Origin of the sequence: Leptolyngbya sp. ST-U4 (assembly GCF_039962215.1) — a bacterium.
Lineage (GTDB): Bacteria > Cyanobacteriota > Cyanobacteriia > Elainellales > Elainellaceae > Leptolyngbya_A.
In genome coordinates, this window is the sequence record NZ_JAMPKZ010000007.1 from 115,344 (window position 1) to 173,014 (window position 57,671).

A 57,671-nucleotide genomic window follows, 5' to 3' on the forward strand; every position below is an offset into this window, starting at 1 on the left:
CCTGAAGCAGGAACTCGATATTCCCGTGTTTCACGATGACCAGCACGGTACGGCGATCGTCACTCTGGCAGCTCTGCTAAACGCGCTCAAGGTCGTTCACAAATCGATTGATCAGGTGCGAATCGTGATTAATGGGGCAGGTGCAGCCGGAATTGCGATCGCCCAGCTTTTGCAAACCGCAGGCGCAACCCGAATTGTAATGTGCGATTCACGCGGCATTCTCTCCACCGCTCGGACTGACCTGAACGACCAAAAGCGCAAGTTTGCCGTTTCGGAAAGCGGGTTGCTAGCAGATGCCATGATCAACGCAGACGTATTCCTGGGGGTCAGTGCGCCGGGCGTAGTCAGTGTTGAAATGGTCAAATCAATGGCAGACGAGCCGATTGTCTTTGCAATGGCAAACCCTATTCCCGAAATCCAGCCCGAACTGGTGACGGATTTAGTGGCAGTCATGGCAACCGGACGCAGCGACTACCCCAATCAAATCAACAACGTCCTGGCGTTTCCCGGTGTCTTTCGCGGAACGCTCGACTGTCGTGCCAAAACCATGACCACCCAAATGTTTCTTGAAGCGGCAAAGGCGATCGCCTCCCTAGTTAACCCAACTGACCTCAGCCGGGAACAAATTGTGCCCTCGGTCTTTGACGATCGGATCGCAATTTCAGTGGCGGCAGCAGTGCGTTATGCGGCAAGAGCTGAGGGCATTGCTCACGATTAAACCTGTCAAAGATTAAACCTGTAAAATAGGAAGGAATCAAAAGAGCTGGAAGTTTTGCCCCTGCTGATCATCTCTCTGGTTAGCTTTTTTGGGCAAGTTGTTCTTTGCTTCCCTACTTCGATCATTAAATTTGTGCCTTATTCTGAGCTTCCTGATTCGTTTGACGTTTTGATTATTGGCGGTGGTGCGGCTGGACTATATGCAGCACTTCGCATTCCCCAGCATTACCGCGTTGGCCTAATTACCAAAGAAACCCTCTCTCTCTCTGCAAGTGACTGGGCACAAGGGGGCATTGCAGCCGCGATCGACCCGCAGGATTCGCCGAGTTTACATATCGAAGATACGCTGAAGGCAGGGGCAGGCTTGTGCGAGCCACAGGCAGTCGAGCTTTTGGCAACCCAGGCTGCGGACTGTATTGCGTCGTTGCTTGAGATGGGCGTGCGGTTTGATCGGCGGGAAAATCAGCTCGCTCTGACGCTAGAGGCGGCTCATTCTCAACGGCGAGTGCTTCATGCAGCAGATACAACAGGCAGAGCCTTGGTGAATACGCTCGTAGAGCAGGTTTTAAAGCGATCGAACGTTCAAATCCTGGAGCAGGCATTTGTGCTGGATCTGTGGCTAGAAAACCAGCAATGTTGCGGGGTCAGTTTGCTGTACCAAAACCTGCTTTGCTGGCTGCGGGCAGGAGCGGTCATTCTGGCGACGGGTGGCGGCGGGCAGGTCTTTGCCCAAACGACAAATCCGGCAGTCAGCACAGGCGACGGGGTGGCGATGGCATGGCGGGCAGGGGCAGAGCTGCGCGATTTAGAATTTGTGCAGTTTCATCCCACTGCCTTGACTTACCCTGGCGCACCGCGATTTTTGATTAGCGAGGCGGTTCGGGGGGAAGGGGCGCATCTGGTGGACTCGGCTGGACACCGATTTGCCTTTGACTACCATCCGGCAGGTGAACTCGCACCGCGTGATGTGGTAAGTCGAGCAATTTTTAGCCATCTGCAAAAGACGGCTGCTGATCCTGCAATTGCTTACGTCTGGCTGGATTTGCGTCCCATCCCTGCAGCAACGATTCGCCATCGCTTTCCAAACATCATGGGAGTTTGCCAGCAGTGGGGAATTGATATTTTCCAACAGCCGATTCCGGTCGCGCCTGCGGCTCATTACTGGATGGGCGGTGTGACTGCCGATCGCCTCAATCAAACCACGATCGCCGGACTCTTTGCCGTTGGCGAAACGGCTAGCACAGGCGTACATGGTGCAAATCGATTAGCCAGTAATTCGCTGCTAGAATGCATCGTCTTTGGAGCGCAGTTTTCAGCGTTAGACTTACCCGTGACAGAACCAATTGCCGACCCAACGCTGAATCAGTCTTCTATCCAACGGGTAGAATGGTTCGATCGCAGGCAAGAAACGCTGCCGTGGCAAACGGATGCTGAATACTTGAGTAAACTCCGTGACCTGATTCCCCGATTGGTCTGGCAAAGTGCGGGAATTTGTCGAGAGGCAGCCTCACTTCGGCAAGCGATCGAGCAGATCGACCAATGGCAACAAAGGTTTGACCATCTGACCCTGAGTCAGGAGCTAAATCGCTGGCTCAGCAGCCCGTCCACTAACCGGATTACCCTGAGCGAAACTCTTGCACCATCTGCGCCATTCGAGCTAGCAAATTTGATCCGCCTGTGGGGCGAAACTCGCAATTTGCTCAACGTGGGCAATTTAATTCTTAAAAGTGCTGCCTTTCGCACTGAAAGTCGTGGAGGGCACTATCGCACTGATCACCCGAACATTGAACCTGACTGGCAAGTTCATACGCTGATTGAGAGCCATCGCTGGAAACGATCCGCAAGCATTGGCTGACGAGCACGATTTACCCTCAAGAAACTGAGCCGTTAGCGGGCTCCAGACCCCTGAGTGCGATCGGGTGTGCCTTCGCCCGGCATTGTGGGATTGTCGCTGTACTGACTGAGCTTAATCGAAGCCTTGTATACCTGCTTTGGAGCGGCAGGGCTGTTATCGTTGGCGAATAAGTTGCTGGAAAATGAATCGTTGGAAAGCGATTTTTCCTGTAAGTCGATCGATCCATTCACTGATTTTTGGATTTCACCGTTCTCACTGAATGCAGCCGCAGAGGCAGCGGGTAGAGCAATTCCAACGCTGATGCCTGCAATGTGCAAAACGTTTGCCATCACGACAACTGCAAAAACTCGCTTTAAGATATGCATAATTTCAACAAAACACCGTAGATTCACCCAAGTAGGGTTAGTATATCTGCCTATTTGCTAAAAAAGCCAGTGCATTCACTGACTTTATGATGAATCCGGGAAGTAATTGCTGACACCACCCAATGGGATGAGTTATATCCTTTACTGTAACTAAATAAATTAAGCCGTAAGTTCACTGACTTTATTAACGGCTAGAAAAGAATTTCTTCCAGAAGGAATATAGCCATTATGGCTTGCTCTCATGGAAACAACGGAGATCGTTACGCTTTGACGTGGATTGTAAACTCTTTTAGCATAGTGGCTTAATGTGATGAGATATAGCCAGTTAAATTCCGTAATCCCTACTGAGCTTTGCAAACTAAGATTCAGCTTTATGCCACTCTCCACCAGCTACATCGGCGAGATAAAATACAAAATCTGGCATGATTAGCTCATTGTCCTGTCGTAAGCAGCTCTGAGCCATGACCTCCGACCCAGCTCATTCCCAATCAGAAATTGCCCAATCAGAAATTGATATAGAAGCAGTCCAGCTTAATGAGTCTGCAACTTCTCCTCAGCTCGCTACTGATCAGTATCAGCGCAAAATGCAGCGGCGCAAAGAGGTACAGCAGCAGCGTTTAGCAGAGCGGACGTTAGAAAAAGGACTCATCATCGTTCACACAGGCAACGGCAAGGGCAAGACAACTGCTGCGCTGGGCATGGTGCTTCGATCGCTGGGTCACGGCTATCAAGTAGCGATCGTCCAATTTATCAAAGGAGCCTGGGAGCCTGCGGAAAAGCAAGTTTTTAGCCTCTGGCAAGATCAGCTTGCATTTCACGCGATGGGCGAAGGGTTCACCTGGGAAACTCAGGATCGCGATCGCGATATTCAAGCTGCCAAAGCTGCCTGGGAAAAAGCACTCACTTACATCAACAATCCAGAGTTTCGCCTGGTACTGCTCGATGAAATTAATATCGCGCTCAAGATGGGCTACTTGACCGTAGAGGAAGTTCTACAGGGACTCGATCGCAAACCCGAAGACTCCCATGTGATTCTCACCGGACGGGGCGCACCGCAAGCATTAGTCGATCGAGCCGATCTCGTGACCGAAATGACGCTTGTGAAGCATCCCTTCCGCGAACAGGGAGTGAAGGCACAGCCGGGAATTGAGTTTTGAGCGGGGTTTCGAGCTACTTTGCAGAAGACTTAAACGGACTGCGCTTTTTCCGAGCTTTTTCTTTTGCTCTTTCCCGCTCGTATTCCAGCTCCTTGAGCTTTTTCATGATGCGCCCGAAATACTCCTGCATATAGGATTCCAACGTTGTGGTTTCCTCAGCCGCAATCCCGAATACTGCATAGGTTTCGTCCATCGAAGCGGCCAGCGGCTTGCCCGAAGCGACGACTTCTGAAAAGGCAAGGCGATCGGCAAGGTTCCAGCCCCATTGAAAGAAGCGAGCCGTTCGTTCGACTGCCTTCAAAATCCCGCCGGGCATCCGCGTTACTCTGGCATCTTTACCCGATAGCCGCTCACAGAGTTTGATAATTTCATAAGCTCCCCATGCTTTAGGACCCACCACGGGAAAGCTGCGACCGCTTGCTGCTGACACTTTTAATGCCTGAACCGCAAACTTAGCAATATCTTGCGTATCCATATAGGCGATCGGCGAACTCTCACCCATCACCCAAACCGCCTGATTTTCCAGGATCGGAATGGCATATTGACCAATCAACCCTTGCATAAAGCCACACGGCTTCAAAATAGTGTAGTTTAAGCCGGATTCTGCCAGATATAGCTCGGTGCAGCGCTTGACTTCCATCAAGGGCACATTGGGAAACTTCTCTGCATCCAGGATCGAGAAAAAGATGAATCGCTCTACGGCAGCCGCTTTTGCAGCCTGAATTAGATTTACCTTTCCTTCCCAGTCGACCTGCTTAATGCTTAAAGAGTCAGTGGGTCGGGTCGTGGCGGCATCAATAACAGCAGTTATGCCCTCTAATGCTTCAGGTAGGGTATCAGCGTTGCACAAGTCACCCCGCACCAGCTCTGCCCCCCACTCCTTCAGGAAAGCAGCTTTTCTAGGGCTTCTGACCAGACAACGAACCTGATAACCCTCATCCAGGGCGCGTCGCGTGACTTGTCTTCCTAGAGTGCCCGTCGCACCAACGATGAGTAAGCTCATGAGGGCTTCCGTTACGAATCGTTAACTTTATTAGTTTACGATACCCTAAAACGCCTCAACCACCGCGAGGAAAAATTATTAGTAAAAGTGATTTCTCACCATTATTTCTCACGCTCCAAGAGAGACTGCTGTTTTAAGGGGGACTGTTGCTTAAAAAGACAGCCACATTCCCAAGCGGACCTGAGAAGTGGCTGAGATCTATTGAGATCTATAAAGCCCATGAGGAAAAGCCCATGAGGAGCCAACCCCTCAAATGTTCTTTTTGCGCTACTCTTCACTACCCTGAATTCGGAGCATCAGGAAGCCTAAGCCTAAACCCACGAGAATTAGAGTAAAGGAGAGCAGTGCTGCGTTTAACATTTCGCCGTTCATGCGTGGTTATACTCCTGCATCAAAAAATTGTTAGTGCTAGATTGAACCCTAGGTTTTTCTTGCAGTCGCGGAAAGCTATGCAGGAAAGCCTGGGCAAGAATGCCTATACAAGTATCTTAGGGTAGTTTGACGGTGATCTAAAGGGCTGAATATGCGAACACCAACCGCAGTCAATGTTGCGTCCCGTCCTCGACTGGCGATCGTGTTAGGCGACCCTGCCGGAATCGGGACGGAAGTGGTTTTGAAGGCACTAAGCGACCCTATACTGACCGAGTCCTGTCAAATAACGCTGATTGGTAATCACGTCCTGCTGCACCATACTTATCAACAGTTGCGCCAGACAGAGGCAATTCGGGCGAATTTGACCGTCCTGGCAGACCCTGATGATCTCGACCTGTATAATTTGCCGCTGGAATCGTCGGTGATTGAGCAAATTCAGTTGGGTACGGAGAATGCAGCGAGCGGTGCAGCTAGCTTTCGCTTTTTAGAGACGGCGATCGATCGAACGCTGAACGGTCAATTTGATGGCATTGTCACTGCTCCGATCGCCAAGTCTGCCTGGAACGCTGCCGGATTTCACTATCCCGGACAAACAGAACTGCTGGCAAAAAAAGCAGGGGTAAGCCGCTATGGAATGCTCTTTGTTGCCCGATCGCCGCTTACAGACTGGACATTGAGAACGCTTTTAGCAACAGCCCACATTTCACTGCGGCAGGTTCCCGATGCGCTCACGGCAGATCTGCTGACGCTGAAACTGGAACTGCTAATCGAGTGCCTGCAACAGGATTTTGGCATTGAGCAGCCCCGAATTGCGATCGCCGGACTGAACCCCCATAGCGGTGAACAGGGGCAACTGGGACGAGAAGAACAGGATTTCCTGCTGCCCTGGCTGCGGCAAATGGGCGATCGGTTTCCTCAGGCCAAACTTGATGGACTGATTCCGCCGGATACGCTGTGGGTACGTCCGGGACAAGCCTGGTGGGGTAGTGTAACGCCTGACGCAGCTCATGACGCCTATCTCGCGCTATATCACGATCAGGGATTAATTCCAGTGAAGCTGCTGGCGTTCGATCGAGCCGTGAATACGACGATTGGGCTACCCTTCGTTCGCACTTCTCCTGATCATGGAACCGCATTTGATATCGCCGGACAGGGAATTGCTCAGGCAACCAGTTTTAGAGCGGCGATCGATTTGGCGATCGAGCTAGCTCACCAACGGATAACTCAGCAGTGTTCCCAAATCAGCCCGTAATTTAACACAGGATGAAGCGGTGTTTAAGATCTGTTGAAAGAAACTACGGAGTATTTTGCCAATTAACTGAGTGCCCTGAAACCGATTTAGTCTACCTTTAGGCTGAAACTTTATGTCAAGGTTTGCTGACTTCTGCAATTTTTATTAATATACGAGGAGGAAGATCAGCGCAAGAATAAAAAATATTCAGTATAGCCTAATACAAAAACAACTCTAAAGAACTTGTTTTAGGTTATTCTACCTACGGAATTCCATAGCGTTTTGCTCTGTTTGTAACTTTATTGCGTGGGATTTGGCTTTCTGGCTTATTTCCCGATCTTCTCTGCTTCTAGCTTGTCTGCTTTACTTCGTGACGATCATTTTTGTAGCTGAGGGTGAATCATGGTTCAGTCTATTCAATACTCAATAGATTTGCTTCAGGATGAGGCGCGAGAACTTGTTCATAAGGGTGTAATTAGCCGAAATCAGCCAATTTACGTGCTGTGTCAGTACATTCCTGCTCGTGAGTGGGCGTTTGTAGAATGCGTCCTGGAAAACAACGACTTCCTGCTTCGCGATCGAATTGCAGATTTGTTAGGACGGGAGGAGTGGTCGAACGACTAATTCTTCTCTCGTTCCTAATAAATGACTTAGTTGAAGCAAGGCTACGGGGGTTAGACTCGTAGCTTTTTAATTTTCGTTAATTCTTGCCAAATCTATCCTTACCCCTGTTGTCATCCCACTAACCGCCCCACGGAATCTTTCATATCGTTCAGCAGGAATATCTGCTTTAGCCATACTGCTCTAAATACTGAGCAATGTCTTCACTGATTCGCGTTAGTTCTGCTTCGGTGGTGAGGCGAATTCGATCGTCCCGCAGGGTAATCAGAAGCTTGGCTGCGAACGGACTCGACCAGATATTGGGATTGCAAAACACTTCAAGAAAAACCTCCCCGGTATGGCGATATTCGAGGGGCGGCTGGGGTTCGGGTTTGCTGCCTGCTGCTTTTGCCGCTGTTGCTTTCAGGCTTTGCATCAAGACTGCGATCGCGCTTTGCAGTTCTCTTGCGGCTGTGGGGCTGAAGGCAAAAATCACAGAACCTTCGGATAGATTGAGCTTGATCGGTGAAGAAGACATACTTTACTAAGTTGTACTGAGTTGTACTGAGTTGCTCTTAAACTGCTGCCAGGTTGCCTGACGTTACGTTGCTTTAAGCAAGGATTGCCGGAGCGTGATAATTCTCCCATCCTAACGACCCTTTTGTGATTCGCAAGCAGAGAAGGGCATGAATCTTAGCCGATGGGCTTCTGGCAGATTATCCTTCGTCTGCCGCTTGCGGTCATTCGATCGGCTCAGTAGATTAAGGGAAGAAAAGCGAGACCATGAGGGCGATTTCCCATTCAGGCACGAGGAAAAAGCTGTGGCAATTGATAATCGATCGACTGTTCGCAGAGTTTTAGTGATTACGCTGCTGCTGAATCTATTTGTGATGGGATTAAAGGGAGCAGTGGGGTTCTGGACAGGTTCGCTAAGTTTGCTCGCCGATGCAATTCACAGCTTTACCGATAGTGCGAACAACGTTCTGGGGTTAGTGACCAGCCAATTATCCTCACCGCAGCCTGATCGCGACCACCCCTATGGGCATCAAAAATATGAGGCGATCGGGGCTCTGGGAATTGCTGCCTTTCTGGGAATTGCCTGCTTTACAATTTTGGAGGGAGCGGTCGAGCGTCTTTTAACAGGCGGAGCAGAGGTACAAATTGCTGCGCCAGAACTGGGGCTACTGCTCCTCGTATTAGGCATCAATATTTTTGTGGCATTTTATGAGCGGCGAGTCGGTCGGCGGATTGGTAGTCCGATCTTGCTTGCCGATGCTCAGCACACAATGAGCGATATCTGGGTAACGATCACCGTTCTGACAGGATTACTCGGCATCTGGATTTTTGGCATTCAGTGGCTGGATGTCGTACTGGCGTTTCCAGTTGCGCTGCTGGTTTTTCGGAGTGCCTGGAATGTGCTGCGGGATAATTTGCCCTGGCTGGTCGATGAGATGGCGATCGCGCCTGAAGCAATTCATGCGGTCGTGATGCAGGTTCCCGGTGTACTAAATTGCCACAGCATTGCCTCCAGAGGATTGCTCGGGCGCCAGATATTCGTTGATATGCACCTGATTGTTAACGCTGCCGATGTCGAAACGGCTCATGCCATTACCGAAGCCGTCGAAGCTCGCTTGGAGCAGCACTATCATCCGGTGCGCGTCACAATTCACGTTGAGCCACCTTCGTATGAAAAAGAAGAAATTAGCTACGAGCCGCAGCCTTAGCTTCTAATTCGATCGCTTCAATCAGGGTTAACTCTGTTCACCTTCGATCGCAGGAACAGGGAATCCTATTAATGTAGTTGTGCTGCCTCCATCATGATCGCGAGTTAATTCAGCGGTTGAGGGATTGCCCAGCCTAAACGAGTGGGTTGCTGATAAATGCGTCTCAGGGTGTTGATATCGCGATCAGAAAGCGGCGGCGGTTGGCGTACCTGCGCAGAATACATCACATCCGTTGCAGTCGGGCTATGTCCCCAGATGCCCAATGCATGCCCTAATTCGTGACGAGCAGCAGCGCGCAGATAGTCTTGCGTCTGACCCATGCCCAGCCAGATCGTCATTCGATGCAGAAGGATAGGCTTTTCTGGAATCGTGCGATCGACCCATAAATTAAAGCGAGTTTCGGCTGAACGGGCGCGAAGTTCGGGTTGGCGAGTTGCGCTTCGATCGACCTGAAGCGGTGGAGTTCTACGCCAGATGGCAATATCTGCGGTGTCGGGGACATTTACGACCGTCAACGGTAGATAGGCATTCCATTCCTGAATTGCAGCCGTAACCGCTGTGACCCATTCCTGGCTTCGGTCGGGCATCTGTGTGGCTGGTTCAAAATAAATCCGAACAGGAAAGCGCGACCAGATTAAATATCCAGCGATCGTCGGCTGTATCTTGTCAAAATAGTCATCAAAATACTCGCTTTGCGGTTCAGCTGCCTGTCCACGAGCCAGGGTTGCGGGCATGGTATGAGCCTGAGAAACAGGTAAAAATCGATCGATTTGGGCTGGAGTTGGGGACTGTGAGGTCGATCGAGACGGTGGGAGTTGAGCTTTTGCCCCTGGAATGTCTACTGTAAGTACTAGACCGATCGCCGCCAAGAAAGCGATAAAAAGCACTGAGCAAACAGCCCAGCGCAGTTTAGAAAATTTTTGTTTGCTTTGCCGCTGTCTCAGCATTGGTAGGAAATTTTAGCTGGGCAACCAGCCTGCACTTAGCACGATCGTCAGTCCAATGAAGAGTGCGGTCAGAGTCCAGGTGACGCGATTTAGGGTTAGCTCTGCGCTCTTGGTGCTGGTGAAAAGCTGTGCTTGACCCCCCAATCCACCCAGTCCATCTCCTTTCGGGCTGTGAAGCAGGACTAACACAATCAAACCAGTTGCAGAGATCGCCCAGAGAATTTGAACAGTTGTCGTAATCATAATTCGATCGCTAATTATCGCTAATGGAGGTTCGCTAATGCGGGTAGGGTCAAGCACTCAGGCAAATCACACTCTGAACACTTCGAACAGACTGCTCATTTGCCCCCTTCCCATTCTACAAAGACTGATGGATTGAAGGGCTACAAAGACAGGCGAACCGGAGTGCGATTTGCCCGCACATCAAACCCCATCGCGTCGATCATCGATTGTCCCGTCATTTCTTCTGGCTGCGGCAGTCCTAGAATTTGCAGAATCGTGGGGGCAATATCTGCCAGGGTTCCGTCCGATCGCAGTTCTACATCGGTTCCATGTCCGGGAATCTTGCGCCGTTCGCCCTCAATCAGAATAAAAGGAACTGGATTCGTGGTGTGCGCTGTCCAGGCATTGCCCTGCTCATCACACATCTGCTCAGCGTTGCCGTGATCCGCAATGATAATTGCCGTGCCGCCCATTTTACCGATGCTGTCCAGCAAGCGTCCCAAGCAAGTATCAACCGTTTCCAGAGCTTTGACGGTAGCTTCCAGGTTGCCCGTATGACCTACCATGTCAGGATTCGCGTAGTTAATCACCACCAGCGAGTAAATGCCCTTCTCAATTGCTTCGATCGCCCCTTGCGTCACCTGAGCAGCAGACATGGCAGGAGCGCGGTCATAGGTTGCTACCATTGGGCTGGGAATCAAAAGGCGATCTTCTCCCACAAACGGCTCCTCAATGCCGCCATTGAAGAAATAGGTGACATGGGCATATTTTTCGGTTTCTGCGGTGCGAAACTGCTTCAGCCCGTGCTGAGCCACCACTTGCCCCAAAATATTGTTGAGGTTCTGCGGCTCAAACGCGACCAGGACGGGCAGTGAGCCATCGTACTGAGTAAACGTCACAAAGGAAAGCGGCGCAATCGGAGCACGATCGAACCCAGTGAAGTGAGGGTCAACAAATGCTTGAGTGAGTTCCCTAGCGCGATCAGGACGGAAATTAAAGAAAATCACACCGTCGCCCGGTTCGACTGCGCCCGGAGCAATGCGAGTTGGCAGCACAAACTCATCAGTCAATCCTGCCTCGTAGGAAGCCTTCAGCACTTCGAGTGCCGATTGTCCATTGCCTGACCCGTCTTCGGTCATAACGGCGTATGCTTTTTGAACCCGATCCCAGCGGCGATCGCGATCCATACTGTAGTAACGACCGCTCAACGTTGCGATGCGACCTACGCCTACCGCCTGGATATAGTCTTCAATGTGTTGAATTGCCCCTAGCCCATCAGTCGGTCTGGTGTCGCGACCGTCGGTAACGGCGTGAATGCAAACCTCAGTCAGATTTTGTTCTTTTGCCAGGTCAATCAGCCCAAACAAATGGTTGAGATGGGAATGAACCCCTCCTTCTGAACACAGCCCAACCAGGTGCAGCTTACTGTTTCGCTGCCGGACTTCGTGACAAACTCGCAGGAGTGCTGCATTGCTTAGTAGTGTGCCATCTTCAACAGCATCTGTGATCCGAACGAGTTCCTGAGGGACAGTTCTTCCGGCTCCAATATTAAGGTGTCCCACTTCTGAGTTACCCATCTGACCTTCGGGCAATCCAACGCTTTTTCCAGAAGTTCGGATCAGCGTGTGCGGATAGGCAGCCCATAAACTTTCCATAACGGGAGTTCGAGCAGCCGCAATGGCATTTCCGCTGGTTTCCTCTCGATAGCCCCATCCATCTAATATCACGAGTACTACTGGAGAAATTGGCACCTGCGCCATGTGAATTATCCTTACTGTTCAGCAATCTCTGTGGCAATGATATCACTCAGACTTTCAGATTGTGTCAGCTAAATTCAAGACACGATGACTTTAAATTTTTAGTAAAAGTGAGCGATCAACAACATGATGAGCAGAACAATGAACAGCGGAATTTAGCACACTAAATTAGTCAGTCTGATAAGCATTACTTAAGCCTTACTGCATTAAATATCTAAGAATATCTAATCAATCGATGCAGCTTTTTTGGTGAACTCAAGATCGCAGCTTCAATTCATTGTGTCTTGGCTATCTCTACCCGTTTGGATAGGCAGGACGCTTACTCGATCGCTGATAGCCCCGACCTTTCACCCCTGCACCCCTAAATCTGCACTTGACCAACTTAAAGAAACGCGATAAATAAATCGAAGCAGAATCTTAACCTACACGACGCTTTTGCTTTTCTTTCTGTTTTTCTCGTTTAGCAGCTACTTTCGCTGTTTTTTCTGCCTCGATCGCCGCCAGTCTCACTTTTTCTTTTTCTTCGGCAATTTTATCTAAATAGTAGTGATAGTCACCTGGATAGAGGCGCAATTCTCCGTCGCGAATCTCAACAATTTTGGTCGCAACCTGTGAGATGAAATATCGATCGTGGGAGACGACGATCGCCGTTCCATCGTAATGCTGGAGTGCTTCTTCCAGCGTTTCTTTTGCAGGAATATCGAGGTGGTTTGTTGGCTCGTCTAGAATGAGTAGATTCGCTGGACGCAGCAGCATTTTTGCAAGGGCAAGTCGAGCTTTTTCTCCGCCGCTCAGAGCCGCCACTGGCTTAAAAACCGTATCTTCGCTAAAGAGAAATCGTCCTAACAAAGTCCGAACTTCTTCGTTTTTCCAATCTGGAACCTCGTCGTGAATAGTATCCATTACGGTCTTTTCCAGATCCAGTGCTTCCGCTTGATTTTGCTCGAAATAGCTAGGGATCACTTGATGCGCACCTAGACTGACCGTTCCTTCGAGCGGTGCTTCGCTTCCAGTAATCAGACGCAACAGGGTCGATTTACCCGATCCGTTTGGGCCCAGAATTGCAATGCGATCGCCCCGCTCAAGCAGCAGGTTTGCCCCCAGAAATAAAATATTGTCCTCATAAATATGAGTGAGGTTCCTGATGATGACCACTTCGCGTCCGCTGCGGGGTGCAGGCGGAAACCGGAAGTGCAAGGTTTTTACAGATCCGACCGGAGCGTCAATTCGCTCAATTTTTTCAAGCTGTTTTTCTCGGCTCTTTGCCTGAGTGCTGCGGGTCGCGCTGGCTCGGAAGCGATCGACAAATGCCTGCTGTTTCTCAATTTCCTTTTGCTGCCGCTCAAATGCGCTGAACTGGGCGTTTTGAATTTCTTCTTTTTGCTGAAGGTAACTGCTGTAATTGCCGAGATAGCTTGTGGAGACGCCTCGCTCGGTTTCGACAATCTGATTACACAGGCGATCGAGGAATTCCCGGTCGTGCGACACGATCACCATTGGCGTTTCCAACCCTTTCAGGTAAGTTTCTAGCCATTCGATCGTTTCCAAATCCAGGTGGTTAGTCGGCTCGTCCAGCAGCAGCACATCGGGAGACTGAAGCAGAATTTTGCCCAAGCTCATTCGCATCTGCCAACCGCCGCTAAAATCGCCCACGAGCCGATCGCCGTCCTGCAGCTGAAAGTCAAGCTCCGGCAGAATCTTCTCGATTTGGGCTTCTAGACCGTAGCCGCCGAGTGCCTCAAACTGTCGCTGAAATTTGTCGAGCTTGTGGATCAGGCGATCAAGTTCTGTGGGACTGGCAGACTGCATCTCGTGCTGGACGGCTTGCAGTGCCTCGTGGGCGTCATTGGCTTCTCGAAATGCCCGCCACATTTCATCTCGGACGGTGCGGTCTACCTGTACATCAAATTCCTGCGTCAGGTAAGCAATCTTCAAGCTGGATGGACGAATGATTTCTCCGGAAGTCGGTTCGATTTCCCCGGCAATAATTTTGAGCTGGGTTGATTTTCCTGCCCCATTCACGCCCACCAGACCGATGCGATCGCCCGGTTTTACTTCCCAGTTCACGTCCTTTAGCACTTCGCCGGTCGGATAAATTTTGGAGATGTGTTCCAGACGCAGCATTGCAGGACTCCACTCGAAATGAGGAAAACGCCACATCAAATGTAACAGAAATGTTATCGCTTCAGTGACGTAAGCAATACTTGCTAGCTTGGGCTCGAAGCAGACGCAAACTTACCTGCTTAAGATATTTGAACAAGGAGGATGCTTGAACAAGCGAGCGGGCAAATGGGCAGGTGGGGCATAGCCGCGGGCAGTGCGTTGGATGTTTCGTCTCTGCAGGGTCTTGGTGGGCGTGGGTAGGGAGGCTCTCACCACTGAGCAGCACCCTTGTAAATCTTGAGATTCAAGAGATTAAAAGATTAAAGCGTTTGTTTGACCGCAACAGGCAGCTCAAACTGCTGCTCGATCGTCAACTTCCGCTCTGTCATGCCTTGCTCAAACAAATGGGTCGGCAATGCTTCTTCCACCGTCCAGACTCCTGGCTTTTGCAGCGCACCCGATAGCAACACCTGAGCAATACTCCCTGTGCCGCAGCCGGAAGCGTATGCAGTGTTTTCGTGGGCAAAGGTTGAAACGTACTGGGTGGGCTGCCCGTTGCGCTTTCCACGCACTTCTGCCCGCATTGCCACGCCAATACCGCTCCAGCGATCGGTCACGCTAGTCATGGTGTAGCTAGTTTTCGACAAAAATTCGATCATCCATGGTTGCCGCATCAGTTGGCGCGGAAACAGGTGAGCTGCCATCCAAGTGAGGCGATTGTAATAGTCGGGCACAGAGCCAAATTTGGTGATCACCGTTTTAACGGGAAATGCCTTGCACAGGGTAAACGCTTCTGGCATATCAAACCAGTACACGCCCGATCGCCCGTAACCGGGAAACTCAGTCATCTCGCGTCCAGTGTAGGGCTTAATTTCCTGCCATCTGCCGTCTACCCAAACCTGAAATGGATTTTGCAATCCGAGGAAAGTTGTCCGCATCACAGTGACGCCTGCGCCGCCCGACCCGGAGACTACATAACTAAGGTGAATCACTTCCGGTTCGTCAAGCTGTTCGACGCCCTGCCGCACCATACTGTTCGAGATACCGGGAAACACGCCAGAGTTAATCACGGCGGTTGTGCCTGCCTGCTGTGCTGCCTCACAGAGACTCAACGCATTTTTGGTAAACGATCGATCGTCGCTCACATCAAGGTAGTTCACGCCTTCGCTGATGCAGGTTTTAAGCGTAATCGCATCCCGGTAACGAAAGGGTCCTGCACAGTGAATCACCAGATCTTTGTCTGCCACCGCCGATCGCAATCGCTCTGCGTCCGAAAGGTCAAGTTCGAGAAACCGCACCCGCTCACCGAGTTTATCGCTCACATGCCCCGTATCAGCCGTGCGTCCTGTAATCGTGACTTCTGCATCGGTGTAGGTCAGCAGATCTGCGGCAACGCTGCTACCAATCCGTCCTCGTCCGCCTACGATTAAAACTTGTTTTGTCATCTTGCGTTGATGTATCAAGTTGTTAAGACAGCGTGTTCTGCTGCGTCGCTATTCTAACTTAGGCAAGAGGTTGACCTGAGCGAAGCGTGAAGATTTGATACAGTCAATCAAAGCGTTTCATCAGCTGAAAAACGATCGCAAAGTTAAGTTTGAAAAATTAAGCTTGGATCTATTTTCCAATCATAAAAGGGTGGCAAGTAGAAAACTAAAGTAAAAAAGGGCGATCGAAATAAAACGCTTCCTAGCAGATGACAAAAGCGGCTGCTTAAAGCGGCGATCGCTTTAACTATGATATTTAAATATCTTAGATTAGCTATCTCAAGCAAATTATCTGAAAGAAATCATTTCAAATAAGTTACCTCAAATATACTAAAGTTGGCTAGCCGTCCAAGCAATTCCTGCACGAAATTACTCGAATGGGCTAACCAACTGAATTTATGTCAACGGTTTTATTTAACCGTATTGAACCGCTTGGGGAATAACAGATTTATTGCAGGTGAAGCAGGTCGCGCACGACGCTGTAACCACCCAGATCCCAAAGCAGGTATGCTACGAAGCCAATCATTGCCAGACGACCGTTCCACAGTTCTGCTTGGGGATTCCAGCCGAACAGGAAGGCATTACGGTCTTTACCGTTATAAGCACTAGCGACGGGGGGTAGATCGGTTGCGTTACGAGTTTCCATTGGTTAGACTCCTAAGTTGCTGACAAACGTTACGTTATGTTTCATACCTTAGCTTTCGCAGCAACTTGTGCTATCCCTCGGAGGTTATAGATCGACGATCGAGTTTTTAGAGCATGATTCGCCTCAATTAACCTCATTGTTAACTGAAATTGACTATCAACCAGAAATTGATGTGGTATTTCTATCTATTTACAGGTGATAAATCCCTTAATTTCATTATGTATGTTGCACCTTAACTGATTCAAAACCAATTCAAAATCGATTCAAAACTGATCCAGTCCTGCTTATAAGGTCGATCAGTCTTCTGAGAGATGAATTTCCTCGATCGCCTGTGTCACTTTCAGGAAAGAGTTGTGCCAAAGCAATTTAAGAGGAGAACAAAAGATTATGGCGACGACATTAGATGACGCAAAGCGGCAAGCGATTGGCATGAAGCTGTCAGAAATGGCAGAGATGCAAAAGTTTTTGATGGAAAGCGAGCAGCAGTTCATCTCTCAGATTGCTGATGATGACATTCGCGATCGTCTGCGGAGTATGCTTCAGGATGATCAGAAGAACCTAGGCATTATTGAAACTGTTATTGTTCAGTATGGTGTGAAAGCTGACCCCAAACCATCTTCATTCCAGATGATTGAAATGGGTCGTCAGATCAACAACAGTTCTGACTTCTCTGTGCTGGAGAAGCTATCTCATCACGAACTGATGAAGCATGCTGTCACTATGATGGGTCTGCTGGTTCACAAGTGTGCCCAAGTTGTGGGTGCAGACGTAGAAGCTGCAATCACTCCGCTCAACACCGTCAACTTTGAAAACCGCGCTCACCAGGAACAGCTCAAGGGCGTTCTGGAGAAAGTTGGCGTTCGTGAACTGACGGGCAAAGAAGCTGACCAAGGTCTGTGGGGACGGGTTCAGGATGCTGTTGCTGCGCTGTCTGGTGTTGCAGGAAGTGTTCTGACTCAAAACACCGATCGCTCTGACATGACGCTGCAAGATATCCTCCGCATGGATCACCAGAAAGTGAACGTGCTGTTTGCAGAAATCATGCAGACCAATGACCCGATGAAGCGTCGCGAATACTTCGGTCAGCTCTACAAAGATCTGCGCGCTCATGCCCTAGCAGAAGACGAAATCGCATACCCCGCAGTGCGCGGCAAATATCCCGAAAGCGATCTGCAAGAGCTGTACAACGAGCAAGATTCTTGGTTGCCCAAGCTCGACCAGATGGCGAAGATGGATATGATGTCTGAGCAGTTCATGAACGAAATTCGTCAGCTCATGAGCGAAGTTCAAGATCACGTTCGTCAGGAAGAAAGCACTTTCTTTGCAGCCGTGCGTGACAGCTTTGGCAAAGAAGAGCAAGAGCGTCTGGGTTCTCAGTTCAAAGCGAAGAAGAGCCAGCTTCAGGACGAAATGAAGTCTTCGATGTCGATGTAATTCGATGTAATTATCCAAACCGTCTCCCTACCCCCTAATGCTGGGAAACTGGGCCCCTAAAAGTCTTCTTTTGCAAGTGAAAGGCTTAGCAGCTTAAGGTCCCCACCCTTCGGGAATTTAGGGGCGGCATCGGACATTGAATATTCATCAAACAACCTCAATTGCAGGTTAAACGATTTATCCCCCCTCAGATTCATATCAGGGGGGATTGCTATGCAAATTAAGTTTTTCACATCTTAAGTTTTTCATATTTGATAAGGAGGTTAAATCATGTCCCCCGAATCTCAAAAGCTTCAGCCCCCGCAGCATCAAAACCAGCAGCCCGGTTTAGAGTCCGAAATGACGCCTAAGCCCCAAGCTGTTGACTCGAAGTACAAAGGCAGCGACAAACTTCTAGATAAAGTCGCGCTTATTACAGGCGGCGATAGCGGGATTGGTCGTGCTGCTGCAATTCTGTTTGCCAGAGAAGGTGCAGATGTAGCGATCGTTTATCTCAACGAACACGACGATGCCCAGCAAACCAAAATGATGATTGAGCAGGAAGGTCGTCGCTGTATTTTGATTCCGGGTGATATTGGTTCGGAAGATTTCTGCAAAGATGCTGTTTCTGAAACGGTTCAGGAATTCGGGCATCTGGATATTTTGGTGAACAACGCCGCTGAACAGCATCCGCAAAAAAGCATTGAAGACATTACCGCAGACCAGCTTGAGCGCACCTTCCGCACGAATATCTTTGGAATGTTCTTCCTGACCAAGGCAGCTTTGCCTCACCTGAAAGAAGGCAGTACCATTATCAACACGACGTCGGTGACTGCTTATCAGGGCAGCCCGGAACTGCTAGATTACTCCTCTACCAAAGGCGCGATCGTAGCATTCACGCGATCGCTGTCAAAGTCTCTGATTGAGAAAGGCATCCGCGTGAACGGTGTGGCTCCGGGACCCATCTGGACTCCGCTCATCCCTGCAACTTTCCCCGAAGACAAGGTGGCACAGTTTGGCAAGCAGGCTCCGATGCAGCGCGCCGGACAGCCCGAAGAAATCGCGCCCTGCTATGTGTTCCTGGCATCCGATGACTCGTCCTACATGTCAGGTCAAATTCTGCACCCGAACGGGGGCGCAGTGGTGAACGGCTAATTGTTACCGTAATCCGAAGTGCCCGATTGATCCATGAAACCTACTCTTTTGTGGGCAATGGATTCACACTTCTTCCAAACCCTCTGCCAACGTTGGTAGGGGGATTATGCTTTCTCGGCTCAGGTTTTCCCTTTAATGTTTCAGGACGTTCTTCGATCGATCAAACATTTCTGGCTACGGCGAATTTATCCTAGCCTTGCCAGTTTGATTGCGGCGATCGGCACGGTGGGCTTGATTAGCTGCTTATCGGTGCTGTGGTTAGTTGCCCATCTTAGCGACGAAATCCTGGAGCGCGAAAACTTTGCGTTTAACACTGCTTTTTTAAACTGGCTGCATCAGTTTACAAATCCGACGCTCGATCGCCTGATGCTGTCGATTACCCATCTGGGAAGTTGGCCGATCGTTGTGCCAATTCTCCTTACTGTTTTTTTAACGCTCTGGCTCAAGCGACAGCGACAGGAAGCACAGATTTTTCTGATTGCCAATATCGGTGCATTTATTCTCAAAAACGCGCTGAAGCTCTTTTTCAAAAATCCCCGTCCGGCGTTGTGGATGCGGCTAATCACTGAAACGTCTTACAGTTTTCCGAGCGGTCATGCGCTGGGGTCAATGGTGCTATACGGCATGATCGCATTTCTGCTTGCAAGGCACTTTCCAAAAAGAGCAGGCTGGTTTTATGGAATCGCAGCCGTGCTAACTGGGGCGATCGGCTTTAGTCGGCTGTATCTGGGGGTGCATTGGGTGACGGATGTTGTCGGCGGCTGGGGAATGGGATTTTTGTGGCTGATGATTTGCGTGGTGATGCTGCGGTTAAAGCAACCGCTTGTGGTTTGATGGCGATAGCGATCGGAGTTTGAGATTTAGAAAGCAACACAAGCTGAAAGCCCCTGGAATCAAAGAATTCAGGGGACTTTTCGCTAACAACGCTGCTAACAATGCAGGCGCGCTCGCAACTCGGACTGAGGATATTGCTTTAGCTCACTTGTTCATCTTGCTTATTTAGCTCACTTGTCGATGCAGGACTTCGGTTCGTTCGGCGAGCTTCTCTCCGCCCGCTTCTGCCAGTGCCCGCACATATTTCGACTTAAATTCTTCCAGCACATCGAGCAGTCTGGACTGAACTTCCTGCAAGGTTTTGTCTTGATCAAATTCCTCGGCGATCGCTTTCCGTAAATTGTGCTGTAGGCGATCAGTAATTTCCTTGCCTTCTGAATCCGAGAGTGCGCCCCTCAGACTCTGATAAATTCCCTGCACTATTGAGTTAGACAACTGCTGCACCACTTGAGTCAAGATTCGTCCCACTCCCGGCATGTGATGAAGCTGGGAATACACGGTCATTTGTTCCAAAGTTCTGGTCAGGCTATGCTGGACCAGCTCCTCGATGTCGGGCTGAATGCGGGGCAGGATGTGATGCACGCTGGTGTCATAAAGCTGATCCGTAATAGCAACCATTTCCTGGGGATTAATCCCGTTTGTTGAGGAGTCCTGATCGGGTAAAGCAGACGATAGCCATTCGATCGGATTACCCTCGCGCAGGGACTCTTTCATCTGGTCAATAATTTGAATTCCCACAATTCCGGCTAAATCGGCTCCGACGGTGACGATCGTATCTCGCTGTACCTGTACCCGGATTGGTTCCAGATCGAGTATATCGACTAGATACAGGCGCAGAGCAACCGGAATGATCCGCAGCCACCGCCAAAACGGAAGCAGTAACAGCAAGTCATACCATTCACGCAGTACCACATCGATCCAGGTTAAATCGGGATTACGACGACGAATCAGGAGAATTCGCATCAGCATATCAACCGCAAAAATCAAAACAAACGGCAGATCAATCAGCCAGAAATAATCGATCGCTGCGCCCCAGGAGTTGACTCTGCGGTAATAGTTTGTCTGAAAAAATGGCTGAATCTGAGCATCCCAAAATGCGAGTTCCTGCTGCCATCCCTGCTGTTCGAGATATGCAGAACTCCAGAATTGATCAAAAGCATCGCGGGTAAAGGGTTGCCCTGTTCTCGTCCGCATATTCTGCTGCACTGTTGCCAGTACTTCTTCTCCACGGGGCGCAGCAAAGGCTGTCGTTAACTGCTGGCTCAGGATTCGCAGTTCCTGCAGCGAGTCTTCCACTTGAGGTGACTGCAACTCGTATTCGGCAAACTGGCCCTTCAGGCGATCGACCTGCATCTGGTAATACTGAGTTTCAGGATGAACCTCAACCCCCTTTACCGGATCATAAATCTGAGTAATATCAGGTAAATATTGCCTGTACACTGGACGCAGATTAAAGTAAGTCAGATCAAAAAAGACTAGCCCCAAATTAATCAGAGCAACGATCGCAATAATCAGCGCGGTGCGAGGATGACGGCGTTCAAAATCAGGCTTAAATTTAACCATAGTCGCTTGGAATAACGGTACTCAACTGCTTACATCAGACCTGCATCAGGCTGCATCAGACTTGTATTAGGTCTGCATCAGACGGCGCGAAAATCGGTGCGAATTTGCACCACGGTCTGACCTTCAGCTTCGATCGTTAATCCTCATGCTCGATCAGGCATCGTTCTGGAGTATTACCCCCTTTCCTTAGCGCACCTGCTGACCTAATTACCCACTCTCCTCACCACGCTCTCGATCGCCCTCACTAGCTCATCCGGGTCAACGGGCTTCACTAAATGGCGAGCAAACCCAACAGCAAGTGCCTGCTGCTGGTCGAGTTCGCTAGCGTAGGCAGTGAGAGCGATCGCAGGCAAAAAACCATTTTTAAGCACGAGCGATCGAATCTGGCGCATCAGGGTATAGCCATCTATTTCGGGCATTCCGATGTCGCTAATCAGCAAATCAAATTCCGATCGAGCGATCGCCTGAATTGCTGCTTTTGCTGAGCTAACCGCAATTGGAACCGCCCCCGATCGCTTGAGGGTAAAGGCAATGAGGTCACGGGTATCGTTGTCATCGTCCACGACCAGAACGCGCAGTCCAGTGAGGAGATGAGGCGGTGCGGGGGTGGGAAGATGATTTGCTCCCCATCCTGATGTTCTGCTGTCCCCATCTATTTCCCGATCGCCCAGACTTCTCAACAGGGGCAGTGTGACGATAAACGTTGTGCCTTTTCCCTCGCCTTCGCTGGTTGCTTTCACGGTTCCGCCGTGGAGTTCCACCAAATGCCGCACAATCGCCAGCCCCAAGCCCAAGCCGCCAAATTTGCGCGTGGTTGCTCCGTCTTCCTGCCGGAAATAGTCAAACACATGGGGAAGAAAGTGGGGGTGGATGCCTTTTCCGGTATCGGTGACGGTGATTTGGGCGAGGGTGGGAATGGCGGACTGGCAGGGTAGAGAGGAGTCAGAGGAGGTTGTGTCTGCTGCTGTACTCGCTGCACGGTTCTCCAGCTCTCTATCTTTCCCTTTCCTCATTTCCCGATGCTTACTTTCCACCTGCTCTAGCGTGACCTGGATCCTGCCGCCATTCGGCGTGAACTTGACAGCGTTTGAGAGCAAGTTCCAGATCACTTGCTGCAAGCGGTTTGGATCCCCTGAAACACAGGCAGCTATTGGAAGGAGATGGGTTTGAATTTGGATTGATTTTGCTTCGGCGGCAAGGCGCACGGTTTCGATCGCCACTTCGATCGTTTCATTTAAATTCACCTGGCTCACATTCAGGCTGAGCCTGCCGCGCAGAATCCGGGAGACATCGAGCAGGTCTTCGATCAGCTGGGTTTGCAGTTTGGCGTTGCGTTCGATAATTTCAAGGGCGCGATCGGTTGCGGTTTGATCGAGCCGCTGTTCGCGCAGGAGTTTTGACCAGCCCAGAATCGGGTTGAGGGGCGATCGCAGTTCGTGAGACAGCACGGCGAGGAATTCGTCTTTGATCCGGTTGGCGGCTTCTGCCTGGGTGCGGGCAGTTTGCTCGGCGGCGTAGAGGTGTGAGTTTTCGATCGCTACCGATGCCATTTGAGCAAGCTGCATCAAAATATCTTCGTCGGCTGCGGTAAATTCTCCTTCATACTTATCGGAAAGCTGAATCAGACCGAGATTTTTACCATTTCTGCAAATCAGAGGGGCTGCTAGCCAGCCGCGCATCGGCGGATGTTCTTCAGTGTCGCTGCCAGAGTTTTGCCAGCAGGGATGTGCCTCTAGCTCTGCCTGGGTCATGCGAATAGGCTGATTGGTGTTGCAGACGATCGCATAGATGCCTTCTTCGGAGAGATTTGCGGCGTAGTTCTTCCAGTCCCGATACTTTTTTGAGGTGGAGATGTTGTAAACTGCGCCTGCCAGCGTGTCTCCGGTTTTTAGCACGGTGACGGCTTGATGAGCACCGATAATCGATCGCGCCTGAGCCGTGATCACTTGCAGCACTTCTTCGACCGAAAGAACGGCATTCACGGCGAGCGCTGCCTCGGTTAAGCCGCCAAGCTGCTGAGCATACTGCTGGGATTGTGCCAAAAGCCTTTCCCGTTCGGCTGCCTGGTTTTTTTGCTGGGTCACATCGGTCGCCACCCCATCCCAAAGAACTGAGCCATCCGGTTGGCGCTCGGGGCGAAAGGCATACCGCACCCACTTCAGCTTGCCTGACGGTAAGAGATAGCGACCTTCCCAGTGAATGGATTCTCCCGTGGCGATCGAAGTTTCAATCACCTGTTTTAGCTCTTCGCGATCGTCTGGGTGCAGCATTTGCCACAGCACCGTCACATTCTGCTGAATGACTTCGGGTTCTACCTCAAACAGAGTACGGCAGCTCGGACTGATATAGGGCACGGAATCTACGCCCTCGGCAGTGCGAACATAGCGACAGATTGCACCAGGAACATTGTGCGCCAATCGCTGAAATCGGGCTTCGCTCTCGCACAGGGCACGCTGAGTTCGCAAACTTTCGACTGCAAACCAGATGCGATCGGCAACTTCTTCGATCAGGCGAATTTCTGCGGTTGTCCAGGGTCGGGGCTGCGTGTGGCTAAGGCTCAGCACGGCAACCAAATGATTTTGCTTAATCAAAGGGACGGTCAGAGACGATCGCGTTTGTTCTGCCACCAGAGCTTCGCGGAAATGGGCACAGCGTGCATCGGTTGCGACATCTGCGATTGCCACGGTTTGTCCCTGTCTCAAGTCATCCAGATAATCGGAGCCATAGTTTGACATTTGATACTGGGTGGCAGGGTTGATGACGCCGTGACAAATTTGCGGATGAATCATCAGCCATGTTTCGGAAGCATCGACTTCGCCATAAATACAGCGATCGATCTGAAAATAACGGCTTACCAGGGCAGCTGTCACCTGAATTACCTGTTCCGGTTCGCTTAGAAGCCGCATCGAGTCATTCAGTTCCAGCAAAAACTGCTGCTGCTGCTCTAAAGACTTGCGGTTCGTGATGTCGTAAGCACTGCCCAAAATTTGCTTCGGTTGTCCAGTTGCAGTGCGGCTAAAAACCGTATCCCTGCCGCTAAACCATCGCCACTCGCCGTTTCGGTGACGCATTCGGTACTCGTTTTCGAGAAATTCTCCGTGCTGTAGCGACTGAAAGCGGGCGATGTGTTCCGGAAATTTGCTCAGATCCTCTGGGTGAATCAGCAAGGGAAGAAGACGATCGCCCAATTCCTGAATTTCAGCCGGAGTGTAGCGGAGCAATCGATAAATTTGTGAACTGACATAAACGTTGCACTGTTCGATCAAATCATAAATATAGAGGATGCCGGGTGTCGTCTCAGTAATTTGCTGAAGCAGCCATTGCTGTTCTCGCAACTGTTCCGTTCGCTGTCGCTGAATTACATTCTGTCGTTTTACTTCGGTAATATCGCGCAGATAAATCGAAAGTTCTTCCGAGGATGGATAAGCACGTATTTCTAACCAAATCTGAAGCGATGCGATAAATGCTTCAAACTCGATCGATTCAGGATAATTACCTGCTGGTGATCTATCTGCTGGTGATCTATCTGCTGGTGATAATTGACTTTCTTCAACTGCCTGTCGAAGCTGCTGTCTAATTTCTTCGGTGCCAGTTTCCTGAAATACGTCTTGCCATCTCTGACCCACTAACGATTCCGGCGATCGATGCAAAAGCTGCGCGGCGGCAGGGTTCACGTAAAAGATTGTCCAGCTTCCCTGCCCATCTTGCTTGCCAGCAGACAAATCGACTGCGATAAAAGCATCCGTCATTCGTTCTAAAACCTGGCGCGTCTGCGGATGCATTGTTTTAACTGAAGTGGATGAAGCCGATCGCGATTCTCTGCTAAGCCTGGTTTTTTTCGCTTCACCGCTCGTATTGCTCTCGTCGTTCCCGGCATTATTCACAGAGTGATTCACAGTTCTTTCCTCGCTGCTTCTTTTTTGATGCTTCAGGAAAGCGAGAATTGCCAGAAAAGACCGGACGAATTAGTTTGTCCGTGTGGGGGATAAAGCATAAACATAAAACGAGACAGGCTTTTAGCAGTATCGCAAATCTGATGGGAGTTTTGTAACATTATCATCTAAAGGGTTTGCCTTTTTCTCTCTATCGTAAGTAGGAAGCTTCTCCTGTTCCTGTCAGCAATCTATCGGAAAGGTGATGTTCTTACAGAACAGGTTCGATAACTAAGTTGCCCATCCAGATCTTGCAAAACTTCTGTTAAGCCAATCGCTGAAGCCGATCGTCTCAATTCATTTCTGTAACCCCCTCCCACCCGTTTCAAAAGGCTTCTCAAAAGATAGAGGGCGATCGCGTTGCAGTCCGTTTAGCTTAAGGAAATGCGATTAAACCAAAGATAAAACGGAACTGAACGTTTAGAAACGTCTAGAAAACGATCTAGAAACTTAGAAAACGATCGCATCAAAGAATTGCACTGCGAGACTGCGTTTATGGAGAACGAATCGACTGTTCAAACGTTGCCTGCGATGTCACCGCAAACTAATCAAATCTTGCCTAAGTTGGGGCTGGTTTGCATTACGGCATCTAAAGATGTTCGGTTTAAAACAACAACCCGCAAACGGCTGCTGCAACTAGAACCGGAAACCCAGGCGCAAATTTTACGCGAACTCTATGCTGAGAACCTGCGACGATTAAGGGTGGCGATCGAGTTTTGCCACAGCCGCAATATTTCGCTGTATCGTATGGGATCGGGAATGTTTCCCTTTGCAGACGATACGGTAGGAGAAGCCGTTTTACCAGAGTTTGCGGAGCCAATGCGGGCAGTGGGACAGCGGGCAAAACAGCTTGGCGTGCGGCTCGTGCTGCATCCCGATCAGTTTGTGGTGCTCAGCTCCGATCGCCCGGAAGTGATCGAAAACAGCATTAAAATTCTGGCAACCCATGCGCGAGTGATGGATATGCTGGGGCAGCCCCAATCGAACTGGGCGTTAATGAATATCCACGGCGGCAAAGGCGATCGAGCAGAGCGGCTAATCGACACCATTCGCAGCTTGCCGGACAACATTCGATCGCGGCTCACGCTGGAAAACGATGAATATACCTATGATGCCCGCCAGATTTTTGAGATTTGTCAGGCGGCGGGGGTGGCAATGGTATTCGATGCCCACCATCATGTGATTCACGAGCAAGTAGACACCTACGAAGACCCTAGCGTGGCAGAAATGCTGGAAGCGGCTCGCCAAACCTGGACAAACCCTGAATGGCAGTTAGTGCATATTTCTAACGGCGACAAGTTCTTTCGCGATCAGCGTCACAGCGATTACATCACAATCATGCCGAGCTGCTATCGATCGGTTCCCTGGATCGAAATCGAAGCAAAGCAAAAAGAGGAAGCGATCGTCAAACTACAGCAAGAGTGGCTTTATGGTCCGCCCGATGCAATGGTGCAGTATGCGCCCGTGATTCCTGCTGAGCCGATCGACGAATTGATGATCGAGGATGAGCAGCCCGAAGTGATGGAACTATCGGCGGAAATCGAAGAAGCGATCGTTGAGCAAATGGTGTAGCAAATACAAGAAAAACTGATCTCTCTGTAGGTTGATGCTCTTTCGAGGGGAAATTTGTTGAACTGGTAACTGGAGTGATTGTTAGGAACTTAAGCGATGATACGTAAGATTAACATTGGTTTAACAGAAGAGCAGCGTCAAGGCGTAATCGAGCTGCTGAATCAGGATTTGTCGAGTACCTATTTGCTGCTGGTCAAAACCAGAAAATTCCATTGGGACGTGGTTGGTCCTCAGTTCCGCTCTCTGCATCAGATGTGGGATGAGCAGTATCAAATTCTGACGGAAAATATCGATGCCATTGCTGAGCGAATTCGTGCGCTGGGCGGCTACCCGATCGGGACTGCCGCTGGTTTCGTAGAGAAGTCTCTGATCAAAGAAGAGCCGGGTCAAATTCCTTTGGCAACCGACATGGTGCTGCGACTGGTAGATGACCATGAGCAAATTATTCGCAGCTTGCGTGGGCACATCGACCAGTGTGGCGATGACTTTCACGATCAAGGTACAGCTGACTTCCTAACCGCCATTATGGAACAGCACGAAGAAATGGCATGGATGCTGCGCTCCTTTGTTGAAGGTCAGTCGCTTCAGCCAGATGGCTCTGTGTACGGTGACGATCGGATGAAGTCTGCGGCAACGGTGTAGTCAATACACGGCGACGCCAACTTGAAACAGCAAAGTTAAACAGACGGTGATGGTTATTTTACTAAGGCATTATCGCTCTGTGATCAAGTTCGATCGGTCATTCAGTCCCATATTAAGCCACTATTGAGTCACTATTGAGCTGATACTGAGCCGATCGTGGGCCCATACTAAGCCGATATTGAGATAGCGTGAGTCGGACTGCTTGAACATCTAAATTCTTTTCTTTATCCAGGTCTCCTGATCGGTAAGATGAACCATTCAGGAGATTCTTTTTGTTCTGCAAACCGTCCTACATCCTGTTCTGCAAACCGTTTACAAATCGTTTTGCATACTGTTCTACATACCGTTCTGCAAATCGTTTTACACCTTAAGCCGAGACGAAAACTATGCGCGACCCATCTGCAGAAAACCATCCCGCAGAAGATCTTTCAACTAATGACTTGCTCGATGAATATAGCCTGGAAGATGTGATGGAAGCACCCACCGAGGAATTTGATATTTCAGGACTGCCGATCGACGAATTTATCGAGCCGATCGCCGTTCCGCCCGATGGCGCAAAATCGCAGTGAGTCGTTACAATTCATTAAGTTTTCAGCGGTATAAAGCCCTCTTTTCAAGCTAATCTAACGGTGTACTGCCAGAACCCAAGTAGGCTGGAAAGGTAATCCTTCAGTTAACTCTTCGCCTATTGTGAGTCATTCTGGTCAAAATTTAGACGGTGACGTTGAACCATCTTTTGAATCCGCTGCGGATCTATTGAGGATCATTGCTCAACGGCTCGATCGCCTGCAAAGTAATCTGCCTCAGGGTAATTCGTCTGACCCGAACCACTCACTGAATCCGATCGAGGTTGGGAAACAGCTTCAAAATGATGCAGCCGCTCTGCGACAAATTGCCGATCGAGCGCAGTTGTCTGAACACCATTTGCGGCAGATGCAGGAGCGATTTTCTAAAGCCTTTTGCGCCAGTCCAGTCGCGATGTGTATTTCTCGTTTAGCTGATGGCTACTTTGTCGAAGCCAACGATCGCTTTCTGGAATTAGTCGAATATAGTCGCGAAGAATTAATTGGCAAAACCTCGATCGAGCTGAGCATTTTTGAACCACAGGAGCGGGCATTTTTGCTGTCGCTTTTGCTGCATACATCAGAACCAGTCGAATGGTGGTTTCACAGCCGCAGCCGCAAGAAACGACTTGCCCGGATTGCCTCAGAAACGATCGAACTGAACGACGAATTGCACTTGCTGGTGCTGGTTGAAGATATCACCGACTATCGCCGGGTTCAGGCAGACTTGCAGCAGCTTAATGAGGAACTGGAATCGATCGTACAGCAGCGCACTCAGGAATTGCAGGCATCGCAAACGGCACTTCAGAATAGTCAACGTCAGCTTGAAGCTGTTTTAGATAATTCCCCCCTGCTGATATATCTGCTGGATCTAGAAAATCGCCATTTGCTGGTGAACCGTCGCTATGAGGAATTGGTCGGGCGATCGCGGCAGGAGTTGATTGGCTTTTCTGCCGAGTCTGTTTGGGGCAGTGCTCGGGCTGGAACGGGAGATTATCTTGCCGAAACTGTGTTTGAACATCTTCAGCAGGTGCGAGACAGCAGACAGCGAATCGAAGTCGAAGAAGTGCTGTATATCCATCAGCAGCAGTGCGTTTATCTTTCCAACAAGTTTCCCTTATTCGATGATCAGGGCAATCTCTACGCTGTGGGCGGCATTTGTCTAGACATTACCGGGCGGGTGCGGATCGAGGAAGAGCGCAAACAGGCACAGGCAGCCGTGGCACAGCGAGAACGGGAGTATCGCACCCTGGTTGAGAATTCGCCTGATGTAATTATGCGCGTTAACTGGGAAGGACAATTTCTCTATGTCAGTCCCAGTTTTTCGCGTACTTTCGGCGTTCCGCAGCAGGACTGTATTGGCAAAACAAAGGGCGAAATCGGTCTTTCGTCCAACCTCAGCGACTTGTGCTACCCGCAGCTTGAGCCGGTATTCGATTGCCAAGAACCGCAAACGATCGAATTTCCGATTCACACATCGCAAGGTCCACGATTTTATCAGTCGTGGGCGGTTCCAGAACTGGATGAACAGGGAAATGTGATTTCTGCCTTGATTATTGGACGGGATATTACCCAGATCAAGCAGGCAGAACAACGGCTTCAGCAGGCGATCGCCGAGCTAGAGCGAGTCAACCGACTCAAAGATGAATTTCTCAGCACGGTGTCACACGAACTTCGTACGCCCGTTTCTAATATGAAGCTGTCGATGCGGATGCTGGAAGTGGCAATGCAGCGGGCAAACTTTGAACCTGACGCTCGCTTGCTTCAATATCTGTCAATTTTGAACCAGGAATGCGATCGCGAAATTAACTTAATTAACGACCTGCTCGACCTGCAAAAACTAGAAGCTAACAAACGCGAACTGACTCTGGAACCGATCGATCTGGAAAACTGGTTGCCCCGCCTGATCGAACCCTTTCAAGAACGCGCCCAAAACCGTCAGCAGCAGTTGCGGCTTGAGTTGCCCAAGAGCTCTCTGCCAAAGTTGACCAGCGATCCCAGCAGCCTCGATCGCATCCTGGCAGAACTGCTGAACAACGCCTGCAAATACACGCCGCCGGGAGGGCAGATTGTGCTGCAAGCCGCCCTTGACTCGCAAAAGATTCTGCTGACAGTTTGCAATTCAGGCATCAAGATTCCGATCGATGAGCTGCCCCGAATTTTTGACAAGTTCTACCGCGTTCCCAGTACCGATCCCTGGAAGCAGGGCGGCACAGGCTTGGGGCTGGCACTGGTGCAAAAGCTGGTGGAACATTTGCAGGGCGCGATTCAGGTCGAGTCTAGCGCAGCCCAGACTGTATTTACCGTCACGTTACCGCTCAATCTGCCGATCGATATTCTTCCGGTTAGCCAAAATGATTGAGCGATAGACTATGAACTGACCTTCAAAGACAGATCGCCGCCATGTCTGCTTCTCCGTCCGCTTTGTCGAATCCCATACTGAGTGCCGTTCATATTTACCCAATCAAGTCCTGTCGTGGCACAGCAGTCACCTCCGCAGAACTCACGCCCTGGGGCTTGCAGTGGGATCGTCAGTGGATGGTTGTCACGCCCGAAGGCGAGTTTTTGACGCAGCGGACTTTGCCAGAGTTGGCATTAGTGGAACCTGTGATCACTGCAGATTCGCTGTATCTGATGGCTCCTGGACAGCGCGATTTCCTTGTACCTTTGCAGCAGCCTGACTCGGCGGCAGAATCTGCAAAAACAATCAAGGTCAGGGTTTGGGGCGATCAATGTGAAGCGATCGATCAGGGCGAAGCTGTCGCTCAGTGGTTCAGTCGGGCAATGGGTATTCCCTGCCGTCTCGTGCGAATCGGGGCAGGATACGATCGTCCGATTGATGCCAAATATGATCGGGGACAAACGGCTCAGGTCAGTTTTGCCGACGGTTATCCCCTGCTGCTGGTCTCCGAAGCCTCGCTCGATGACCTGAACCGACGACTTGCTGAACCCCTGCCCATGAACCGCTTTCGTCCCAATCTTGTTGTATCGGGCTGTTCTGCCTATGCCGAAGACGAGTGGCAGCAAATCCAGATTCAAAACGTGCCGCTTGATGTTGTGAAGCCCTGTACTCGCTGCATTATCACCACCATCGACCAGGAAACCACCGATCGCGGCAAAGAACCCCTGGCAACGCTGGCAACCTATCGCCGCTGGGAAAATGGCGTCATCTTTGGGCAAAACCTGATTCATCGCAGCAGGGGCACGCTTGCAGTGGGCAGCCCGGTACAGATTCTCGGCTAAGATTTTGGGCTGGAATTTTGGGTTGGTTTGGGCTGAATTGATCGCTTTTGCCATAGCAGCGCAGCCAATTCGACGTAGGATGTGTTAGGCGTAGCCGGGAGCGGCGATGTCCCGGGCACTCACCCCCTACTTCTCAAGCACACGCTCAGGCTGTTACGCTCGCAGTTGTCTTTTTGATTCATGGTCATGGCAAATCCACCCATTCGGATCTGTATTATTCTCGGCACTCGTCCTGAAGCCATTAAACTTGCGCCCGTGATTCGGCAATGTCGAGAGCAGGCTGACTTTGAGACGCAGGTTGTGCTGACCGGGCAGCATCAAGAAATGGTGGCGCAGGTGATGGATTTGTTTGGTCTGCAAGCTGACTACGACTTGGCAATCATGCAGCACGGGCAAACCCTCACCGATATCACCGATCGCACCCTGCGCGGCTTAGATCGCTTCTTCCAAGAAAAGCAGCCGCAGATGGTGCTGGTTCAAGGTGACACGACGACTGCATTTGCGGCAGCTCTGGCAGCGTTCTATCAAAAAATTCCGGTCGGGCACGTCGAAGCGGGACTGCGAACCAACGACTTGTTTAACCCCTACCCTGAAGAAGCGAATCGGCGATTGATTTCCCAGATCACCCAGCTTCACTTCGCACCTACCCAGCTTTCGGTGCAGCACTTAGAGCGATCGAGCGTGATGGGCAAAATTCACCTCACGGGCAACACGGTCATCGATGCGCTGCTCACGGTTGCCGATCGCCAGCCTGCTTGCGATATCTCCGGATTGGACTGGCAAAGTTGTCGAACGATTCTGGCAACGGTGCATCGGCGGGAAAACTGGGGCGAACCCTTGCAGGACATCGCTCACGGCTTCTTGCAAACGCTGGAAAAATTTCCCGACGCTGCCCTGCTGTTGCCCCTGCACCGCAACCCCACCGTACGCGAACCGCTTCAGGCAATCCTGGGCGATCATCCCCGCGTCTTCCTCACCGAACCGCTGGACTATGCAGAACTTGTCGGCGCGATCCAGCGTTCCTATCTGCTGCTTACCGACTCTGGTGGACTGCAAGAAGAAGCTCCTAGTCTGGGCAAGCCGGTGTTGGTGCTGCGCGAAACCACCGAACGTCCAGAGGCGATCGACGCCGGAACCGCCAAGCTAATTGGTACAGCATCCGATCGCATCCTGGAAGAATCGGCAAACCTGCTCAGCAATCCAGTGGCATATCGCACGATGGCAAATGCGGTCAATCCGTTCGGGGATGGTCATGCCGCCGAACGGATCGTGAAAGCCGTGAGAGAGTATTTTCAAGAATGATGCTCTATGTCTCGCGCTCCTTCGCTCTCGGTTGGAGAAGGGCGGGGAGATGAGGGAGTTTAGCCGATCGTGATATTCAGCGTGCCATCGGTTGAGAGTCCGCCATCGCTGACGCTGAAGCCAAAGCTGTCGCTGCGGGTTGCGCTGTCGTACAGAAACACCTGATTCGGATTGTTCAGGCTGTTACCACCGAGCCACATCAGAGTTGAACCCGAAATCGAAGCCGCTCCTTCTTGCACTGCACCACCATCAAGCTGAGCCAGCGCACCCGCCCGATACACAAAGGTCTTCACCTGACCAGGAACGATCGATTGGCCCACAATGTCCGAACCCGACAGCCCGGTCAGCTGAGCATTGCTGGGCAGGCTACCCGTAAGCTGTTGCTCGGTGCGAGTGCCGAGGTTGAACAGGTAAATGCCGTCGGCAGTGCTGCCGCTGGTCTGGTTGCGGATAAAGGCGATCGTGTTTCCGGCAACGATCGCATTCGTATCGTTAAAGACCGCACTGCTGTTAACGTTTTGGGCAGAAATGGGCGAAGTGGGGTTGGTGTTATAGAGAATGTCCGTGTCGCCCGTTGCGCTGTAGCGTCTTTCCCAAACTACCGTGTTGCCTGTGATGCCCTTTAACGTGTCGGCGTAGCTGGCGGCATTGCTGCTTGCCTGAGTCACGGTGCCGCTGCTCAAATCTGCGAAGTAAATGCCGTTATCGCGCAGGAATGCCGCTTTATTTCCAGCTAGCAGGGGTTGATTGTCGCCGTTGCTGGTGCTGTTGTTGAGCGTGCCCGTTGCGCCATTGCTCAGATTATAAAACTGGACGCTGCTCTGATTGCCCGATCGCTTTTGCCATACAACGTGAGAATCCGAAATTTGGGGTGCGGAGTCTGCGCTGCCGTCGTTGGTGAGTTGCAGCGTTTGTCCGGTGCTGCCCTTGTAGAGGTAGATTTCGGCGTTTGCGCCCGCGCCGCTCTGCCAAACCACATTATCACCAGCGATTTGCGGCTTGCTGTCTGTCACTGTGTTGTTGGTGAGCTGCTGCACGCTGCTGCCGTTGAAAAGGAAGATTTCCGAGTCGCCTGTACCGTCTTGAGCTGACCAGACTGCGTTAACACCTGCCGTCTTGAGGCTGTTTGCGTCAATGGTTCCGCTGGCGATCGCCTTTGTCGAATTTTGCTGATAGCTGATGCGGTTGGCATCCAGATCTGCCTGGGTGAAGGTGCTGCCTGCGCTCAGCCGATTGCCGTTGAGGAAGAGGCTACCCAACTTGGGCAAATTCTTCACGGTATAGGTCAAATCTCCTGCGCCCTGCTGGGCATCAATGGCTCGAAGCGAGTTGCGAGAAATCGAAGCCGTACCGCCTCGACCGATCGCAATGCCATTGCTGAAGAGGGAAGGAGCAGTATTGTCTTCCACGCCTGGCTTCACTACAGGTGAGCCGCTCGGACCGTTTGGGCTAGGAATAAAACGATTCACGGCACCCGTACTCATACTGAGCCGATAGCCAGTTGCACTCTGTTTGTTACCCTTGACGCGCAGGAAATAGGTTCCCGGCAGAAGTTCATTGACATTAATCCGTTCTGCCTGTTGTCCAAGACGCTGGGATTTCTGCAACAGCTTTCCTTGACCATCAAACAACGACAAATCGGCGTTTGCTTTCAGTCCTTTCAAATTAGCAGTAAAGCTGCTTCGATTCGTTACATTAAGGCGAAAATCATCGAAGGCATCTCCGCGACCACCAATTCTTTCATTCCATTTTGTAGAGATATTGGAAACTTGGATCGAGCGGGCTTTGAAAAAACGGTTTCCTGTATCTTTTAACATGACGATTTTCAGGGGGCTGCACGTTTGTACATTGATCAACAACAGTAAGCAACGGAAAGTTTCCAGAAGCAATCGCGGAAAACTATTTAAAGCTTCCTTAAAGCACTAGCCGCAATATAAATGAATGATGAAAACCCTGATGTTAGGGGATGGCAAAATCCCCGGAAAGTCGCTCCAGCACTGAGGAGCATTCATCTGTGACACTTTCCATTACTGTCTTAATTCTATTCCAACAAAGCTTGAGAAAAATAAGCTCTGTCACTTGTGAGATATTTTGAAATGTTCTTTAGAGCTACCGTAAAGCTAGGACTTATTCTTTGTTAATTTGCTGAGAGTTTTACTCCTTTTGAGCGATCGTTTAATCAAACAATAAAAAACTCTAAGCCTCAAGATTGAGAGCCTAGAGCCAAAAGATAGAAACGGGTTTCGGATTAGATTTTAAGAGATTGGACAATCTTCAGGACTTGTTATTGTTAGACCACACAGTTGCCCTGGTTCTTTTCTGATAGGTTGTGACGCTTTTTCGACTGTCCTATATCGATCGAAATCGCCCTCTAGCCCTGGATTTAGAAAGCTCGAAGTTCACCATAAAGGGCTACTGTGTCGCCCAATTGCTCGATTCCTGCTCAAACGGCGACCTCAACTGCCTTCTTATGGGCAATGCTGGCGGGAACCGAACCAATCCCGCTGATTTTCAAAGTCCCCCAGCATTCAGAGATTAGCAGGCTGCACAGCCTAGAACGCGAGCAGAATCAACTTGTGGGTACACAGTAGCCAGCCTTGGGGAATTTAGGGGGCTGTCTAACGGGGTCAAACTCAACCCTTTATCCTTAGATTCAGCAGATTCAGCAACGCCAAAAGGGGCTTCCCTTATCTGCTTCCCCATCTAAAGAGACTGTAAAAAGATAACTTTTCTGGGGCCTGGAAATCGCTCACAGAGATCCCTGTTAACGGGTCTAGCGAGGCTGATTCACATACTGTCCGGCAACGCGAAGCGCATCACTGATATCTACATCTCCATCGTGATCGGCATCCAGAAATGCGTTGAGAACCGGATTAGAACCCGCCTGATGCATCGGCGCATTGCCAAAATTAGGGTTCCCCATATTGGGATTACCAAAATTGGAGTTGCCCATATTCGGATTGCCGCCCATTGAGGAATTGGTTGCCCCCGACTTGAGCAGGTTAAGCACCACCGGAACTAGCAGCGGCAGCAAAGACTGAATTATCTGGGGACTCAATCCAGTGCGCTGAGCCATCGCCTGCACCACCTGCGGAATCTGACCCGCCCCAAAAACTGCCTGCACTGCCTGCGGATTGGGCTGCATGCTGCCATATTGATTCACGATCGCCGTCGGATTGCTATAGCCGCCCGCTGCCTGTTGCTGAAGCGACGATCGCACAAAGCCTCCCAGAATTGACATCATTGATTGGGTCTGAGAAGGATTAATCCCCTGCTGATTAGACACCTGCTGCACCGTATTGAGGATGCCGCCAATCTGATCCACATTGCCCTGCTGAGCTGGATTGTTAATCGCACCCAAAATCTGATCAAAAAGTCCCATAGGTTACTCCGCTTACTACAAATTGATTACTGCAAGTCAGTCAAAACAGGCATAACCTTCGAAAGGATAAGGGGTGCAAGGCGATCGACTCATCCCAATAGAGAGATAGATACAGCAATAAAAAGATGGACAGGAAACCTGAATTTCAGTCCTTCCATCCACAAGTTGGGGGTCGTGATCAAACGCCAGGGCAAGCCGCTTTGCCAACCTGCTATCGTTCATACTCACCGTTCAGTCCAACAGGCTCAGGCGGAATTTTTTGGGAGGGCTAGACTTAAATCTGTTGCGCCTGCGTTTTACCTGCTCGTCGTTTTATCTGCTCTTACTCCCTCAACCTGCCCGATCGCCTGCTTCCTATACTGCTCAGCCTGCCTGGACGATTGCTTCATTACATTGTTTGAAGTTTTGCAAGCTTTCACAGATTGGATAAAAGCACTGCTGTAAACTGGATTTCGATTAGAGAACGTCATGATACGGTCACTTCACAAAGTGAGGCAGATTTGCGAACCAAATTTGCAATTCTTTGAGGGTGATTGCAAACCTTTACTCAGTTTGGAGCCGCTATATCAATGTCTCATGCAGTAAAAATCTATGACACCTGCATCGGATGCACCCAGTGCGTTCGTGCATGTCCTACAGATGTTCTGGAGATGGTTCCTTGGGATGGCTGTAAGGCGGGTCAGATTGCTTCGTCTCCTCGGACAGAAGACTGTGTTGGCTGTAAGCGATGCGAAACGGCTTGTCCGACTGACTTTCTTAGCATTCGGGTGTATTTAGGCGCGGAAACTAAGCGCAGTATGGGTCTGGCTTACTAGATACTCTATTACGCCTGCTATCTTTTGCGTTTTTCAATACATCTGGGTCTAATCTTAAGTGGGGGTTTACCCCCTTTTTTTATGGGAACTGTTTTTCTGCAATTGCTATGACTTCTGATTTATGGCTAAAAACTAGCGGAACCTGGATCAACGTTGCCACCATTCTGCTGGGAACTGCCTTTGGACTGCTGCTGAAAGGACGATTGCCGATCGCGATGCAGCGCATTATTACTCAGGGCGTAGGGCTGATCACGCTATTCGTTGGCTCTAGCATGGCAGGCAGCTTTAGCAAAGCCCAAGCAGGGGCGATCGATGGGGTAATTCTCGGCTTAGTCGCACTGGTACTGGGTGGACTGTTAGGAGAAGCGTTGCGGATAGAAACTAACCTTGAAAGAATTGGCAATTGGCTAAAGCACCGTTTTAAGGGGCAGGGTAAGTTTACAGAAGGCTTTGTCGCCGCCAGTCTTTTATTTTGTGTCGGTCCGCTCGCGTTAATCGGCAGCCTCAATAATGGCTTAACCGGAGATAACACCCTGCTTGTGATCAAAGCTTCAATGGATGGACTGGTTTCGATCGCCTTTACCAGCAGCTATGGCATGGGAGTCGGGTTTTCCGCGCTTACCATTCTGATTTACCAGGGAATTTTGTCTCTTGCCGCAGGCGTGCTGGCACTGGTAATTCCCGATCCGGCAACTGCTCCCCCCGTAATGCTTTCTACAGGGGTTGGCGGACTGATGATTTTAGGGCTGGGCTTAAATTTGCTCGAGGTTGCTCAGGTCAAAGTTGCCTCTTTTCTGCCGGGCTTATTTCTTGCCCCATTGCTATACTGGCTTGCCGATCGCCTCACTTAAATTGGCTTGCCGATCGCTTCACTTAGAAGTGCCGATTAATTAAAAAAAATTAATGAAATAAATGGTGGAAAGATGCCTCACCTGAATAGGTCAGTAACCTATCCCACAACAGTGACTGCTAATTGCAGGTTCATTCCCTAAAATTGACCTTAAAATTGGCTTTTATCAAGACCTCAAGCAGATTTGCATCAACTCAAAACAGCACAAAGCGCCATGAACAGAGGCGATACAATGCCATTGAGGGATATTTGCAAATCAAGCAATTGAAAAGCGATCGCCCCTCATCCTCCCATTCCCTCATCCCCTCACCCCTCCTTAAAAGGAGCAACCTGCATGACAACCGTCCCAACTCCCATCCGAGTTCTCATCGTAGAAGACGACCCCATGATGCAGCTCGGATTAGAGCAATCGCTGACCAGTGCCCCCGGCATCACCGTCATCGGGCAAGCGGAAGATGGTTATACAGCAGTGGAAGAGGCATTAAAGCTAAAGCCTGACGTGATTGTGATGGATATTGGGCTACCCCGACAAGATGGGATTGCGGCAACTCAACAAATTAAGGAGGCAATGCCCGGAGTTCATGTGGTAATGCTGACTTCTCACACGACTGAGAACGAGGTGATCGGGGCACTGTCAAGCGGAGCAGATGCCTACTGTGTCAAGGGAACCAGCGTTGATCGACTACTAACAGCGATCGAGGCAGCTCAGGAAGGAGCGAGCTATCTTGACCCCCAAGTGGCGCGGCAGGTAATGGAGCATTTAAAGCCAGTCGTTACGACGGAACCGAGTATTGTCGGTCAACTGTCCCAGCGAGAGCTAGAAGTTTTAAAGCTAATGGTGGAAGGACGCAGCAACCCGGAAATTGCAACTGCCCTCTATCTCAGCCCCAATACGGTGAAAACTCACGTTCGCGGCATTATGAACAAGCTAGCGGTAGACGATCGGGTGCAGGCAGCGGTGGTCGCCCTGCGAGCAGGACTGGTTTAACCTGCCCATCGATCGAAAAATCTCCTCCTTAAGGCGCTTTCGGGGTCAAAAGTTCCCTTGCTTGACCCCCCCTTGAACCCTGCTTTTAAAGGAATTATTAAGATTTGTTAAAAAACGCTGTGTAAAAAGTAGGTCAAATAGGACATTGATAGAATTATATACACTACATCTAGCGTAGTCCCTGTTATAGCAGCAATACAATCAACCATTGATTCCAGTGATTGTGTGCTATCGATAGTGTCAACTAAACCCTCTAAAGCGAAAACAGACAGTTTATCGCAAGATGTCTACAATTGATTATTATCTGGTAGGAAGCAATCTACTCCTTAAGATAAGTTGCGTGCTGAGCAATCTCTGCAAGTAGGACCGCGAAGCAAACTGGCTCCGTTCCGGCTGAAGAATCAGCCCATGTGCAGATTAGCTCACCGTAGCTCAAAAAGTATTACTGCTAGCATTAGCGACTGGTCATCAGCATTCCTTTCACCCTATCCTGCATCTCTCATTAGATTTGTCTACTGTAGGCACTTCTCCCTATCTTCCAGCATCAGTATTAATTCAGTGTTGACAACGCTGAAACTGTGCCATTTTGAGCATTAGTCTATTCATCTTCAAAATCTAGTTCCAATCTAGTTTCAAATCGTGATGGCTGAAGATTGTTCAGGAGTGCTGCCAGTAGCAAACGCTATTGGAGATGCAGATAGAAGTGCGATCGAAAGAGTTGAGTTACGCCTAGAGTGAGTTGTTTGCCCAGATGGGCAACTGCCAGCATTAACTGATTCGCTGAGTTATGGGATCACTATGACGACATTTGACGAGATTTACCAATTTTTCAGAAATCCACCGCCATTCTATTTGAACAAGGAACTGGCAGTCTGCTATGTCCTAGCCGTCTTACTGCGACGGGACTCCTACGGGACAGAGTTAATCAGCCTGCTCGAACATGAGTACCCAAACTATCGGTTATCCGATACGGTGCTCTACAGTGCCCTCAAGTTTCTGGAAGACGCAAACGCGATCACCGGATACTGGAAAAAGGTAGAGGGGCGGGGTCGTCCGAGACGAATGTATCAGATCTGCCCTGACTGGCACCAGCAGGCCCAGGAGCTTTCTCGGCTCTGGTATGGCTATGCAGGTCGCCCAGCACAGGTGTCCCAGCAGTAAGTTTTAATTTGCTCATTCCATCAGTTCGTAAGTTGGGCGATACTCAGAAACGTAGTGGTCATCCGGTTTCGGATTGCGCTGTCGTTTCAAACGAGTGATTACCCACTCTCCTGCTGATTATGCAAACGTCGATTCTTTCTTCTACTGCCCTGCTGACGCTATTGCTGTCGGTGGGGCTATTTTTCTTTATTCGTGCCTCCACTAAAGACCGCATCGAAGTTGCCCAACTGATGAGCGACCAATCCGAGGAGTCGCTGCTCGACGGCCTGAAACAGTATTTCGCCGATCGCGCCTATCGCGTTATCTCACTTGATGCAGAGCAAAACCAGGTGACATTTGAGGGTTTTGTGCGCCCCAGTTTGTTTCTGGCAATATTCCTCAGTTCGCTGGCAGCGATCGGCATTTTTTGTTTGGTGCTGGTGCTGTCTTACCTGTTTCCTGCCGCCGGAAACTGGCTGCTGCTGCTCGTGCTGCTGGCTCCTGGAGCAGGGGTTTTCTACTGGAAAAAATCAGGACGATTGGAACAAGTCGCTGTCAAAGTTGAGCCAAATCAGGAGAGCCAGATCCATTGCCTGCTGACCGTCACCGCCCACCGAGACGAACTGGCAGAACTGCGGCGATCGTTAAACCTGAAGTCTGCCGAATAACTTCATGCTTATCTGCCATCAGAGTACCCGTCCTTAGAGAACATTAGAGCAGTCGCAGAAGTCCTGCATTGCCTCCCCATCTCTCCATCTCCCCATCTCCTTTCCCCTTGCTCCTCCGCTACTCCACAAACCCTGATCGCTCCTCCTGCGTCTCAATCAAACTCTGCTCCAATTCCTCCCAGTTGCGATTCTCAATCTGATGAATCAGGCGATCGAGCTGATTTCGGTACTGAGCCAGGGCATGAAGCAGGGCAGGCTGGTTGTATCTTGCCATCATCACCCCTAGTTCTGGATTGCCGCCGCCAACCCGACTCGTATCCCGGAAGCCAGAGCTTGCAAGTTTCTGCGCCAGATCTAGTACAGCAGCATCTGATTCACTGAGGCAGGCAGAAATCAGGCTAGCACTGATCATCACAGGCAAATGAGAGATCCAGGCAACGGCGCGATCGTGTTCAGCAGGCTGGCACTGATAAAGGCGGCACTGAAGTGATTGCACCAGTGCTGCAACAGTTTCCAGGGCAGCAGGTGGGGTGGTGTCGATCGGAGTGAGGACGTAGGGACGATCGACAAACAGATCGGCTTGGGCAGCATCGAGCCCACTTTCGGCAGTGCCTGCCATTGGGTGTCCGCCCACAAAATTACGCCAGCGGGGAGCGATCGTTTCGACAACAGAGGCTTTGACCGACCCCACATCAGTCAGAATAGTATTGGGATTCAGGTGCGGAATGAGCTGCGCGACCGTGGATTCGATCGCCCCCAGCGGTGTACAGAGAAAGACCACATCGGCGGCTGCCATCAAGCTCAAATCCTGGCTGGCGTTGTCTACGATGCCCCGTGCTACGGCTTGGCGACAGGTTTCTCCGCGACGGCTCACTCCCAGCAGCGTATGCTCTGGGAACTGCTGGAAATCGATCGCCAGTGACCCACCAATCAGCCCTAATCCCACAATGCCAATTCTCATGCGTGACCCATTACAGTTTGCTAGACTTTAGACTTCAGACCCAGGACACTCGACCTCAGCCGCAAGAATCAAGCATCCTGGTCTTATCGCTGCGGTCGCTCGTCTGCTGTTCGTCGTCTGTTCTTCCAAAGTCTATTGTCTTCTGTTTCCAGCCTACGATTAACTCCTAAGTTTTCCAGGCTACAAGTTTTCCCGCCCCCTCAAATCGCTCTGTAGATTCAGCGATAGATTGAGATTGCTGCGGCACCATGAAATCCATTACCGGGGAGAAGTTCGGCTTTTGTGATTGAAGTAGAAGTTCACCAACAACTGCGGGCGTTTCTGCGAGAGCAGGGCGAACCCTACTGGCAACACCATTTAACGATGGCGCGGCTAGTGGCGCGTGCGCTGCGCTTGGGCAGAAGTGCTTTGATTCAGGCGGGTGCGCCTTCGGGCTATCACGGGCGGTATCGACTGAGCTATTTAATGCCGCTATTGCTGTGGGAAGGGTCGGCAATTCTGGTGGCAAGCGAAGCTGTTCAGCAGCGACTTCTCATGGTTGAGATTCCCCGGCTCCAGCAGTGGATTCCGACGCAAAAAGAAATTCGGACGGGCGATCGCTGGCTGGGCACAGGGTTTGAAGGGCTGCTGTTGACCTCGCCTCAGTCTTGGATATCCGATCGCCTGCATGGGTCAGGACGCTTTCCGTCCCAGATTCTCACTGTGATCGATGGCGCAGACGATCTGGAGCAGTGGACGCGAAACGAGCTGACGCTCAGCCTTCAGCCGCAAAATTGGGACGAACTGATGCAAACCTGTCCCCAGCAGGCGGATCTGATTCGCGATGCGCGGGTGCAGTTGACCCGATCGATTTTTCAGCATCCGGTGAACCCCTACGATCGCTATTTGGTCGAAGCGTCAGAACAGGAGATTTTTAGCGAACTTTACCATCGGCTTACCGCAGGCATCGAGCAGCCATTGCCAAGTTGCTGGAATCAGTTCTGGCAGTCTTGTCAACAATCCAGTCAGCTTTTGTGGGCAGAGGTGATGCGGCCACAGGGACAGTTTTCGCTGCTCACGGCTCCTGCAGAGGTGGCAGATTCGCTTCAGCCTGTCTGGAACCAGCAGCCGATCGTCCTGATTGGTGGCGTGCTTGATCTAGACACCGAAGCCACCATTTATCGCCAACGGCTCGGGTTGCCCGATCTCACCTGTCTTAAGTTTTCGCCCGATCGCCAGCACGAATTAATTCAGCTCTATCTGCCAGACGGCTTACCGATGCCCAACACGCCACAGTTTCAGCCTGTGCTAATGAGTGAACTGCGAACCTTGCTGGGCGCAACTCAAACAGCAAATCAAGGCTTGACTGTCATTCTGATTGGCGACACGCCGCTAAAAGCGCAGGTTGGTTCAATGCTGGCAGCCGAGTTTGGCTCCCGCGTTCAGGTCGAGCGAACCTGTCTAGACGAGCATGGAATTCTGGTGGCAGGCTGGGACTATTGGCGGACTCATCAAGCCGTGTTGCCCGCGCCCCATTTGCTGGTGATTGCGACGCTCCCCTTTCCTTCACTCGAAGATCCGCTGGTTGCCGGACGAGTGACACACTATAAACGATCGCGACAGGACTGGTTTCGTCTATTTCTGCTGCCGGAAGCATTGAGCGAACTTCAGAGAGCCGTTGCCCCGGTGCGAGAGGCTCAAGGAGTGGTGGCACTGTTGGACAACCGGGTAAACCATCGCAGCTACGGACAGCAGATTTTATCATCGCTTAGTCCGCTTGCCCGGATTAACTATGTTGATGCAAGCCTTTTTGCCTCGCTTGAAGGATTCAGCCTGAGCGAATAGCGCTTGGTCAGCCCAACACACTCATCGGCAAGTTCGCACGATATTATCAAAGGTGGCAAGTTTAGCTGTGTTGATGTCGGAGAAGCAGTATGGGTGACGCAAAACGACGCAAGGAAATTTTGGGCGATCAGTACGGACAGGAAGGCAACGTTTACCCCTGGCTGCCGCTGAAAAAAAGCCAAGCGCAAAAATTTGTGCAGTGGACCACTAAAGGAGCTTGGATCGGCATTGGCGCACTGGTCGCTTACTGGGTAGTTGTTCGCTTTGTGGGTCCCGCGTTCGGCTGGTGGGAAGTGATTTAACCCGCGACACCTTCAGTTAGGACTGCGATCGTCCTGCTATCAAAATTCAATCACAGCCCCGGATAGAATTGGTGCAAAATACAACCACGCAAAGCAATCGTGCAAAGTTTAACCTCGAAGGAGGCAGCTTGCCAAGTGAGCCAGTTGTAGAGTAGCCCAGTTGCAAATCGATCCGGGGCAGAAGTCCAGCCCTAAATTTTCAAAAGCTGCTTATACTGAGCAGATTATATAATGTGGAACATAAATCTGAAGGAATTCTTCAATAACCTAGAAGTGTTATTCTGAATACCTCATTGGGCAGGTTTTATAAACTACCTTTTGCTAGAGGACTAATTTTCCTTTATTCCTTACTCTCTGAATAATTTCGTTTCATTCTTTCAGGCAATTCATTATTTTCTCACTAGGGAAAAGACCTGACCACCTGAGGCAAATCTTAAGAAATTGTAAAGATACAAGATTTTGTGGTAAGTGTGGTGATAGGAGGTCAAGTTAATGTTTCTTAGACTTGCAGAGCAACATCGACAATTTGTTCAAGACTTGGTGATGAATCTTCAGGCTTTGGCAACGGTGCTAGAGCAGCGGGGCTACTTGGCATCCTGCTATACCTGCGGTGGGCAAATGAACAGCGCATCGTTTATGGTCAGTCTGGCGGAAAATCACCTGATTCGGTTTCTTGTATCCGATTATGGGATCACCTGGACTGAAATGCGAGACGATCGCGAACTGATGAAACTAGAAGGGGCAGAGGCAATTAGCCAGCTTCAGGAACTCGCCAATCTGGTGAAATATCAAATTAAGCCGTCTGATTACCGTTTGAACGCCCTCCAGCCATCTTAAATGTTCTGATTGGGTTGAATCTCAAGGCAGCGATCGAGTTACTGTTTCCGTCGTTGTTAGAGTGACTGAGCGAATTCCCTGCATGATTTATCCTGCGATAGCAGCATCACAATTTCGTCAATCGTGTGTTGGGCTTTTCCAGGTGGTGTGTTCGCCTGATTCACAACAATGCTAAAGACGATCGCAGGACGATTGCCCCGATTCAAGTAGCCCGATAGAGCAGCAGTGCCGCTGAGTGCGCCTGTTTTTCCCTCTAACTGACCTTGAACCGAGGTTTCGCGAAAGCGATTTTGTAGCGTTCCCGAAATTCCAGCGACCGAAAGCGACCTGCGATAAGGCAGCGCATTATTGGTCTGCGCCATTGCTTGAAGCGTTTCCACAATTGCGGCAGGGCTGACCCCATTGTGGCGCGATAAGCCTGAGCCGTCTGCCAGCACATAGCTATCAGATTCAATTCCGAGGCGAGTGAGACTAGCCCTGAGGGCAGCGATTCCGGCTTCAAGGGCAGATTGCGATGGATCTGGGCTGTCTGCCCCTAGCGATCGCAGCAGAGCCTCTGCGTACAGATTGTTGCTGAACTGGTTTGTTTCGACTAGTAACTCGCTCAAGGGCAGCGACTGAACGGCAGCGATTTCCGCTCTGGTTGCGATCGGTGCATCATCAGCATGGGTGAGAAGCTGAGTCTGGTTCACCTCAATTCCAGCCGACCGCAGCGTTTCTGCAAACTGACGCAAAAAGTTTTGTCCCGGCTGCGGGATCGAGACCGCAACAGGTTCTGATGCTGCTCCGGCACGAAGCTGTCCAGCAACAGTAAGAATCGGCTGACTGAGATTCCGTCCCACCGAGACAAATTCTGGCGCGTCTGATGCCACCGTTCGCGATCGATTCACGATTTGCCATCCCTGCGCCTCTGACGGCTGATCCCAAACTACCTGAAGCGGTTGATCGACCTGCTGGGGCACGAGCGTGAGTCCGATCGCGTTCTGGTTCAAAATCAGGCTGTTCACAGGCGCACCGTAGCCTGCCTGAATGTCTTCCCATTCCCACGAGGGATTGACCGCATCACCACGAAAGTAGCGATCGTCCCCTACAAGGGTGGCAATGCGTGTGATGCCTCGGTCGCGAATCTGCTGTGCCAGAGCTTGAAGCTGGGCATGGGTCAAGCTGGGATCGCCCCTACCAACTACTTGCAAAACTGCGCCCTCTGGAGTTGTCCCCACCTGATAAATTGAGGTGCGAATCCGAAACTGCGCTCCTAGCTGAGTCAGAGCCGCTGCGGTAGTCAGCAGTTTGACGTTTGAAGCCGGGACAAGATAGCGATCGGGATTGCGAGCATAAAGGATCTGGGGATCTGCTTCCAGCGTTTGCGCTAAAATCCCCCACTGGGATCGCTGAAACTCTGGGTGATCGATGAGACGATCGATTTGCTGCACCAGGCTCGCGGCACAGACTGAGGCGTTCACTAAAATGGGTTGCTTCGGAGTTGCGCTTTGTGCCGATCGCATCCCAGCCATAAAGGTGAGTAGCAGACAGCCTACGCTAACCCAAGCGGTAAACGGTTTAATTGACATTCGTTCAGCTACTTTCGATCGTTTGTTTCCTGGCAAATATTCGAGCGGCTACGATGATCCCCATCCCAAGTGCCCCTTACTGCTCGTTTCGTTTACGGTATATCCGCAAGTTACTAGAGATTAGGTTTGAACTTTGCAGCCCCCTACATCCCCTATTGCTGGGGGACTTTGAGAACTGAGGAAAACTGAAGAAGGCTTGGTTACCTATAGAATTGGAGAGCCAGGAAGGCGTTTCTGAAAGCCGTTTCAGCCCTGATTAGCCATCATGTGCCAGCCATTGTGTGTACAGAATAGCCAATGTCATAAGGAGACCTTAAACGCCTTGCAATAAATACCTTACGGTTTCAAAATTCCCGAAAATTCGGGGATTTAGGAGGCGATGCAAGACATCTACTACTGTTCAATCTACCGCTTGCTCTTCATGAACTCAGCAATCCGCTCGACTGCCGTTTCTAGAATCGAGGGATCATGCACCAGCGCAAATCGCACATAGCCTTCGCCAGACTTGCCAAAGCCTGATCCTGGTGCGACGGCGACTCCGGTTTGTTCGACTAAGTCGATCGCAAACTGCATTGAATTGATTGCCCAGGGATCAGGCAATTTTGCCCAGACATACATGGCAGCTTGAGGCCGAGGAACCTGCCAGCCAATGCGATTTAGGGCATCGACAAAGGCATCGCGACGCTGTCTGAAGGTCTCCACTGCTTGGGCAACGGCTTCCTGAGAACCCGAGAGGGCTTCGATCGCACCATTCAAAATGCCCAGATACTGATTGAAATCAACCACTGCTTTGACTTGCCGGAGTGCCCGGATCAGTTTTGGGTTGCCGATCGCATATCCCACCCGAAAGCCACCCATGTTGTAGGACTTGGACATGGTGAAGAACTCGATCGACACTCGCTTTTGGGGATCGGCTTGAAGGACAGAAGGCGGGGGACTGCCCTCAAAGTACAGATCCACATAAGGGAAGTCGTGCACCAGGACGAGATTGTGCTGATCGCAGAAGGCAACCGCCTGCTTAAAGAAATCGATCGATGCGGTTGCTGTTGTGGGATTGTGCGGATAGCTCAACACCATCATTCGCGCCTGTTCCAACACGGGAATCGGAACATCTTCAAAAACTGGCAAAAAATTGTTTTCTGCCAGCAGAGGCATGGTGTAGATTTGTCCACCAGCCAGGTGAACACCGCCTGCGTGGGAAGGATAGCCCGGATCGAGCAGCAGGGCAAAATCGCCCGGATTCAGAACAGCAAGCGGTAGGTGGGCAGTTCCCTCTTGAGAGCCAATTAAGGGCAGGACTTCAGTTTCAGGATCAACGGGTACACCAAACTTGCGCTCGTACCACTGAGCTGCCGCCCGCCGAAACGCCCCCGTGCCATGAAACAAGAGATAGCCGTGGGTTGCGGGGTCTTGCAGCGATCGGGCAATGGTATCCAGTACAGGAGCAGGGGTAGGCAGATCGGACGATCCAAGGGATAGATCAGTCACGTCCAGTCCGGCAGCTCTGGCTTTTGCCTTTGCCCGATCCATATCAGCAAAAACGTTGGCTTGCAGGGGGGTGAGGCGATCGGCGAGTTGCATAGAAGGCATCGAATAAAGGACTGCCCCAAACGGGCGATCGATGGCTAGCCGCTAATTCAGCCCAGTTACGAGAAATTCTTCAACTTTCTGTTTGCTGATTGCGCCCTCGCTTGCGTCTACCATTTCTCCATCTTTGAACAACCGCAGCGCAGGCACACCTTCAACCTTGCACCAAGCCACCGATTCCGGGTTGGGGTCTACTTCCATTTTGACCACTTTCAGACGATCACCGTACTGATTCGCTGTCCAGTCCATAACCGGAGCCATGAGCCGACACGGACCACACCAGGATGCCCAAAAGTAGACCAGGACAGGCTGAGCCGCGCTCAAAACTTCAGTGGAAAACTCTGTATCTGAGATCGTAACGACGCTACTCATGAGAATAAATAGAGGAAATCTTAATAAACATCCTTTTCTAGATTACCTGCCTGGAATGCCAATTCGGAATTCGGAACTCGAAAGTCGGAATTGTGAGGCGATCGGCAAAGATCTGAATCAAAGGCAGAAACTTCTGTCAATCGGCTGCGTCAAAACAAAAGAGACTGAACCTCAAACGTGAGGGTGTGAGGAGTTCCTAAAATTGGCGGATGGGTTGTCGATCAAATTTTGGTCACGCCCATCCGCTAGTTATTTGTGCCAGGCTAATTATTGTGTGCCAGACTACTTCATCGTCCAGGCACTTACCGCTAAGCAGCCCCAACCAATGATGAAGGCAAGTCCGCCGATCGGCGCAACGGCTCCCAGAATTTTCACACCAGACAGGCTGAGGGCATACAAACTGCCGCAAAACAGCACCACCCCGACGATAAAGGCAATACCCGCCGCATTCAGCAGTGACTGAGCTGCTTCGGGACGGGTGAGCAGGATAGCAACTGCCACTAACGCCAGCGCGTGATACATCTGGTAGCGAGCCGCCGTCTCAAAGACTTCCTGAGCGCGATCAGTGAGTTTACCTTCCAGCGCGTGTGCGCCAAATGCACCAGCCGCAACGGATAATCCACCCAGGACTGCGGCGATCGTCAGAAATATCTGCATAAGTGCCCTACTTTCCCAATGATTCGAGCAGATTCCTTGACCGCTTCCACGGGTTATTTCACTGCTTCCAGCAGGCGCGAGAAGTAGAAGCGAGTTTTGGTCATAGCGTTTCGCTTAATCGTCCAGCCGTTTGCTTCCAGAGCCTTGACGATATTCGCTTCCCGATGCAGGTAGGCGCGAGTTGCTTTGCTGGGACCGGGGAAGAATTCGCCGATTTTCTTCAGCACATCATAGAAAACCGTTTTGGGCGCGAAACTGATCAGAACCCGCGATTCGGCAAGCTGGCTTAGATGAGTGATCATCTCCATTGCTTTGTCCTGCGGATAGTGAATCAGCACATCCAGACAAATTACGGTGTGATAGCTACCGCTCAGACTTTCCAAATCCTGGACCGCAAAAGTAGGATTCTCGGACTGTCCCAGAGTTGCCTGCGCCCGCTCTTTTGCCTCGCCTACCATCTTCTCGGAAATATCACTGGCAAAGACTTTTGCGCCCATTTCCGCCATCGGAATGCTGAGACTTCCCACGCCGCAGCCCGCATCGCAAATCGTCATGCCTGCCGTGTTGCCGTCCGATCGCAGCCAGTCCAGAACCGTATCGACCGTGCGCTGGTGTCCCAGACGAATATCAAGCTGCACTTTGTTGACTTCGCCATCACCATAAATTCGCCGCCAGCGATCGAATCCGGTCGCGTTGAAGTAATCTTTTACGATCGTTTTATCGTCTGTTGCCGTCATGACTCCAAGCAATACCTGATTTTTAACAAGGGTTGTCTCATAACTGATTGTGCCTTAGATTGGGTTCCGCTTGGGCTTTAGATCCAGCAAAAACCAAGCCTGCATTTCCCTTTTCGAGCGACAATATCCCCTGTTGAGATTTCTAATTGAATTTTCTATGGCTTCTCCCCTAGTTGGCATTATTATGGGCAGCGACTCCGACCTTCCGACAATGAAAGGGGCGATCGAAGCCTGCGAAGAATTCCAGATTGCCCATGAAGTCGGCATTGTCTCTGCCCATCGCACTCCTGAACGGATGGTAGAATATGCCCAAACTGCCCACGATCGCGGCTTAAAAGTGATTATCGCTGGAGCCGGAGGAGCCGCCCATTTACCCGGAATGGTTGCCGCCCTAACTCCCCTCCCTGTGATTGGTGTTCCCGTTGTGACCCGCACGCTTCAGGGCATTGATTCGCTTTACTCGATTGTGCAAATGCCCGCCGGAATTCCCGTAGCCACGGTGGCGATCGGCAATGCGCGAAACGCAGGACTTCTGGCAGTGCAAATGCTTGCCGCCCACGATCGAGATTTGCTGCAACGGGTACAGCGTTATCGGCAAAGCCTGAAGGAAATGGTGATGGAGAAGCAGGCGAAACTGGAGGAGGAGGGGTATCGGCGGTATCTGGAGGGGATGTAGGGGGTGTAAGGGGTGTTTGCGCGATCGGGAGCGGCAGAGCAGCAGTTCCCTTGATTCCTTTGATTCCCGCCAGAAGGGATTTTAGCTAAGGAAAAAAAGACACTAAAGACAATGGAATCGACGCATCTCAAGCAGTTTCGGCTGATGGCGCAGTATAACTCCTGGGTCAATCAGCACCTATATGGCTTGGCTCGATCGCTTTCAGAGGAGGAGCGGCGGCGGGATTGTGGGGCATTTTTTGGGTCAATTTATGGGACGCTGAATCATCTGCTGGTGGGCGATCGCATTTGGCTGGGACGGTTTGCAACCTGTACGTCCTACACTTTTCCAGCGTTGCAGCAGACAGATTTGCTGTTGAACTGCACTGATCTGAGTCAGGAGCTTTACCCTGATTTTGAACAGCTCTGGCAGGGGCGATCGAAAACCGATCGGGCGATCGAGCAGTGGATCGAGGAACTGACACCAGAAATACTGTCTGCGTCAATGCACTATCGCAATGTAGCAGGGACGATCGATCGAACCCATGCGCTGTGGTTTGCGATCGCCCATTTCTTTAATCATCAGACGCATCATCGTGCCCAGGTGACAGTGCTGCTGCAACAAATGGGCAAGGATTACGGCATCACTGACTTTTTGATGATGTATGACTCGGCGAAAGAAGCAGTGCAGGCCTAGCGGCACGGAATGTCTAAAAGCGGAATGTCTAAAACCAGTGCTTTGGATAGGGTTTGCGACAAACCAGATTGTTATAGGCGATCGTGCAAGTTACCATCACCAGCGAACCGAGTAGCACTGGAGTCAAAACAAAATGCCAGTCTGCATGACTCATCACGCCTACTAAAGCGACGGCTCCTCCGGGCGGATGCAAGGTGCGGGTTAGCTGCATGAGTTTAATCGCGGTTGCAACGGCAAATGCCATGACCCAGGGCTGGGAACCAAACAGGGCAACGCAGATCACACAGACCAGTGCTCCTAGAGAATTCCCACAAATCACATTGCGCGGTTGCGCTAGAGGACTTTCGGGCACGGCATAAACCAGGACAGCGGTTGCACCAAAGGGAGCTGCAATCAGCGGATAGGTTGTATGCATCGTCAAATACGCCAGCACCGCAATCCCAAGAAAGCTGCCTAACCAGGACAAAAGCGCTTGCTGAAAAGAGAAATGAGGCTGATAGCGGGAACTGCCGCCCAGTTTGGCAAGCTGACTTTTGAAGCGATTATCCCAGCGGGGAAACTGCTTCGCATCGCCCTGAAGTTTGGAACGATCGGTAAAAGCATCAACAAAACGAAGCCGCGATCGGATAGGGGAGTTCCGCATAGGAGCAATTGCCTCTTGCATAAACCAGATGAATAGAAGTCAGATGAATAAGAACCAGATGAAACAGATTTAATGGCATGAGAAATTTGCCTGGCCCCATCGGGCAATCCTCATCAGGAGCGGCGAACCGTCGAGCCAGTATTTGTACTTATGTCATCATATTCTGACATTCTGCTAAAGAGATACACCGAAAGTATCGATAACTACAGAAATTTCTTATGCAATTTATGGGGTAAAGCTGTCACCCTTATAACTCCCTTCCTACCCTCTCCTACCTCTCTACCTCTCACCTACCCTCCGACAGTTGCCGCTTTCCTCAAACACCCACTACAACTCACAATGTCCTTCCCCATCTCTTGATTCCTGCTGCTATGCCTGAAGTCTTTGGACAACTGCCTGTCATCGAGCCTGCCTGGACAGAACTCCAGCCGATTCAAACCGTTGAAAAACAGGAGCGCAAGGTTCTGCTGACCTGTGGTAATGCCGTCTTGAGCATCAGCGTACTGGCAGAAAACCTGATTCGCGTGCGTCTGTCGCCATCGAGCGAATTTTTGCCGCGCCGATCGTGGGCAGTGGCTCAAGAGGATAACGCTTGGTCAGTTGTGCCGTTCGAGATCGAGGAAACAGCAGATCAAGTTCAAATCAAAACTTCACAGATTCGGGTTGAAGTCGATCGCCAAACCAGACAAATCACCTGCTTCGACAAAGCCGATCGCCCCTTTGCTCAAGACATTCAGCCGATCGCCTGGCGAGAAAGCGGCATTGCTGCCTGGAAACACATCGAAACAGAGGAGCATTTCTACGGCTTTGGCGAGCGCACCGGATTTCTAGACAAACGATCGCAGGCCTATACAAACTGGACGGTAGACAGCCTCGACTACCATGCCCTCACTGACGAGATGTATCAGGCGATCCCGTTTTTTATTGCGCTGCGCCCTCAGCTTGCCTATGGGCTATTTCTTAATTCCACTTTCTGGAGTCGGTTTGATATCGGGGCGGCGCAGGCAGGAGTTTGGCAGATAGAAACCCAGAGTCCAGAACTCGACTATTACATCATTTATGGTCCGGCTCCGGCGCAAATCCTGACGACCTACACTGCCCTTACTGGACGAATGCCTCTGCCGCCAAAATGGGCGATCGGCTATCACCAGTGCCGCTGGAGCTATGCCTCTGAGGACGAAGTGCGCGAACTGACCCAAACCTTCCGTCAGAAGCAAATTCCCTGCGATGTGATCCATTTGGATATCGACTATATGCGGGATTATCGGGTGTTTACCTGGCATCCCGATCGCTTTTCCAACCCGAAGCAGCTCTTAAGCGATCTAAAGCAAAACGGTTTTCAGACCGTGACGATCGTTGATCCGGGCGTAAAGCTGGAATATCAGGGCAATTATGCAGTCTTCAACGATGGCTTAGAGAAAGAGTGCTTTGTGCGAACTCGTAATGGCAATCTATTTCAGGGCTATGTCTGGCCCGATCGTGCTGTGTTTCCCGACTTTATGCGAGCGGATGTGCGGCAGTGGTGGGCAAGCTGGCACAAAGAACTCACCGCAGCAGGTGTGGCGGGCATCTGGAATGACATGAACGAACCCGCCATGAACGATCGTCCCTTTGGTGATCCGGGGGTAAAAATCTGGTTTCCGCTCGATACGGCTCAGGGAGGAGAAGAGAACTCGACCCACGCCGAGACGCATAACCTGTACGGCATGATGATGGCACGCGCCGCCTGTGAAGCCATGCAGCAACTTAGACCGAATGAGCGATCGTTTATTTTGACGCGATCGGGCTATGCCGGAATTCAGCAATATTCAGCCGTTTGGACAGGGGACAATCATTCGCGCTGGGAATACCTGGAAATGTCACTGCCCATGCTCTGTAATCTGGGGCTATCCGGGGTCGCATTTGTCGGCGCAGATATCGGCGGATTTGCCGGAAACGCAACGGCTGAACTCTTTGCCCGCTGGATGCAAATGGGAATGCTTTATCCGCTCATGCGTGCCCATTCAATTCTCAAGAGTATGCGTCATGAACCGTGGGTGTTTGGCGCTCGGGTGGAGCAAATCTGCCGTCAGTACATCGAATTGCGCTATCAGCTTTTGCCCTACTTCTACACACTGTTCTGGCAGGCGGCAACCACAGGCGCACCCATCCTGCGTCCCTTACTGTACGACTTTCCCAACGATCCACAGACTTATGAGTTGGCAAATCAGGCAATGCTCGGTTCCGCAATCTTGGCAGCCCCGATCGATCGTCCCGGTCAAACCTGTCGCGTCGTTTATCTACCAGAGGGAACCTGGTTCGACTGGTGGACAGGTCAATCTCACAGGGGCAACACCCACATCCTCGCTGATGCTCCCCTGGAAACCATGCCGTTGTTTGTGAGGGCGGGGTCAATCCTTCCCATGATGCCCGTGATGCAATACGCCAATGAAACTCCACTCACGGAACTACGGCTGAAGATCTGGCAGGGCGAGGGCGAATTTACCCTTTACGAAGATGACGGACGCAGCTTTGCCTATCAGCAAGGAGACTGGGCAACAACCACTTATCGCGTCTATTCCGACAGCAATCAAACGATCGTCACAGTGCAAGCCAGACAGGGACAATGGCAGCCCCATCCGCGGCGCGTGATTGTAGAGTTAGTTGGCGTAGGCGAACAGTCTTTTGAAGAGGATGGAAGCGATCGGCGTTTGGTTTTCTAATATCGGCGCTTGGTTTTCTAATAATGATGCAGTTGCCTGATGAGCAGTTGCTAATGCTAAAGCGATCGACCCTTAACCTTTTGCTGCAATCAGCACCCCGATAAGCGATCGACCCGCTAAAATCAGATCTCTGTGTCGCCCCCTCACTCATCCACCCCCAATGGACTCCGAGCTACTCCAACTCTTCGTCAACGGAATCGCCGTCGGCAGCATTATCGCTTTAGCAGCCGTTGGTCTGACTCTCACTTACGGTATTCTGCGGCTGGCAAACTTTGCTCACGGCGACATCATGACCCTGGGCGCATATCTGACGCTGGTGTTTAACCTGAGCGGCATGAATATCTGGCTGTCAATTTTGCTGGGCGCAGGACTGACGATCGCCGTTGCCCTGCTTACGGAAAAGCTGCTCTGGTCGCCGATGCGAACTAAACGTGCTAGTTCTACCACGCTGATCATTATCTCGATCGGACTCGCCCTCTTCCTGCGAAACGGCATTATTTTGATCTGGGGCGGCGCAAACCAGAAATACGATCTGCCGGTTGTACCCGCGCTCGATTTGTTTGGAATACGCATTGCCCAGAACCGACTTCTGGTCGTAGGACTAACGATTCTTGTGATTTTTGGACTGCATTATCTGCTGCAAAAAACCAAGACGGGCAAAGCGATGCGAGCAGTTGCAGATAACGTCGATCTGGCACGGGTATCGGGAATTAATGTAGATCAGGTCGTGATCTGGACGTGGGTGATTGCAGCAGGCTTAACAGCGATCGGTGGCGGAATGTATGGCTTAGTAACTGCTGTGCGTCCCAATATGGGCTGGTTTCTGATCTTGCCGATGTTTGCCTCGGTGATTCTGGGCGGCATTGGCAATCCTTATGGGGCGATCGCTGGGGCGATGGTGATTGGCATTGCTCAAGAGGTTAGCACTTACTGGCTTCCCGCCGAATATAAGCTGGGCGTTGCACTGCTGCTTATGATCCTGGTGCTGCTGGTGCGTCCGCAAGGCATCTTCCGGGGCACAATGTAGTGGCTTGGTGCTGGATGAGACTTTTGCCCTGTAATTTTTGCCCTGTAATTTTGCCCTGCACAGCGAATTTCAGAAACTTACTTCTGCCACTGCTGAGTCTGGAGTGACTAAAAACTGGGGAGACGTACCGCAGTGTCAAACATCTAGCCGCCGACCATGCCCTAATCCTCAGCCACTCTGACTCAGCATCCCAGGAAACGCTACTTCAGAATACCGAAGTAGAAAGCAGCGACGATCAGATTGCCCGCCAGCAGGACGATCGCCCACAGCGTGCGAAAAGGATAGCCCGGTTTACCAGTCTTCGTTGTGGTCATGGTGATTAATATGCTCCATCATGAACAGTTAACTTACCTAGATGGTAGTGGATGAGTGTCACCAGTTTGAGCAGAATTTTGATCGGGTTAGGAAAACTTAGGAAATGAGTTTCTGTCTGAATCTGATTTAGAGGGACAGTGTCTACCCTGCCCTCATAGAACCTGGTCAGCAATTTCAGCAAACCTCTTACAATAGGATTCGTCCTTTTATCTTCGATCGATCGTGGCTCAAACCTATTACGCCAAAATTTACGTTACCCTGCGTCCCTCAGTGCTAGACCCGGCAGGAACCGCAGTGCAGTCTGGGGTAAAACACATGGGCTACGACAACGTGGAGCAGGTGAGAATCGGCAAATATATCGAAGTCACGCTCACCGCAGATAGCGAAGCCGCCGCCCAAACCCAACTCGATCGCATTTGTGACCAGCTTTTGGCAAACCCCGTGATTGAGAACTACCGCTTCGACATCATGACGGCAGCAGAAGCCGCCTGCTAACCTCCAAGGTGATTCTCGGAATTATTCTCGATTCACAAATTCCAGATAACGGCTGCTCAGTTCCTTTACTGCAAGCTCATAAAACTGCTTACCGTGTTCGGGCGTTGCCAGTGCCGGATTTGACCCCATTCTGCCGTCTGGATAGCGACGACGAAAATCGATCGCCCCATAAATTGGCTCACCAGAAGTGACTTCCGAGCTGAGGGTCGCTTGTTTAATCGCATTAGGATACACATACTGCGTCAGGGCAACCTCGCTGGGAGTCGCGTGTGAGCCTTCCTGGTTGCCGTATAGCTCCTGAGCCAGCTTATAGACCGAGCCGCACATATACCAGTTCGCAACGTGACACTGAACGCGATCGGCGTTCGGAAGATTTAAATCCGCTAATACCTGATAGCACTCCGAAAAGGCTGCCTTGAGCGTTGCCACATTGCCGCCATGCCCGTTGATGAAAAAGAATTTGGTGAATCCTGTGCGCACCAGCGAAGTCACGTAGTCTCGAATCACCAGCATCAGCGTACTTGGACGCAGGCTCACTGTTCCAGGAAAGGCAGTGTGGTGAAGTGCCATACCCACGTTGATAGTTGGGGCAACCAGGGCTTGTGTCGCTTCGCCAACGCCTCGCGAAACTGCCTCAGCACAAATTGCGTCTGTGCCAATTAATCCAGTGGGACCATGCTGCTCAGTAGAACCGATCGGAATAATTAGCCCTTGCGACTGCTGAAGGTAGGCTTCTACTTCTTGCCAGGTTGTGAGATGGAGTAACATAACGTCTCCGAAAGCTAAGCTTCTACTGTACTTTAGCCAACGGACAATCGCCCCAGAAGCACCTGTAAAGCGATTATCCCTCTGGATATTAAGCTGAATATTGAGAAGAATGAGCGTAGCGATAGGGGTTAGAGAATGTTTGAAACGTGATACCTGTGACCCAAACCGCTTCCCTAACTCTTCCCTTCCAAGGAAACCTTATTTGCTTTAAAATTCTTAAAGTCCCTTGAAGTTGACTTATTGAAGTTGACCGATTTAGGGGGACAATGCAAGGCCTCTGCGACTCCTTACCCACCCTCTTGGTATTGATCCCCAAACTGATCCCCAGACTGATACCCAAACTTTCTGTAACCTCGTTAAAATAATAGATAAAATTTACGAACTACACCCTGTGGGTGGCAGCGAACTGTAAATTCTAATAAATTGTCAAACTTGCCAAACTCAAACTGTCAGCCTCAGACCTGTCAAGCTCAGACAACGCTAAACCTGTCGGCCTCAGACCTGTCAACGTCAAACTCATCCATCGCGAATCTGTCGATGTCAAATGATCCGATGCCAAACGATCAGCCCCGCTGAATTCAGGTTTAGATTCCAGCCCGTAGCTCAGATTGTGACCAGTCCTTTATTAAAGATTCGACTTGACCCTCCACACCCCCCTTCACAATCCGGTATGCTCAGGCTTTAATTTGCATAAGCTCACCTTTCCCAGAGTGCGATTTTTATTCAACCGTTCCCCCTCATGATGAATCCTAAGGCTCTCTGCAATGTCAACCGTTCCGGGTCTTTTTTGCATCAGCCTCTCTGCCTACGCGATGAACCGTTGACCCGATCGTGCAGCTTGTTTTAGGGCTGCCTGTTCATTGCCATCCTTTGGCTGTTGCAGTGATTCGGACTTGGAATTTGCAGACTTTGATTGCTCAGGAGAAGCGATAAATGCTACACCGCAAGATCTATCAGATCTGTTGTGATGGACGAGAAGTTTGGATCTTTTTGCGGGATCAACAACGCTGGATTGAGCGTGCACGCATTCTCGATATCGAGGGTGACCTGGTGACAGTCCGGTATGAAACCGAAGAAGATGACGAAGTTTGCTCCTGGGAGGAGATGCTTCGCTTAGAGAGTATTGGTTCTGTAATGCAAAAATTGGCGACTGTGCCGCGTGGCGATGTCGAGCCGCTCGTCTCAGAAGACTGCCCTGAAGCAGAGCGCATTCGCAACCATCAGCCTGACAACGAATAGCGCAAACCAACCCTCAAATAATTCAGGATTGTTCAATA

Annotated in this window: 52 protein-coding genes (1 of these 52 only partly in view); 29 read left to right on the forward strand and 23 right to left on the reverse strand. The window is 50.8% G+C overall.

Features of this window, described 5'->3' with window-relative positions:
- Together NDA02_RS13240 and nadB are read left to right on the forward strand one after the other, a co-directional pair.
- A protein-coding gene (locus NDA02_RS13240; protein ID WP_348247620.1) for an NAD-dependent malic enzyme crosses the window boundary here: on the forward strand, positions 1-718 show its 3' portion. 674 nt of this gene lie to the left of the window's left edge; 718 of the gene's 1,392 nt are visible here — the last part of the coding sequence; the start codon falls outside the window, past its left edge; its stop codon occupies positions 716-718.
- Positions 719-850: 132 nt separating this feature from the next.
- The gene (gene nadB / locus NDA02_RS13245) at positions 851-2,572 is read left to right on the forward strand and encodes an L-aspartate oxidase (RefSeq protein ID WP_348255089.1); all 1,722 of its coding nucleotides are present in this window, start codon (positions 851-853) and stop codon (positions 2,570-2,572) included.
- A gap of 32 nt (positions 2,573-2,604) precedes the next feature.
- Here nadB and NDA02_RS13250 read toward each other — a convergent pair whose 3' ends face one another.
- On the reverse strand, positions 2,605-2,901 hold the full coding sequence (locus NDA02_RS13250; RefSeq protein ID WP_190793377.1) for a hypothetical protein: 297 nt from the start codon (positions 2,899-2,901) through the stop codon (positions 2,605-2,607).
- Between the two features lie 497 nt (positions 2,902-3,398).
- Between NDA02_RS13250 and cobO the strand changes: the two genes are divergently transcribed.
- A complete protein-coding gene (gene cobO / locus NDA02_RS13255) occupies positions 3,399-4,094 on the forward strand; it encodes a cob(I)yrinic acid a,c-diamide adenosyltransferase (protein ID WP_190793376.1) in 696 nt (231 codons plus the stop codon).
- Positions 4,095-4,107: 13 nt separating this feature from the next.
- Here the strand turns inward: cobO and NDA02_RS13260 are convergent, their stop codons facing one another.
- Both NDA02_RS13260 and NDA02_RS13265 read right to left on the reverse strand, forming a co-directional pair.
- Positions 4,108-5,097: an SDR family oxidoreductase gene (locus NDA02_RS13260; protein ID WP_190793375.1), complete on the reverse strand. Its 990-nt coding sequence runs from the start codon at positions 5,095-5,097 to the stop codon at positions 4,108-4,110.
- A gap of 267 nt (positions 5,098-5,364) precedes the next feature.
- A complete protein-coding gene (locus NDA02_RS13265) occupies positions 5,365-5,469 on the reverse strand; it encodes a PetM family cytochrome b6-f complex subunit 7 (protein WP_190793374.1) in 105 nt (34 codons plus the stop codon).
- Between the two features lie 151 nt (positions 5,470-5,620).
- Here NDA02_RS13265 and pdxA point away from each other — a divergent pair, with 151 nt between their 5' ends.
- Positions 5,621-6,721, forward strand: a complete 1,101-nt coding sequence (gene pdxA / locus NDA02_RS13270) for a 4-hydroxythreonine-4-phosphate dehydrogenase PdxA (RefSeq protein WP_190793373.1) — start codon at positions 5,621-5,623, stop codon at positions 6,719-6,721.
- Positions 6,722-7,102: 381 nt separating this feature from the next.
- Positions 7,103-7,324: a DUF4327 family protein gene (locus tag NDA02_RS13275; protein ID WP_190793372.1), complete on the forward strand. Its 222-nt coding sequence runs from the start codon at positions 7,103-7,105 to the stop codon at positions 7,322-7,324.
- Between the two features lie 166 nt (positions 7,325-7,490).
- Here the strand turns inward: NDA02_RS13275 and NDA02_RS13280 are convergent, their stop codons facing one another.
- Entirely contained in the window at positions 7,491-7,838 is a 348-nt protein-coding gene (locus tag NDA02_RS13280) for a hypothetical protein (RefSeq protein ID WP_190793371.1), read from the reverse strand.
- Positions 7,839-8,121: 283 nt separating this feature from the next.
- Here NDA02_RS13280 and NDA02_RS13285 point away from each other — a divergent pair, with 283 nt between their 5' ends.
- Positions 8,122-9,024 (forward strand): cation diffusion facilitator family transporter, encoded by a 903-nt coding sequence (locus tag NDA02_RS13285; protein ID WP_190793370.1) that lies wholly within the window; start codon positions 8,122-8,124, stop codon positions 9,022-9,024.
- Between the two features lie 104 nt (positions 9,025-9,128).
- On the opposite strand, the gene NDA02_RS13290 is transcribed toward NDA02_RS13285, so the two are convergent.
- The 6 genes from NDA02_RS13290 to NDA02_RS13315 all read right to left on the reverse strand — a co-directional run bounded on the left by NDA02_RS13290 (position 9,129) and on the right by NDA02_RS13315 (position 16,183).
- Positions 9,129-9,911 carry a peptidase gene (locus tag NDA02_RS13290; RefSeq protein WP_348247627.1) on the reverse strand — a complete coding sequence of 261 codons (783 nt, stop codon included), beginning with the start codon at positions 9,909-9,911 and terminating at the stop codon, positions 9,129-9,131.
- 72 nt (positions 9,912-9,983) lie between these two features.
- On the reverse strand, positions 9,984-10,217 hold the full coding sequence (secG, locus tag NDA02_RS13295; protein WP_348247666.1) for a preprotein translocase subunit SecG: 234 nt from the start codon (positions 10,215-10,217) through the stop codon (positions 9,984-9,986).
- A 137-nt stretch (positions 10,218-10,354) separates the two neighbouring features.
- Positions 10,355-11,953 carry a 2,3-bisphosphoglycerate-independent phosphoglycerate mutase gene (gene gpmI / locus NDA02_RS13300; protein WP_348247628.1) on the reverse strand — a complete coding sequence of 533 codons (1,599 nt, stop codon included), beginning with the start codon at positions 11,951-11,953 and terminating at the stop codon, positions 10,355-10,357.
- A 414-nt stretch (positions 11,954-12,367) separates the two neighbouring features.
- Complete coding sequence (locus NDA02_RS13305) at positions 12,368-14,074, reverse strand: ABC-F family ATP-binding cassette domain-containing protein (RefSeq protein ID WP_348255092.1); 1,707 nt, start codon at positions 14,072-14,074, stop codon at positions 12,368-12,370.
- A 299-nt stretch (positions 14,075-14,373) separates the two neighbouring features.
- Positions 14,374-15,498, reverse strand: coding sequence for a saccharopine dehydrogenase NADP-binding domain-containing protein (locus tag NDA02_RS13310; RefSeq protein ID WP_190790016.1), 1,125 nt, complete (start codon positions 15,496-15,498; stop codon positions 14,374-14,376).
- A 487-nt stretch (positions 15,499-15,985) separates the two neighbouring features.
- A complete protein-coding gene (locus tag NDA02_RS13315; RefSeq protein ID WP_190790015.1) occupies positions 15,986-16,183 on the reverse strand; it encodes a chlorophyll a/b-binding protein in 198 nt (65 codons plus the stop codon).
- A 387-nt stretch (positions 16,184-16,570) separates the two neighbouring features.
- Between NDA02_RS13315 and NDA02_RS13320 the strand changes: the two genes are divergently transcribed.
- The 3 genes from NDA02_RS13320 to NDA02_RS13330 all read left to right on the forward strand — a co-directional run bounded on the left by NDA02_RS13320 (position 16,571) and on the right by NDA02_RS13330 (position 19,585).
- Positions 16,571-17,617, forward strand: coding sequence for a hemerythrin domain-containing protein (locus NDA02_RS13320; RefSeq protein ID WP_190790014.1), 1,047 nt, complete (start codon positions 16,571-16,573; stop codon positions 17,615-17,617).
- A 270-nt stretch (positions 17,618-17,887) separates the two neighbouring features.
- A complete protein-coding gene (locus NDA02_RS13325; protein ID WP_190790013.1) occupies positions 17,888-18,751 on the forward strand; it encodes an SDR family oxidoreductase in 864 nt (287 codons plus the stop codon).
- Between the two features lie 135 nt (positions 18,752-18,886).
- Positions 18,887-19,585 carry a phosphatase PAP2 family protein gene (locus NDA02_RS13330; RefSeq protein WP_348255094.1) on the forward strand — a complete coding sequence of 233 codons (699 nt, stop codon included), beginning with the start codon at positions 18,887-18,889 and terminating at the stop codon, positions 19,583-19,585.
- Between the two features lie 165 nt (positions 19,586-19,750).
- Here NDA02_RS13330 and NDA02_RS13335 read toward each other — a convergent pair whose 3' ends face one another.
- Both NDA02_RS13335 and NDA02_RS13340 read right to left on the reverse strand, forming a co-directional pair.
- A complete protein-coding gene (locus NDA02_RS13335; protein ID WP_348255096.1) occupies positions 19,751-21,148 on the reverse strand; it encodes a hypothetical protein in 1,398 nt (465 codons plus the stop codon).
- A gap of 203 nt (positions 21,149-21,351) precedes the next feature.
- Positions 21,352-25,044, reverse strand: a complete 3,693-nt coding sequence (locus NDA02_RS13340) for a PAS domain-containing protein (protein WP_348255097.1) — start codon at positions 25,042-25,044, stop codon at positions 21,352-21,354.
- 531 nt (positions 25,045-25,575) lie between these two features.
- Between NDA02_RS13340 and uvsE the strand changes: the two genes are divergently transcribed.
- The 6 genes from uvsE to wecB all read left to right on the forward strand — a co-directional run bounded on the left by uvsE (position 25,576) and on the right by wecB (position 32,402).
- Positions 25,576-26,652 carry a UV DNA damage repair endonuclease UvsE gene (gene uvsE / locus NDA02_RS13345; RefSeq protein WP_242067479.1) on the forward strand — a complete coding sequence of 359 codons (1,077 nt, stop codon included), beginning with the start codon at positions 25,576-25,578 and terminating at the stop codon, positions 26,650-26,652.
- Positions 26,653-26,751: 99 nt separating this feature from the next.
- Positions 26,752-27,294: a DNA starvation/stationary phase protection protein gene (locus tag NDA02_RS13350; RefSeq protein ID WP_190793367.1), complete on the forward strand. Its 543-nt coding sequence runs from the start codon at positions 26,752-26,754 to the stop codon at positions 27,292-27,294.
- A gap of 386 nt (positions 27,295-27,680) precedes the next feature.
- Positions 27,681-27,863: a hypothetical protein gene (locus NDA02_RS13355; RefSeq protein WP_190793364.1), complete on the forward strand. Its 183-nt coding sequence runs from the start codon at positions 27,681-27,683 to the stop codon at positions 27,861-27,863.
- 121 nt (positions 27,864-27,984) lie between these two features.
- Positions 27,985-30,219 (forward strand): PAS domain-containing sensor histidine kinase, encoded by a 2,235-nt coding sequence (locus tag NDA02_RS13360; RefSeq protein ID WP_190793363.1) that lies wholly within the window; start codon positions 27,985-27,987, stop codon positions 30,217-30,219.
- Between the two features lie 41 nt (positions 30,220-30,260).
- Entirely contained in the window at positions 30,261-31,100 is an 840-nt protein-coding gene (locus NDA02_RS13365) for an MOSC N-terminal beta barrel domain-containing protein (RefSeq protein ID WP_199296709.1), read from the forward strand.
- 186 nt (positions 31,101-31,286) lie between these two features.
- Positions 31,287-32,402 carry a UDP-N-acetylglucosamine 2-epimerase (non-hydrolyzing) gene (gene wecB, locus NDA02_RS13370; RefSeq protein ID WP_190793362.1) on the forward strand — a complete coding sequence of 372 codons (1,116 nt, stop codon included), beginning with the start codon at positions 31,287-31,289 and terminating at the stop codon, positions 32,400-32,402.
- 59 nt (positions 32,403-32,461) lie between these two features.
- On the opposite strand, the gene NDA02_RS13375 is transcribed toward wecB, so the two are convergent.
- Both NDA02_RS13375 and NDA02_RS13380 read right to left on the reverse strand, forming a co-directional pair.
- Positions 32,462-34,219 (reverse strand): cadherin-like domain-containing protein, encoded by a 1,758-nt coding sequence (locus NDA02_RS13375; RefSeq protein WP_190793361.1) that lies wholly within the window; start codon positions 34,217-34,219, stop codon positions 32,462-32,464.
- A 956-nt stretch (positions 34,220-35,175) separates the two neighbouring features.
- The gene (locus tag NDA02_RS13380; protein ID WP_348255100.1) at positions 35,176-35,784 is read right to left on the reverse strand and encodes a DUF937 domain-containing protein; all 609 of its coding nucleotides are present in this window, start codon (positions 35,782-35,784) and stop codon (positions 35,176-35,178) included.
- A gap of 569 nt (positions 35,785-36,353) precedes the next feature.
- Between NDA02_RS13380 and psaC the strand changes: the two genes are divergently transcribed.
- The 5 genes from psaC to NDA02_RS13405 all read left to right on the forward strand — a co-directional run bounded on the left by psaC (position 36,354) and on the right by NDA02_RS13405 (position 40,245).
- Positions 36,354-36,599, forward strand: coding sequence for a photosystem I iron-sulfur center protein PsaC (gene psaC, locus NDA02_RS13385; RefSeq protein ID WP_348247639.1), 246 nt, complete (start codon positions 36,354-36,356; stop codon positions 36,597-36,599).
- A 107-nt stretch (positions 36,600-36,706) separates the two neighbouring features.
- The gene (locus NDA02_RS13390; RefSeq protein ID WP_348255102.1) at positions 36,707-37,450 is read left to right on the forward strand and encodes a DUF554 domain-containing protein; all 744 of its coding nucleotides are present in this window, start codon (positions 36,707-36,709) and stop codon (positions 37,448-37,450) included.
- A gap of 333 nt (positions 37,451-37,783) precedes the next feature.
- Entirely contained in the window at positions 37,784-38,437 is a 654-nt protein-coding gene (locus tag NDA02_RS13395) for a response regulator transcription factor (protein WP_348247641.1), read from the forward strand.
- Between the two features lie 798 nt (positions 38,438-39,235).
- Positions 39,236-39,598, forward strand: coding sequence for a PadR family transcriptional regulator (locus NDA02_RS13400; protein WP_190790363.1), 363 nt, complete (start codon positions 39,236-39,238; stop codon positions 39,596-39,598).
- A 119-nt stretch (positions 39,599-39,717) separates the two neighbouring features.
- Positions 39,718-40,245 carry a cofactor assembly of complex C subunit B gene (locus tag NDA02_RS13405; protein WP_348255104.1) on the forward strand — a complete coding sequence of 176 codons (528 nt, stop codon included), beginning with the start codon at positions 39,718-39,720 and terminating at the stop codon, positions 40,243-40,245.
- Positions 40,246-40,363: 118 nt separating this feature from the next.
- Here NDA02_RS13405 and NDA02_RS13410 read toward each other — a convergent pair whose 3' ends face one another.
- A complete protein-coding gene (locus NDA02_RS13410) occupies positions 40,364-41,206 on the reverse strand; it encodes a prephenate/arogenate dehydrogenase (protein WP_348255105.1) in 843 nt (280 codons plus the stop codon).
- 282 nt (positions 41,207-41,488) lie between these two features.
- On the opposite strand from NDA02_RS13410, the gene NDA02_RS13415 reads away from it, so the two are divergent.
- The 3 genes from NDA02_RS13415 to NDA02_RS13425 all read left to right on the forward strand — a co-directional run bounded on the left by NDA02_RS13415 (position 41,489) and on the right by NDA02_RS13425 (position 44,169).
- Complete coding sequence (locus NDA02_RS13415) at positions 41,489-43,030, forward strand: helicase C-terminal domain-containing protein (RefSeq protein ID WP_348247643.1); 1,542 nt, start codon at positions 41,489-41,491, stop codon at positions 43,028-43,030.
- An 89-nt stretch (positions 43,031-43,119) separates the two neighbouring features.
- Positions 43,120-43,332 carry a DUF2839 domain-containing protein gene (locus NDA02_RS13420; protein WP_190790359.1) on the forward strand — a complete coding sequence of 71 codons (213 nt, stop codon included), beginning with the start codon at positions 43,120-43,122 and terminating at the stop codon, positions 43,330-43,332.
- A 492-nt stretch (positions 43,333-43,824) separates the two neighbouring features.
- Positions 43,825-44,169, forward strand: coding sequence for a DUF1815 family protein (locus tag NDA02_RS13425; RefSeq protein ID WP_190790358.1), 345 nt, complete (start codon positions 43,825-43,827; stop codon positions 44,167-44,169).
- Positions 44,170-44,225: 56 nt separating this feature from the next.
- Here NDA02_RS13425 and dacB read toward each other — a convergent pair whose 3' ends face one another.
- The 5 genes from dacB to bchM form a co-directional block, all read right to left on the reverse strand.
- Complete coding sequence (gene dacB / locus NDA02_RS13430) at positions 44,226-45,740, reverse strand: D-alanyl-D-alanine carboxypeptidase/D-alanyl-D-alanine-endopeptidase (protein WP_348255107.1); 1,515 nt, start codon at positions 45,738-45,740, stop codon at positions 44,226-44,228.
- Positions 45,741-46,145: 405 nt separating this feature from the next.
- Entirely contained in the window at positions 46,146-47,321 is a 1,176-nt protein-coding gene (locus tag NDA02_RS13435; protein ID WP_348255113.1) for an LL-diaminopimelate aminotransferase, read from the reverse strand.
- 51 nt (positions 47,322-47,372) lie between these two features.
- Positions 47,373-47,699 carry a thioredoxin family protein gene (locus NDA02_RS13440; protein WP_348247645.1) on the reverse strand — a complete coding sequence of 109 codons (327 nt, stop codon included), beginning with the start codon at positions 47,697-47,699 and terminating at the stop codon, positions 47,373-47,375.
- Between the two features lie 282 nt (positions 47,700-47,981).
- Positions 47,982-48,356: a DUF423 domain-containing protein gene (locus NDA02_RS13445; RefSeq protein ID WP_348247646.1), complete on the reverse strand. Its 375-nt coding sequence runs from the start codon at positions 48,354-48,356 to the stop codon at positions 47,982-47,984.
- A gap of 53 nt (positions 48,357-48,409) precedes the next feature.
- On the reverse strand, positions 48,410-49,093 hold the full coding sequence (gene bchM, locus NDA02_RS13450; protein WP_190790354.1) for a magnesium protoporphyrin IX methyltransferase: 684 nt from the start codon (positions 49,091-49,093) through the stop codon (positions 48,410-48,412).
- Between the two features lie 157 nt (positions 49,094-49,250).
- Between bchM and purE the strand changes: the two genes are divergently transcribed.
- Both purE and NDA02_RS13460 read left to right on the forward strand, forming a co-directional pair.
- Complete coding sequence (purE, locus tag NDA02_RS13455; protein ID WP_190790353.1) at positions 49,251-49,769, forward strand: 5-(carboxyamino)imidazole ribonucleotide mutase; 519 nt, start codon at positions 49,251-49,253, stop codon at positions 49,767-49,769.
- A 111-nt stretch (positions 49,770-49,880) separates the two neighbouring features.
- Complete coding sequence (locus NDA02_RS13460) at positions 49,881-50,444, forward strand: DinB family protein (RefSeq protein ID WP_190790352.1); 564 nt, start codon at positions 49,881-49,883, stop codon at positions 50,442-50,444.
- A gap of 28 nt (positions 50,445-50,472) precedes the next feature.
- Here the strand turns inward: NDA02_RS13460 and NDA02_RS13465 are convergent, their stop codons facing one another.
- A complete protein-coding gene (locus NDA02_RS13465; protein ID WP_190790351.1) occupies positions 50,473-51,087 on the reverse strand; it encodes an HPP family protein in 615 nt (204 codons plus the stop codon).
- 371 nt (positions 51,088-51,458) lie between these two features.
- Between NDA02_RS13465 and NDA02_RS13470 the strand changes: the two genes are divergently transcribed.
- Both NDA02_RS13470 and NDA02_RS13475 read left to right on the forward strand, forming a co-directional pair.
- Positions 51,459-53,789 carry a glycoside hydrolase family 31 protein gene (locus NDA02_RS13470; RefSeq protein WP_348255109.1) on the forward strand — a complete coding sequence of 777 codons (2,331 nt, stop codon included), beginning with the start codon at positions 51,459-51,461 and terminating at the stop codon, positions 53,787-53,789.
- Between the two features lie 160 nt (positions 53,790-53,949).
- Entirely contained in the window at positions 53,950-54,816 is an 867-nt protein-coding gene (locus NDA02_RS13475) for a branched-chain amino acid ABC transporter permease (protein WP_190790349.1), read from the forward strand.
- 200 nt (positions 54,817-55,016) lie between these two features.
- Here the strand turns inward: NDA02_RS13475 and psaX are convergent, their stop codons facing one another.
- Complete coding sequence (gene psaX, locus NDA02_RS13480) at positions 55,017-55,130, reverse strand: photosystem I protein PsaX (protein ID WP_190790348.1); 114 nt, start codon at positions 55,128-55,130, stop codon at positions 55,017-55,019.
- Positions 55,131-55,353: 223 nt separating this feature from the next.
- Here psaX and purS point away from each other — a divergent pair, with 223 nt between their 5' ends.
- A complete protein-coding gene (purS, locus tag NDA02_RS13485) occupies positions 55,354-55,626 on the forward strand; it encodes a phosphoribosylformylglycinamidine synthase subunit PurS (RefSeq protein WP_190790347.1) in 273 nt (90 codons plus the stop codon).
- A gap of 21 nt (positions 55,627-55,647) precedes the next feature.
- Here purS and NDA02_RS13490 read toward each other — a convergent pair whose 3' ends face one another.
- Positions 55,648-56,394: a creatininase family protein gene (locus NDA02_RS13490; protein ID WP_190790346.1), complete on the reverse strand. Its 747-nt coding sequence runs from the start codon at positions 56,392-56,394 to the stop codon at positions 55,648-55,650.
- A gap of 933 nt (positions 56,395-57,327) precedes the next feature.
- On the opposite strand from NDA02_RS13490, the gene NDA02_RS13495 reads away from it, so the two are divergent.
- A complete protein-coding gene (locus NDA02_RS13495; RefSeq protein ID WP_348247649.1) occupies positions 57,328-57,633 on the forward strand; it encodes a DUF6679 family protein in 306 nt (101 codons plus the stop codon).
- The last annotated feature ends 38 nt before the right edge of the window (positions 57,634-57,671 follow it).

What these genes read in the sequence shown, in the direction of transcription:
- NDA02_RS13265 (WP_190793374.1), bottom strand. Translation starts at nt 5,469, where the DNA reads ATGAACGGCGAAATGTTAAACGCAGCACTGCTCTCCTTTACTCTAATT.
- bchM (WP_190790354.1), bottom strand. Translation starts at nt 49,093, where the DNA reads ATGACGGCAACAGACGATAAAACGATCGTAAAAGATTACTTCAACGCG.
- NDA02_RS13470 (WP_348255109.1), top strand. Translation starts at nt 51,459, where the DNA reads ATGCCTGAAGTCTTTGGACAACTGCCTGTCATCGAGCCTGCCTGGACA.
- NDA02_RS13380 (WP_348255100.1), bottom strand. Translation starts at nt 35,784, where the DNA reads ATGGGACTTTTTGATCAGATTTTGGGTGCGATTAACAATCCAGCTCAG.
- cobO (WP_190793376.1), top strand. Translation starts at nt 3,399, where the DNA reads ATGACCTCCGACCCAGCTCATTCCCAATCAGAAATTGCCCAATCAGAA.
- NDA02_RS13305 (WP_348255092.1), bottom strand. Translation starts at nt 14,074, where the DNA reads ATGCTGCGTCTGGAACACATCTCCAAAATTTATCCGACCGGCGAAGTG.
- NDA02_RS13410 (WP_348255105.1), bottom strand. Translation starts at nt 41,206, where the DNA reads ATGAGAATTGGCATTGTGGGATTAGGGCTGATTGGTGGGTCACTGGCG.
- NDA02_RS13275 (WP_190793372.1), top strand. Translation starts at nt 7,103, where the DNA reads ATGGTTCAGTCTATTCAATACTCAATAGATTTGCTTCAGGATGAGGCG.
- psaX (WP_190790348.1), bottom strand. Translation starts at nt 55,130, where the DNA reads ATGACCACAACGAAGACTGGTAAACCGGGCTATCCTTTTCGCACGCTG.
- NDA02_RS13405 (WP_348255104.1), top strand. Translation starts at nt 39,718, where the DNA reads ATGCAAACGTCGATTCTTTCTTCTACTGCCCTGCTGACGCTATTGCTG.
- NDA02_RS13465 (WP_190790351.1), bottom strand. Translation starts at nt 51,087, where the DNA reads ATGCGGAACTCCCCTATCCGATCGCGGCTTCGTTTTGTTGATGCTTTT.
- NDA02_RS13460 (WP_190790352.1), top strand. Translation starts at nt 49,881, where the DNA reads ATGGAATCGACGCATCTCAAGCAGTTTCGGCTGATGGCGCAGTATAAC.
- NDA02_RS13420 (WP_190790359.1), top strand. Translation starts at nt 43,120, where the DNA reads ATGGGTGACGCAAAACGACGCAAGGAAATTTTGGGCGATCAGTACGGA.
- NDA02_RS13280 (WP_190793371.1), bottom strand. Translation starts at nt 7,838, where the DNA reads ATGTCTTCTTCACCGATCAAGCTCAATCTATCCGAAGGTTCTGTGATT.
- NDA02_RS13260 (WP_190793375.1), bottom strand. Translation starts at nt 5,097, where the DNA reads ATGAGCTTACTCATCGTTGGTGCGACGGGCACTCTAGGAAGACAAGTC.
- NDA02_RS13310 (WP_190790016.1), bottom strand. Translation starts at nt 15,498, where the DNA reads ATGACAAAACAAGTTTTAATCGTAGGCGGACGAGGACGGATTGGTAGC.
- NDA02_RS13400 (WP_190790363.1), top strand. Translation starts at nt 39,236, where the DNA reads ATGACGACATTTGACGAGATTTACCAATTTTTCAGAAATCCACCGCCA.
- NDA02_RS13355 (WP_190793364.1), top strand. Translation starts at nt 27,681, where the DNA reads ATGCGCGACCCATCTGCAGAAAACCATCCCGCAGAAGATCTTTCAACT.
- NDA02_RS13325 (WP_190790013.1), top strand. Translation starts at nt 17,888, where the DNA reads ATGTCCCCCGAATCTCAAAAGCTTCAGCCCCCGCAGCATCAAAACCAG.
- uvsE (WP_242067479.1), top strand. Translation starts at nt 25,576, where the DNA reads ATGGAGAACGAATCGACTGTTCAAACGTTGCCTGCGATGTCACCGCAA.
- wecB (WP_190793362.1), top strand. Translation starts at nt 31,287, where the DNA reads ATGGCAAATCCACCCATTCGGATCTGTATTATTCTCGGCACTCGTCCT.
- NDA02_RS13435 (WP_348255113.1), bottom strand. Translation starts at nt 47,321, where the DNA reads ATGCAACTCGCCGATCGCCTCACCCCCCTGCAAGCCAACGTTTTTGCT.
- NDA02_RS13250 (WP_190793377.1), bottom strand. Translation starts at nt 2,901, where the DNA reads ATGGCAAACGTTTTGCACATTGCAGGCATCAGCGTTGGAATTGCTCTA.
- pdxA (WP_190793373.1), top strand. Translation starts at nt 5,621, where the DNA reads ATGCGAACACCAACCGCAGTCAATGTTGCGTCCCGTCCTCGACTGGCG.
- NDA02_RS13490 (WP_190790346.1), bottom strand. Translation starts at nt 56,394, where the DNA reads ATGTTACTCCATCTCACAACCTGGCAAGAAGTAGAAGCCTACCTTCAG.
- psaC (WP_348247639.1), top strand. Translation starts at nt 36,354, where the DNA reads ATGTCTCATGCAGTAAAAATCTATGACACCTGCATCGGATGCACCCAG.
- NDA02_RS13365 (WP_199296709.1), top strand. Translation starts at nt 30,261, where the DNA reads ATGTCTGCTTCTCCGTCCGCTTTGTCGAATCCCATACTGAGTGCCGTT.
- NDA02_RS13445 (WP_348247646.1), bottom strand. Translation starts at nt 48,356, where the DNA reads ATGCAGATATTTCTGACGATCGCCGCAGTCCTGGGTGGATTATCCGTT.
- NDA02_RS13395 (WP_348247641.1), top strand. Translation starts at nt 37,784, where the DNA reads ATGACAACCGTCCCAACTCCCATCCGAGTTCTCATCGTAGAAGACGAC.
- NDA02_RS13495 (WP_348247649.1), top strand. Translation starts at nt 57,328, where the DNA reads ATGCTACACCGCAAGATCTATCAGATCTGTTGTGATGGACGAGAAGTT.
- NDA02_RS13425 (WP_190790358.1), top strand. Translation starts at nt 43,825, where the DNA reads ATGTTTCTTAGACTTGCAGAGCAACATCGACAATTTGTTCAAGACTTG.
- NDA02_RS13315 (WP_190790015.1), bottom strand. Translation starts at nt 16,183, where the DNA reads ATGGAAACTCGTAACGCAACCGATCTACCCCCCGTCGCTAGTGCTTAT.
- NDA02_RS13320 (WP_190790014.1), top strand. Translation starts at nt 16,571, where the DNA reads ATGGCGACGACATTAGATGACGCAAAGCGGCAAGCGATTGGCATGAAG.
- NDA02_RS13375 (WP_190793361.1), bottom strand. Translation starts at nt 34,219, where the DNA reads ATGTTAAAAGATACAGGAAACCGTTTTTTCAAAGCCCGCTCGATCCAA.
- NDA02_RS13475 (WP_190790349.1), top strand. Translation starts at nt 53,950, where the DNA reads ATGGACTCCGAGCTACTCCAACTCTTCGTCAACGGAATCGCCGTCGGC.
- NDA02_RS13335 (WP_348255096.1), bottom strand. Translation starts at nt 21,148, where the DNA reads ATGGTTAAATTTAAGCCTGATTTTGAACGCCGTCATCCTCGCACCGCG.
- dacB (WP_348255107.1), bottom strand. Translation starts at nt 45,740, where the DNA reads ATGTCAATTAAACCGTTTACCGCTTGGGTTAGCGTAGGCTGTCTGCTA.
- NDA02_RS13390 (WP_348255102.1), top strand. Translation starts at nt 36,707, where the DNA reads ATGACTTCTGATTTATGGCTAAAAACTAGCGGAACCTGGATCAACGTT.
- purE (WP_190790353.1), top strand. Translation starts at nt 49,251, where the DNA reads ATGGCTTCTCCCCTAGTTGGCATTATTATGGGCAGCGACTCCGACCTT.
- NDA02_RS13330 (WP_348255094.1), top strand. Translation starts at nt 18,887, where the DNA reads ATGTTTCAGGACGTTCTTCGATCGATCAAACATTTCTGGCTACGGCGA.
- NDA02_RS13440 (WP_348247645.1), bottom strand. Translation starts at nt 47,699, where the DNA reads ATGAGTAGCGTCGTTACGATCTCAGATACAGAGTTTTCCACTGAAGTT.
- gpmI (WP_348247628.1), bottom strand. Translation starts at nt 11,953, where the DNA reads ATGGCGCAGGTGCCAATTTCTCCAGTAGTACTCGTGATATTAGATGGA.